Source organism: Alkalihalophilus pseudofirmus OF4, from assembly GCF_000005825.2.
Classification (GTDB): Bacteria; Bacillota; Bacilli; order Bacillales; family Bacillaceae_D; genus Alkalihalophilus; species Alkalihalophilus pseudofirmus.
Genome location: NC_013791.2, coordinates 1 through 57,671, shown reverse-complemented (window position 1 = coordinate 57,671; position 57,671 = coordinate 1). Strand labels below are relative to the sequence as shown.

The 57,671-nt window shown below is 42.5% G+C and carries 45 protein-coding genes, 1 tRNA gene, 6 rRNA genes, 1 other RNA gene and 1 other annotated feature (1 of these 54 running past the window's edge); of the genes, 7 read left to right on the top strand and 46 right to left on the bottom strand.

The annotated features are described in order from the left end of the window. From yabG to BPOF4_RS00220, 8 genes are all read right to left on the bottom strand, one after another. A protein-coding gene (yabG, locus tag BPOF4_RS00255; RefSeq protein ID WP_012957063.1) for a sporulation peptidase YabG crosses the window boundary here: on the bottom strand, window positions 1-485 show its 5' portion. The gene continues 391 nt to the left of window position 1, outside the view; the window shows 485 of its 876 coding nt (coding positions 1-485); its start codon is at window positions 483-485; the stop codon falls past the left edge of the window. 49 nt (window positions 486-534) lie between these two features. Then, window positions 535-1,443, bottom strand: a complete 909-nt coding sequence (gene rsmA / locus BPOF4_RS00250) for a 16S rRNA (adenine(1518)-N(6)/adenine(1519)-N(6))-dimethyltransferase RsmA (RefSeq protein WP_012957062.1) — start codon at window positions 1,441-1,443, stop codon at window positions 535-537. Further along, window positions 1,436-1,996: a ribonuclease M5 gene (rnmV, locus tag BPOF4_RS00245; protein ID WP_012957061.1), complete on the bottom strand. Its 561-nt coding sequence runs from the start codon at window positions 1,994-1,996 to the stop codon at window positions 1,436-1,438. Before rnmV ends, rsmA begins: the two co-directional genes overlap by 8 nt. A gap of 116 nt (window positions 1,997-2,112) precedes the next feature. After that, window positions 2,113-3,378: a G5 and 3D domain-containing protein gene (locus BPOF4_RS00240; RefSeq protein ID WP_012957060.1), complete on the bottom strand. Its 1,266-nt coding sequence runs from the start codon at window positions 3,376-3,378 to the stop codon at window positions 2,113-2,115. A 228-nt stretch (window positions 3,379-3,606) separates the two neighbouring features. Then, complete coding sequence (locus BPOF4_RS00235) at window positions 3,607-4,377, bottom strand: TatD family hydrolase (RefSeq protein ID WP_012957059.1); 771 nt, start codon at window positions 4,375-4,377, stop codon at window positions 3,607-3,609. Between the two features lie 85 nt (window positions 4,378-4,462). Continuing rightward, window positions 4,463-6,463, bottom strand: a complete 2,001-nt coding sequence (metG, locus tag BPOF4_RS00230) for a methionine--tRNA ligase (protein WP_012957058.1) — start codon at window positions 6,461-6,463, stop codon at window positions 4,463-4,465. A 377-nt stretch (window positions 6,464-6,840) separates the two neighbouring features. Beyond that, window positions 6,841-8,673 carry an ATP-binding protein gene (locus BPOF4_RS00225; RefSeq protein WP_012957057.1) on the bottom strand — a complete coding sequence of 611 codons (1,833 nt, stop codon included), beginning with the start codon at window positions 8,671-8,673 and terminating at the stop codon, window positions 6,841-6,843. A gap of 12 nt (window positions 8,674-8,685) precedes the next feature. Then, entirely contained in the window at window positions 8,686-9,648 is a 963-nt protein-coding gene (locus BPOF4_RS00220) for a DNA double-strand break repair nuclease NurA (protein ID WP_012957056.1), read from the bottom strand. 203 nt (window positions 9,649-9,851) lie between these two features. Here BPOF4_RS00220 and BPOF4_RS00215 point away from each other — a divergent pair, with 203 nt between their 5' ends. Further along, on the top strand, window positions 9,852-10,142 hold the full coding sequence (locus BPOF4_RS00215; RefSeq protein WP_012957055.1) for an AbrB/MazE/SpoVT family DNA-binding domain-containing protein: 291 nt from the start codon (window positions 9,852-9,854) through the stop codon (window positions 10,140-10,142). A gap of 48 nt (window positions 10,143-10,190) precedes the next feature. On the opposite strand, the gene rsmI is transcribed toward BPOF4_RS00215, so the two are convergent. The 10 genes from rsmI to BPOF4_RS00165 all read right to left on the bottom strand — a co-directional run bounded on the left by rsmI (window position 10,191) and on the right by BPOF4_RS00165 (window position 17,158). After that, a complete protein-coding gene (gene rsmI, locus BPOF4_RS00210) occupies window positions 10,191-11,054 on the bottom strand; it encodes a 16S rRNA (cytidine(1402)-2'-O)-methyltransferase (RefSeq protein WP_012957054.1) in 864 nt (287 codons plus the stop codon). Then, the gene (locus BPOF4_RS00205) at window positions 11,038-11,307 is read right to left on the bottom strand and encodes a GIY-YIG nuclease family protein (RefSeq protein ID WP_012957053.1); all 270 of its coding nucleotides are present in this window, start codon (window positions 11,305-11,307) and stop codon (window positions 11,038-11,040) included. The genes rsmI and BPOF4_RS00205 overlap by 17 nt, the downstream gene beginning before the upstream one ends. Next, the gene (locus BPOF4_RS00200) at window positions 11,304-12,044 is read right to left on the bottom strand and encodes a tRNA1(Val) (adenine(37)-N6)-methyltransferase (protein ID WP_012957052.1); all 741 of its coding nucleotides are present in this window, start codon (window positions 12,042-12,044) and stop codon (window positions 11,304-11,306) included. The genes BPOF4_RS00205 and BPOF4_RS00200 overlap by 4 nt, the downstream gene beginning before the upstream one ends. Window positions 12,045-12,153: 109 nt before the next feature. Then, window positions 12,154-12,504, bottom strand: a complete 351-nt coding sequence (gene yabA / locus BPOF4_RS00195) for a DNA replication initiation control protein YabA (RefSeq protein WP_012957051.1) — start codon at window positions 12,502-12,504, stop codon at window positions 12,154-12,156. Between the two features lie 15 nt (window positions 12,505-12,519). After that, complete coding sequence (locus tag BPOF4_RS00190) at window positions 12,520-13,350, bottom strand: PSP1 domain-containing protein (RefSeq protein WP_012957050.1); 831 nt, start codon at window positions 13,348-13,350, stop codon at window positions 12,520-12,522. Between the two features lie 4 nt (window positions 13,351-13,354). Beyond that, window positions 13,355-14,344 carry a DNA polymerase III subunit delta' gene (gene holB, locus BPOF4_RS00185; RefSeq protein ID WP_012957049.1) on the bottom strand — a complete coding sequence of 330 codons (990 nt, stop codon included), beginning with the start codon at window positions 14,342-14,344 and terminating at the stop codon, window positions 13,355-13,357. 15 nt (window positions 14,345-14,359) lie between these two features. Next, the gene (locus tag BPOF4_RS00180; protein ID WP_012957048.1) at window positions 14,360-14,689 is read right to left on the bottom strand and encodes a cyclic-di-AMP receptor; all 330 of its coding nucleotides are present in this window, start codon (window positions 14,687-14,689) and stop codon (window positions 14,360-14,362) included. 34 nt (window positions 14,690-14,723) lie between these two features. Then, window positions 14,724-15,365, bottom strand: a complete 642-nt coding sequence (gene tmk, locus BPOF4_RS00175) for a dTMP kinase (RefSeq protein ID WP_012957047.1) — start codon at window positions 15,363-15,365, stop codon at window positions 14,724-14,726. After that, complete coding sequence (locus BPOF4_RS00170) at window positions 15,362-16,813, bottom strand: aminotransferase class I/II-fold pyridoxal phosphate-dependent enzyme (RefSeq protein WP_012957046.1); 1,452 nt, start codon at window positions 16,811-16,813, stop codon at window positions 15,362-15,364. The genes tmk and BPOF4_RS00170 overlap by 4 nt, the downstream gene beginning before the upstream one ends. A 138-nt stretch (window positions 16,814-16,951) precedes the next feature. Further along, window positions 16,952-17,158 carry a sigma factor G inhibitor Gin gene (locus tag BPOF4_RS00165; RefSeq protein ID WP_012957045.1) on the bottom strand — a complete coding sequence of 69 codons (207 nt, stop codon included), beginning with the start codon at window positions 17,156-17,158 and terminating at the stop codon, window positions 16,952-16,954. Between the two features lie 153 nt (window positions 17,159-17,311). Between BPOF4_RS00165 and BPOF4_RS22100 the strand changes: the two genes are divergently transcribed. Then, entirely contained in the window at window positions 17,312-17,467 is a 156-nt protein-coding gene (locus BPOF4_RS22100) for a hypothetical protein (protein ID WP_158305540.1), read from the top strand. A 332-nt stretch (window positions 17,468-17,799) separates the two neighbouring features. Here the strand turns inward: BPOF4_RS22100 and rrf (BPOF4_RS00160) are convergent. From rrf (BPOF4_RS00160) to BPOF4_RS00110, 12 genes are all read right to left on the bottom strand, one after another. After that, a 5S ribosomal RNA gene (gene rrf, locus BPOF4_RS00160) occupies window positions 17,800-17,915 on the bottom strand. A 78-nt stretch (window positions 17,916-17,993) separates the two neighbouring features. After that, a 23S ribosomal RNA gene (locus BPOF4_RS00155) occupies window positions 17,994-20,934 on the bottom strand. A gap of 242 nt (window positions 20,935-21,176) precedes the next feature. Further along, window positions 21,177-22,728: ribosomal RNA gene (locus BPOF4_RS00150) — 16S ribosomal RNA — on the bottom strand. The 16S, 23S and 5S rRNA genes sit together here, the layout of an rRNA operon. 335 nt (window positions 22,729-23,063) lie before the next feature. Next, window positions 23,064-23,327, bottom strand: a complete 264-nt coding sequence (locus BPOF4_RS00145; protein ID WP_012957042.1) for a pro-sigmaK processing inhibitor BofA family protein — start codon at window positions 23,325-23,327, stop codon at window positions 23,064-23,066. 64 nt (window positions 23,328-23,391) lie between these two features. Beyond that, window positions 23,392-23,619 (bottom strand): YaaL family protein, encoded by a 228-nt coding sequence (locus BPOF4_RS00140; protein WP_012957041.1) that lies wholly within the window; start codon window positions 23,617-23,619, stop codon window positions 23,392-23,394. Between the two features lie 16 nt (window positions 23,620-23,635). Then, window positions 23,636-24,232, bottom strand: a complete 597-nt coding sequence (gene recR, locus BPOF4_RS00135) for a recombination mediator RecR (RefSeq protein WP_012957040.1) — start codon at window positions 24,230-24,232, stop codon at window positions 23,636-23,638. Window positions 24,233-24,243: 11 nt separating this feature from the next. Continuing rightward, entirely contained in the window at window positions 24,244-24,555 is a 312-nt protein-coding gene (locus BPOF4_RS00130) for a YbaB/EbfC family nucleoid-associated protein (RefSeq protein WP_012957039.1), read from the bottom strand. A gap of 18 nt (window positions 24,556-24,573) precedes the next feature. Further along, a complete protein-coding gene (gene dnaX / locus BPOF4_RS00125; RefSeq protein WP_012957038.1) occupies window positions 24,574-26,259 on the bottom strand; it encodes a DNA polymerase III subunit gamma/tau in 1,686 nt (561 codons plus the stop codon). A gap of 141 nt (window positions 26,260-26,400) precedes the next feature. Next, window positions 26,401-26,666: signal recognition particle sRNA large type (gene ffs / locus BPOF4_RS21450), an RNA gene on the bottom strand. Window positions 26,667-26,747: 81 nt separating this feature from the next. Next, on the bottom strand, window positions 26,748-27,236 hold the full coding sequence (tadA, locus tag BPOF4_RS00120; RefSeq protein ID WP_012957037.1) for a tRNA adenosine(34) deaminase TadA: 489 nt from the start codon (window positions 27,234-27,236) through the stop codon (window positions 26,748-26,750). 75 nt (window positions 27,237-27,311) lie between these two features. After that, window positions 27,312-27,404 (bottom strand) — tRNA-Ser (locus BPOF4_RS00115). 115 nt (window positions 27,405-27,519) lie between these two features. Beyond that, a complete protein-coding gene (locus BPOF4_RS00110) occupies window positions 27,520-29,136 on the bottom strand; it encodes a glutathione ABC transporter substrate-binding protein (protein ID WP_012957036.1) in 1,617 nt (538 codons plus the stop codon). A gap of 323 nt (window positions 29,137-29,459) precedes the next feature. Here BPOF4_RS00110 and opp1C point away from each other — a divergent pair, with 323 nt between their 5' ends. The 4 genes from opp1C to BPOF4_RS00090 are packed head-to-tail and all read left to right on the top strand — an operon-like array spanning window position 29,460 to window position 33,349. Then, window positions 29,460-30,356 (top strand): nickel/cobalt ABC transporter permease, encoded by an 897-nt coding sequence (gene opp1C / locus BPOF4_RS00105; protein ID WP_012957035.1) that lies wholly within the window; start codon window positions 29,460-29,462, stop codon window positions 30,354-30,356. Between the two features lie 17 nt (window positions 30,357-30,373). Continuing rightward, on the top strand, window positions 30,374-31,294 hold the full coding sequence (gene nikB / locus BPOF4_RS00100) for a nickel ABC transporter permease (RefSeq protein WP_012957034.1): 921 nt from the start codon (window positions 30,374-30,376) through the stop codon (window positions 31,292-31,294). Between the two features lie 32 nt (window positions 31,295-31,326). Next, window positions 31,327-32,355 (top strand): ABC transporter ATP-binding protein, encoded by a 1,029-nt coding sequence (locus BPOF4_RS00095; protein WP_012957033.1) that lies wholly within the window; start codon window positions 31,327-31,329, stop codon window positions 32,353-32,355. Continuing rightward, the gene (locus BPOF4_RS00090) at window positions 32,336-33,349 is read left to right on the top strand and encodes an ABC transporter ATP-binding protein (protein ID WP_012957032.1); all 1,014 of its coding nucleotides are present in this window, start codon (window positions 32,336-32,338) and stop codon (window positions 33,347-33,349) included. Before BPOF4_RS00095 ends, BPOF4_RS00090 begins: the two co-directional genes overlap by 20 nt. 45 nt (window positions 33,350-33,394) lie before the next feature. Here BPOF4_RS00090 and serS read toward each other — a convergent pair whose 3' ends face one another. The 5 genes from serS to guaB all read right to left on the bottom strand — a co-directional run bounded on the left by serS (window position 33,395) and on the right by guaB (window position 39,570). Next, the gene (serS, locus tag BPOF4_RS00085; RefSeq protein WP_012957031.1) at window positions 33,395-34,669 is read right to left on the bottom strand and encodes a serine--tRNA ligase; all 1,275 of its coding nucleotides are present in this window, start codon (window positions 34,667-34,669) and stop codon (window positions 33,395-33,397) included. An 80-nt stretch (window positions 34,670-34,749) separates the two neighbouring features. After that, window positions 34,750-34,968: a binding site (T-box leader), on the bottom strand. Window positions 34,969-34,970: 2 nt separating this feature from the next. Next, window positions 34,971-35,567, bottom strand: coding sequence for a pyridoxal 5'-phosphate synthase glutaminase subunit PdxT (pdxT, locus tag BPOF4_RS00080; protein ID WP_012957030.1), 597 nt, complete (start codon window positions 35,565-35,567; stop codon window positions 34,971-34,973). Between the two features lie 36 nt (window positions 35,568-35,603). Continuing rightward, window positions 35,604-36,488 (bottom strand): pyridoxal 5'-phosphate synthase lyase subunit PdxS, encoded by an 885-nt coding sequence (gene pdxS / locus BPOF4_RS00075; protein WP_012957029.1) that lies wholly within the window; start codon window positions 36,486-36,488, stop codon window positions 35,604-35,606. A gap of 165 nt (window positions 36,489-36,653) precedes the next feature. Then, the gene (locus BPOF4_RS00070; RefSeq protein ID WP_139314765.1) at window positions 36,654-37,949 is read right to left on the bottom strand and encodes a D-alanyl-D-alanine carboxypeptidase family protein; all 1,296 of its coding nucleotides are present in this window, start codon (window positions 37,947-37,949) and stop codon (window positions 36,654-36,656) included. A gap of 163 nt (window positions 37,950-38,112) precedes the next feature. Then, window positions 38,113-39,570, bottom strand: coding sequence for an IMP dehydrogenase (gene guaB / locus BPOF4_RS00065; protein WP_012957027.1), 1,458 nt, complete (start codon window positions 39,568-39,570; stop codon window positions 38,113-38,115). A 159-nt stretch (window positions 39,571-39,729) separates the two neighbouring features. On the opposite strand from guaB, the gene BPOF4_RS00060 reads away from it, so the two are divergent. Continuing rightward, entirely contained in the window at window positions 39,730-40,692 is a 963-nt protein-coding gene (locus tag BPOF4_RS00060) for a YaaC family protein (RefSeq protein ID WP_012957026.1), read from the top strand. Between the two features lie 508 nt (window positions 40,693-41,200). Here the strand turns inward: BPOF4_RS00060 and rrf (BPOF4_RS00055) are convergent. The 11 genes from rrf (BPOF4_RS00055) to dnaA all read right to left on the bottom strand — a co-directional run bounded on the left by rrf (BPOF4_RS00055) (window position 41,201) and on the right by dnaA (window position 56,856). Further along, window positions 41,201-41,316, bottom strand: a 5S ribosomal RNA gene (gene rrf / locus BPOF4_RS00055). 78 nt (window positions 41,317-41,394) lie between these two features. Next, window positions 41,395-44,335: ribosomal RNA gene (locus tag BPOF4_RS00050) — 23S ribosomal RNA — on the bottom strand. 242 nt (window positions 44,336-44,577) lie between these two features. After that, window positions 44,578-46,129, bottom strand: a 16S ribosomal RNA gene (locus tag BPOF4_RS00045). Between the two features lie 283 nt (window positions 46,130-46,412). Then, window positions 46,413-47,522 (bottom strand): HD-GYP domain-containing protein, encoded by a 1,110-nt coding sequence (locus BPOF4_RS00040; RefSeq protein WP_012957025.1) that lies wholly within the window; start codon window positions 47,520-47,522, stop codon window positions 46,413-46,415. 183 nt (window positions 47,523-47,705) lie between these two features. Beyond that, entirely contained in the window at window positions 47,706-50,273 is a 2,568-nt protein-coding gene (gene gyrA, locus BPOF4_RS00035; protein ID WP_012957024.1) for a DNA gyrase subunit A, read from the bottom strand. Between the two features lie 26 nt (window positions 50,274-50,299). Then, window positions 50,300-52,240 carry a DNA topoisomerase (ATP-hydrolyzing) subunit B gene (gyrB, locus tag BPOF4_RS00030; protein ID WP_012957023.1) on the bottom strand — a complete coding sequence of 647 codons (1,941 nt, stop codon included), beginning with the start codon at window positions 52,238-52,240 and terminating at the stop codon, window positions 50,300-50,302. Between the two features lie 58 nt (window positions 52,241-52,298). Then, entirely contained in the window at window positions 52,299-52,574 is a 276-nt protein-coding gene (gene remB / locus BPOF4_RS00025) for an extracellular matrix regulator RemB (protein WP_012957022.1), read from the bottom strand. Between the two features lie 11 nt (window positions 52,575-52,585). Continuing rightward, window positions 52,586-53,701 carry a DNA replication/repair protein RecF gene (gene recF, locus BPOF4_RS00020; RefSeq protein ID WP_012957021.1) on the bottom strand — a complete coding sequence of 372 codons (1,116 nt, stop codon included), beginning with the start codon at window positions 53,699-53,701 and terminating at the stop codon, window positions 52,586-52,588. A gap of 11 nt (window positions 53,702-53,712) precedes the next feature. Continuing rightward, window positions 53,713-53,928: a S4 domain-containing protein YaaA gene (gene yaaA / locus BPOF4_RS00015; RefSeq protein WP_012957020.1), complete on the bottom strand. Its 216-nt coding sequence runs from the start codon at window positions 53,926-53,928 to the stop codon at window positions 53,713-53,715. A gap of 253 nt (window positions 53,929-54,181) precedes the next feature. Beyond that, complete coding sequence (gene dnaN / locus BPOF4_RS00010; RefSeq protein ID WP_012957019.1) at window positions 54,182-55,324, bottom strand: DNA polymerase III subunit beta; 1,143 nt, start codon at window positions 55,322-55,324, stop codon at window positions 54,182-54,184. A 179-nt stretch (window positions 55,325-55,503) separates the two neighbouring features. Further along, window positions 55,504-56,856: a chromosomal replication initiator protein DnaA gene (dnaA, locus tag BPOF4_RS00005; protein WP_012957018.1), complete on the bottom strand. Its 1,353-nt coding sequence runs from the start codon at window positions 56,854-56,856 to the stop codon at window positions 55,504-55,506. Window positions 56,857-57,671 lie beyond the last annotated feature (815 nt).

The window sequence follows — 57,671 nt, the reverse complement described above, 5'->3', positions numbered from 1 at the left end:
TCGTGCCCTGTCACGACTAAAATATCTGGCTGTACCATTTCAAGAAGAGAGCCTATCTGCGCTGGCATTTCCTTTTCAGGCACATGCACCCCGTAAACTGGTACGCCAAGCCTCTCATAAAGATCTGTACATTTACGTAAATAGAGCGGATCACCGTCTAGATGCAGCACTCTTCCCCGCATCTCAAAAAAGGTTGCTTCCGCTTCATAACCAGATGTTGACTCATATTCATTACGTTCTTTCATCAGCTTAGCATCCTGCCTGAAAAGCCGGTAAGAGTTTAATTCTTTTTCTAAAGCCTTCTCTCTCCGCTTCGTACGTTCCTCTTCTGAAATAAGCACTAGGTCATTTAAGGGGGCATCTGCCCACAGGCGCATTTCTTCACCTACAAGCTCTACTGTATCCCCGCTGATTTTTTGTACTCTAAATAGTAAGTCGCAATTGTAGGAAAGCCGAGCCACAATATCTCCAACTTTTAATTTCACGGCACTTCCCCCTCTCAACTCAGACTATGTCAAAAAGGGGAAAACGGTGCTAAGGTTGGAGGATTTTATACAAGCTGTCACTAAGTTTTGCAAACTCTTCAATAGAGAGTGTTTCGCCACGTCTTTTAGGATCAATGTCTGCTTCAGCTAATGCTTGCTCAATTTCAGCTTTTTGGCTTTTAGAAGCCAGGTTGTGAACTAAGTTATTTAAGATCGTTTTACGGCGGTTTGCAAAGCTCGCATGGAACACTTTAAAGAAGTATTGCTCATCTATAACTTCGACCGCCGGCTTCTGTCTAATCGTTAAACGAAGAACAGCTGAGTCCACTCTTGGCTGTGGTACAAAGACAGAGGCAGGTACAGTTAAGACCTTTTCAGCTTCTGCATAGTACTGAGCGGCAATTGATAAAGAACCATAATCTTTCGTACCTGGCTTTGCTGCAATTCGTTCAGCCACTTCTGCTTGGATCATGACAACGATCCCTCGAATAGGAAGCTTTAATTCTAACAGCTTCATCAAAATCGGCGTCGTTACATAATAAGGCAGGTTTGCAACCACCATTAAGTCTTGACCATCTTTAAAGTGGGCCTTGATCGCTTCGTTAATATCCGCTTTTAACACATCAGAGTGAATGATTTGAACATTATCATATGGCGATAGAGTATCTTTTAGAACAGGCAGTAAGCGCTGGTCAATCTCAAACGCTACGACTTGATCTACTCTTTTAGCCAGCTGTTCAGTAAGCGCTCCGATCCCAGGTCCAATTTCAATCGCACCTGAGGTTTCATCGAGATTCGCTGCATCAACAATATTACGTAAGACGTTCGTATCAATCAAAAAGTTTTGACCTAAACTCTTCTTAAAGTTAAACCCGTATTTCTTAAGTATTTCTTTTGTTCGATTTGGTGTTGCTATATCTTTATGTGCTGTCTCTTTATTTGTCAGATCGTTATTCATTTGTTTCCTCCTCATACACCTTTATTAATGCCTCTTTAAATTCCTGCTCCGTTATATGAAAGGCATGAAGCCTTTTAAGTAATTGTTTTCCATTAGCATACCCTATTTTTAAATGCAGCCCTAGAAGCTCTCTGCGCTGTTTGCTAAGAGGACCTCCTATTAAGCCTGCTGCATGTAAATCGTCCCAGGTGATGGTCTCAAGCGGCTCCTCGTAGGTTTCATGCACATTTTTTAATGCTTCTTTTATCGCCTCAATCGAAGCATTCTCCACACCTAAATCATCACCATTTTTCGATATAGCCTCTTTCTTTGGAAGGAATGCATGCTTTACGCCAGGTACAGCTTGGCTTACAATTTTCCTGATCCGCTCGCCAGGGTAATCTGGGTCGGTTAAGACAATGACACCTCTGCGCTCTTTCGCCAGTGCAATCCTCTCTAGACATGATTTATTAACAGCAGACCCATTTGTTTCAATGGTATCTGCATCCACTGCACGTTTGACAGCCACTGTATCGTCTCGCCCTTCTACGACGATAACTTCTTTAATTTTCATCCAAGAACTCCTTTACGCACTCATTCTCTATGATCTTTATATTGTAGACCGTTTTACCATAAAAAAAAAGCACAGAACGATAACGCTCTGTGCATCCACGGAACTATAGACGAATGTTAATCTAAAATCGTGATTTTAACTGACTTACGTCCCCAACGTCTTGCATCTTCTTTCGTCGGAACATGGACGTCAATCTTATTACCCTTAATTGCACCGCCTGTATCACCCGCTACAGCAGTCCCGTATCCTTCAACATGAACACGAGATCCAAGAGGGATTACACTTGGGTCAACAGCAATCACTTTCATATTACGATTATTATTCAAATTAATTCCAGTTGCTGTCACACCGCTGCACCCGCTGCATGAAGCTGTATAAGCAGTTGCTGTCACAGTCATCGTGCGTCCGCTGCTAGCTTCAGATGATCCGCCTGATGATTGGCCGCCTGATGAGTTATTCGTACTTGGACTAGGGCTAGGGCTAGGGCTTGCACTACGCGAAACACTAGGTGCAGCCGGACGTGTACCTACTGCAACTACACGATCTTGGCTTTCCTTTACGGTTTCCGTTTTAACTAGCTCACGAGAAATTTCTTCCCCGTCTTCTAGCACCACTTCATAATGCTTATTAACCTGGCCTTCTTCACCAGCATTCACTACTTTTTCTTTTCCATTTTCAAGGTCTTCATCTCGTTTGGTAACCGTCCCAAATGCAACGGTTTCTTCCACAACATCGGTGACTTTTTCTACACGAATCACTCGGATGTCTGTTGCTTCGTCTATGCGTTCTTCTAACGCAGGTTCGACTCGGTCAAGCTCTCCTAATGTAACATTCTCTCTTTCTAAAAAGTCAGCGACAGTCGTCGAAGTTGTCCAAAATTCTTGTTGTTCACCGTCACTAGTAAGCTCAACTTGAAAGGCAGATTCATAGTTTACAGCTAAATCCTCTGAAATTTCTGTAGTAACTGCTGGTTCAATATTATCATGATCTGTATAGGCAATATCTAGTTCGTGTAAAAGCTCCTCAATCGTATCAGCAGTCGTCCACACGTCTTGCTCTTGACCATCAATTGTTATAGCTACTTGCTTTGCAGGCTGCCACGTTACAAGCATATTCCCATCAATCTCTGTATCAAGCGATGGTTCGATATGATCATATTCGTTAACATCCCATTCCTGCTCCATCATCAATTCAGCAACAGTTGATGCATGTGTTTGAACGGTTACTTCTTCTTCATCAACCATAACCGTTACTGTTGCCTTCGTCGTCTCGTATACAGCGTAAATTACCACGCCAACGAAGAGAATGAGACTTATGACGGAGATGACTAGTTTCATCAGAGAACCATTCCCTGGAAGAAACCTGCGTATATTCGCTTCCATGTCATCCATTCCTCCTTCTCAACGTCCGAATTATAAACACTGTACCTCCTTTTTGTCAACTGACTAAATTTGGGCATCTTGCCGCATCGACTTTATTATCCATGAAAAATGCGGCTAAGAAAACCCTAATTTCTCGACACGTCCACTCTATGCGAGTCCTTTGTCGTGTAGAACAAAAACGAATGAAAAAGTTTATAGACAAGCCCCGTCACATAGCGACAAAACCTGCTATCGATTTATGCCAAAAAGTCTTTTTGCATTCTCACGAGTTGTATTCGCCACCTCATCCACATTTACCTCTTTTAGCCCGGCAATTTCTTCTGCAACAAGCTTCACATACGCCGGCTCATTACGTTTTCCTCTGTATGGATGCGGGGCAAGATACGGACAATCCGTTTCGATTAATAAACGGTCCATCGGGATATGCTTAGCTACCTCTTTGGGCCTTCTTGCATTTTTAAAAGTAACGGGTCCCCCAAGTGAAATATAGAAATTCATCTTTAAGCACCGTTCGGCAATCTCCACACTTCCCCCAAAACAATGCATAATACCGCCGACTTCTTCTGCCTTTTCTTCTTCAAGAATATCGACAATATCCTGATCTGCTTCACGATTATGAATGACAATCGGCAGCTTAACCTTCTTCGCCAGCTGAATTTGTTTTCTAAATACCTCTTTTTGAATTTCTTTTGGAGATTTGTCCCAATGATAATCTAGTCCCATCTCACCTAGTGCGACGACTTTCGGATGTGCAGCAAGCTCTTCTAGCCAAACTAAGTGTTCATCTTTCATATCAATTGCATCAACAGGGTGCCAGCCAACAGCAGCATATAACATATCGTATTTTTCTATTAACTCGAGCGCGCGATTAATTGTTTTTTCGTCAAATCCGACAACGACCATTTCACTTACCCCGGCTTCTTTAGCCCGGTTGATTACCTCTTCTACATCATCTTCAAACTGATCAGCATTTAAGTGTACATGTGTATCAAATAACATTTTTACACTGCCTCCTAGCAAATTATATTAGTAAAATAAATAACAAAAGGAGAAGCATCACCCTTCTCCTTTTGACTTCATTCAATTACTTTACTTGCGACCCATTCGGCAAGCTTCCATCAATCGTAGCTAATTGCAGTTTTTTCCCTTTTGAACCAGCTAAGATCATTCCTTGCGAAAGTTCTCCGCGCAATTTAACAGGCTTTAAGTTCGTCACACAAATTACTTTTTTCCCTACTAATTCTTCTGGAGAATAATATTTTGCTATACCTGATACCACTTGACGCTTTTCATATCCGAGATCAAGCTGAATTTTAAGCAGTCGGTCTGCTCCTTTTACTGGTTCTGCTTCTAAAACTTCTGCCACACGAAGCTCAACCTTTGTAAAGTCGTCGATTGTAATTTCATCGACTTCAGGTACCTCTTCTTTTTTCTCTTGTTTCTTATCTTCTTTTGATTCCTCACTAGCTTTTGCGCCGCCCATTTTTTCTACAATATAGGCTACTTCTTCAGCTACCTCTAAGCGCGGGAAGATAGGCTTTCCTTTTTGAACGGTAACGCCAGCTGGAATTTGTGCAAACTCACTTAGAGATTCCCATGTTGTCACTTCTTCTCCTAAACCAAGCTGCTCCCAAACCTTCTTCGGCGTCTCCGTTAAGAATGGCTGAATGAGGACAGATATATAGCGAAGTGATTCTGCTAAATGATACATGACAGATCCTAATTCCTCTTTTTTAGAATCGTCCTTAGCAAGCATCCAAGGTTGTGTTTCATCAATATATTTATTTGTACGGCTCACTAGCTGCCAAATCGCTGTAAGCGCAACAGAGAATTCCATTTCTTCCATCGCATTTTCTACTTTTGTAACCGTTGCGTTGACTAGATCTAAGAGATCCGCATCAAATGGTGTCGCATCTTTCACATATGTTGGAATCGAACCATCAAAATATTTATTAATCATCGCTACAGTACGATTTAGCAAGTTACCAAGGTCATTCGCTAAGTCGTAATTCACTCGCTCAACAAACCCTTCTGGCGTGAATACTCCATCAGAACCAAAAGGTACTTCACGTAATAAGTAGTAACGCAGAGCATCTAAGCCGTAGCGGTCAATTAATGTTTCTGGATCAACGACATTTCCTTTTGATTTTGACATCTTGCCGTCCTTCATTAGAAGCCAGCCATGAGCAAATACTTTCTTTGGCAGCGGCAGGTCGAGGGCCATTAACATGATCGGCCAATAAATCGTGTGGAAGCGAACAATTTCTTTCCCTACTAAATGAACATTTGCCGGCCAATATTTTTGATAGAACTCATCATTATCTTGTCCATAACCAAGAGCAGTAATGTAGTTAGAAAGAGCGTCAATCCATACGTATACTACATGCTCAGGGTTGCTTGGCACTTGTACGCCCCATTTAAATGATGTACGTGAAACCGCTAAGTCTTCAAGTCCGGGCTTGATAAAGTTATTAATCATTTCATTACGACGTGATTCCGGCTGAATAAACGTCGGGTTTTCCTCGTAAAACTTCAATAGGCGATCAGCATACTTGCTCATTTTGAAGAAATAAGACTGTTCACGGACTTTCTCTACCGGATGTCCGCTGTCAGGGCTTTTTCCGCCAATGATTTTACCATCTTCATCACGAATAGGGTCTACAAGCTGAAGCTCTGTGTAGAACGTTTCATCAGGAATAGAATACCAGCCTTCATATTCATCTAGATATATATCCCCTTGTTCAAGCAAGCGTTCAAAGATCGTTTGAACGACTTTTTTATGACGGTCTTCTGTTGTACGAATAAAATCATCATAGGAAATATCGAGTTTTTTCCATAATGACTGAATATCAGCGACAATCTCATCAACAAACTGCTGCGGTGTCAGACCCTTTTCAGCTGCTTTTTGTTCAATTTTTTGACCATGCTCATCTGTTCCTGTTAAATAACGGACATCATATCCACGTAATCGCTTATAACGAGCCATCGCATCCCCTGCAACGGTCGTATAGGCATGTCCGATATGTAATTTTGCACTTGGGTAGTAAATTGGTGTTGTTAAATAAAATGTTTTGTTCTCGCTCATAAAAAGAATCCTCCCACTTGGTAGTAAACAATAGGCTTTTTAAACAATACAAAAAGCCCTCATCCTAAAATCGGGACGAGAGCATATCTCACGTGGTACCACCCAACATTCCCTTTCGCTTCACAGCAGAAAGGCTCATGAAGTCTATGACTTCCCTGTTAACGCCAGCTACGTCATCCCCTCACATACCTTTGCTCAAGGATGATTCCTCAAGGACCATTTTCGATGCAGCCTACTACCGGTTCTCAGCTCCTCCGGCTCTCTGTCAAATAGGTCATACATGTACTTATCCCGTCATTGGATCACAAATATACATTGTATTTATTTCAATTATCCCAAGAATCTATCCAAAATATACCGAACTAAAGAGACTGCTGTCAAGAGCGATCATAAAGCGTAGCAAAAGGGGTCTTTTGTTTTGTTAATTTTCCTTGCTGACACAGGCGTTCAAGCTCTTGCTTCCACGATTGAACGTCCCAGCTTTTTTGTGCTTCTTTATTTAATGTGTCGAGTTCCTTCATTATACTCATCTCAGCGATCGGAAGATGTGGTTTTAGAGCGGTAAGGACCGCTTCATCTCCAGCTTCGGTCATTTGTCTTAATTCATCAAATGGGTTTAGTGTATGCGGGCTGGCAGAATGAGCTAACCTTATCCGCACAGCCATTGTCCTTCCAATGATGGCGGAGGATACGAATACATCACCACTTCGCAAATACGGCAGGCGTTTTCCTTCATCATGAGTTAAGTCTGTTTCTTCTTTTATTGTCTGTATATCTGTCCCTCTGACCGTTCTGAATACGAATTTCGAGTTCAACTGCGCTGTAATCGTTTCATCAAGCAGCGTTGGTCTTTGAGTAGCAAAAATTAGAAACACCCCATACTTCCTGCCCTCTTGAGCAATTTCTTTTAAGACTGATTTTGCCGGGGCATCGTAGCCTTTTGGAGCGAAGTTATGTGCCTCATCCGTTACAACGACAAATGGGGGGAAAAACTCCCCTTGCTGCTGCTGAAGCTTCGCATCTTTATAAGTGCGCCGCTTTCCGTATAACGAGCCGATCACATAACTTGAGAAAACTTGCAGAAGCCATACAGCACCTTGGACTACAACAAGCTGTCCTGCATGAATGCCTTGTTCAATCGCTCGAATATTTTGCTGGAATAAACCTGCTTGATTTAAGCGATTCACCCGCCACTGAATCCCTTTAACTGATGCTAGCGGCAGACTGCCAAATTGATCTAACAGCTTTTTGAATGTCGTATATTTCGAAATCTCCTCGCGTGACATCCCTCCATCATGAAGGAAGCCCTCTACTTTTTGTTTGCCAAGCTCAAGTGCTTCTGCCAAATTGGCGACACGATCACTGAAAGACTGGTAGCTGTCTTTACGCTTGTGAATCGTTTGAATGACATTAACCATAGATTCACTAAGAGATCCCGCTGCTTGAAGAAGCCTCTCTACATCTCTCGTTGATAAAGCTGAAAAGTCAACCCCGACATCACGGCCAATCTGCACCACCGTATAGCGTTCATGATAAGACGGGGCATCATCTATTCCGCTCGCTGCAGCAGCAAAATTCATTTCGAAATGGGGGTCAAATACGATCGTTGGAATTTGAAGTTTCATCAATTCCTCAAGCATTACACGCAGGCCAAATGACTTACCCGAGCCAGAACCGCCAAATACCCCGATATGAGGGTATTGCTGCATTGCACGAATATCAAAGATAAACGGAACACCGTTTTGAGGACGAAGATTATCTTCTTCTTGAATATGTAACAGCCCGTTTAAGGAATCTGGCAGACTGGGTGCAATAAAATCCGTTGATTTCACTTCCCCAAGCACCATCCCATCTTTCGGATTAGATTGTACAAGCAGCGATTCTATTTCATGAAACTCTGGATGCCTGATTCTGGCCCCAGTCTGAATAGGCTGCGGCGCCTCTTCAAAAAGACGCACCTTTGCTAGATGAATATCATCAGCTCCAATATCATATCCAATATGCTCTAACGTTTTCAGTACTTGATCATCGACAATTCCCTTATCAAATCCCATTGGAATATAACGGTTATAGGAGAAGGTTTCGACTACTTCTCCTTTAGGGTTTTTTAATGACTGATCTTCTATCACAACCATTTCATTCATCCGGAACTTATGCTCTTTCGATGCAACATATACTTCATGCTGAGTCGTAACCCCTACAATTTGCATTTTTCTTCCTCCTTAATAAGGTCTATCTTGACGTTTTTGTATAAACAAACGTTGTTTAATTTCCGGGTCAATGTATTGCTCAACTAACGCTTCTACTAGGCGGTCTGTCACTCTAACATCCCGATCGACATGATCCAGCCAAAAAGGGATGCCTCTCCCATCCTTTGGGGTAAGGGTGTAGAGGAGATCAGAGACAAGATCGCGTTTCTCAGACTGCTCAATTAAGAGGTCAAATCCTGTAATACTAGGTGCTGAGCTAGGGCGCATCCATGATGATGACAAACCTGCCTTTTGTTGAATGTCTTCTAAATGAATCATCTCGCCTCGATTAAGTTTACCAAACAACAAATCACGGTCATACGTATGAGGTTTTCTAGCATGATCTTTGAAAGCTGGCAGCTTAATCAAATTTTCTGTCGTAATTTCCTCTGATACCCCAACAAGGAGCACGTCTTTCTCTAAAGCAAGAAGCCGTAAACTTTCCCATTCTTCCGGAGCATCAATTCTATAATGATATAAAGCCCCGTCCATCATAAGGAATCCTACATCCTTTTCTTCTATTAATCTCTTAGCCACCTCAAGTTCAATTTTAGCTAATAAATGAGACCGCCATTTCATCGGCTGCTTCTCCTGTTCAATCTCTTCTTTTGTATCAAGCAAAGGCGTGTAGACATCTGACTCTCTGCATTCATATCCTGAAATGGTTTTCGCTAATGCTTGGAATAAATAAAGAAGATGCGGCGGTTGTCCTTTTGTTTGATTTACAGACCCATCCACTCCTGCTATCTCACGACCATTTAACCAATTCGACAAAGTTCTTGTCGAAAGCGACTTCATTTGTCGAAAGTAAGTGCCAGAGTCACGCAACTTTTGTCGAATAATCTCTTTTTCATTTGTCGAATCAGCGTAGATTGCTTTCAACTCATTTCCTATACCTTCCAACTTTTTTGCAAGATCTGGGGATAAGTTTAACATACTTTATTTACCTCCTTTTTTAAACAGTTGATATATCAAGGTTTATAGACATGGAATAAATTACATGCGTTTTTATATAAAAATATTTATAAATTAATTGACTTGTTTTGGAAACACTGGTATTCTAAAAACAGAGAGAAAAATGTCGAATAATGACACAAAAACTTATAAATATTTTTAAGTCTGAGAGGAGACGATTCATAATGAAATCTACAGGTATTGTACGTAAAGTTGATGAATTAGGTCGTGTAGTTATTCCAATTGAACTACGCCGCACACTTGATATTGCAGAGAAGGATGCTCTTGAGATCTACGTTGATAACGATCGCATCATTCTAAAGAAATATAAGCCAAACATGACTTGCCAAATCACTGGTGAAGTTTCTGATGATAACCTATCTATCGCTGGTGGTAAAATCATCCTTAGCCCACAAGGTGCTCAAGATATCATCAAAGAATTACAAGATTACGTTTCTCGTTCAACACAATCTTAATAAGCCTTTTATGATAAAAGACTCTGTTATCCAGAGTCTTTTTTTATATTACGTATGATATGCCTGATATACTTCTCGCTTTGGCAGATTTCGATCAACTGCTACTTGTTTTATCGCAGTTTTTGAAGACATCCCTAGAGCGATATAATGTTCCACATGCTGATTTAGATCTAGCTCGTCCCACCACTTGTCCTCTTTAATTTCTTCTGTTAAACCTTCTACAATCAGGCAAAATTCTCCTTTAACCGTACCCGTTTTACACCACTCAACGGCTTCTTCTAACGTGCCGCGCTGATACTCTTCAAACTTCTTTGTTAACTCCCGGCAAATGGTTATTTTTCTGTTTCCCAAGGTTTGATGCATGGCTTCTAAAGTCTCTTTTAAGCGATGAGGAGCCTCATAAAACATAAGTGTTGCTTTGATTGGTTTCAACTCCTCAAGGGTTTCGGTCCTGTTTTTCTTCTGACGAGGCAAAAAACCCGCAAAGAAGAAGGATTCTGTATTAAGGCCTGAGGCGATCAGGCTTGTGAGGGCTGCATTCGGGCCCGGAAGTGATATGACAGAAATGTCTTCTCCAATGGCTAGCTTGACAAGGTCATGTCCTGGATCTGAAATAGCTGGCATACCCGCATCACTTACCAGTGCAATTGTTTTTCCTTCTTTTACTTTTTCAATCAACATATTTCCCGCTTTATCTTTATTATGCTCATCATATCTTACCAAAGGGGTTGTAATCTCAAAATGATTACAAAGCTTCTTAGATTGTCTCGTATCTTCAGCAGCAATATAGTCTGCTTCTTTTAATGTACGGATGGCACGGTAAGTCATATCTTCTAGGTTGCCAATTGGTGTTGGCACTAAATAAATGACACCAACTTGCGTATCACCTCTAAAACTAGCTTGTTGCTTCATTATTTTCACCACTCTCTAAAACATAACGTTCCTTCTGCTTTCTACTCAGTTTCTTAATAGCATACTCTGCTTGAAGTGCTTCTTTTTTCGTTTCGAATTCTTGTACATACTTAAGCGTGAACGGCCCTCGTCCTTTTGTATACTTCGCACCTTTGCCTGAGCTATGCATATCTAGTCTTCTACCTACATCTGTCGTATAACCTGTATACCAGCTGTGGTCGCTGCATTCAAGAATATAGACATAATGGCTCATGATCCGATATACACCTCTTCAAATTCCTTTGTATATTCCCCGTCAAGTCCATAAACGGTTATTGGGGGCAAGCACTTAAGACCGGAGCTTCCATCTTTAATACCCTCTATTAACACAATGTTGGCATCCTTGCCCTTTTTCGGGTGAACGAGCTGCATTCGTTTTGGTTCAATTCTGTAGTTCTTCATTAAGTAAATGATATCACCTAGACGCTCCGGACGATGGACAAGCGTCACTTTCCCCTTTTGTTTAACATATTGGCTGCATACGCGAATCACATCTTCTAATGAGCAGTGAATTTCATGTCTTGCAATGGCTAAATGAAGATTTTTATTCTTCTCTTCTTCAGATACGGTTTCAAAATAAGGCGGATTACATGTCACCACATCAAAGCTGCCTTTTTTTATCGATGGCGGCAGATGATTAAGATCCGCTAACTCAAAATGAAGCTGCTGGTTCAATTTATTTAATTCCTCATTTCGCCGAGCCATGTCCCATAGTCTTTCTTGGATTTCAACACCTGTAATCGTTGCTTTTGTACGGGTGCTTAATACAAGAGGAATGACTCCATTGCCAGAACATAAATCAAGAATGTTTCCTTTTTGTATGGGAAGATAAGTAAAGCGGGCGAGTAAGATGGCATCTATTGAAAATGAGAATACCGATGGACTTTGAATGACTTTTAGATCTGTCCCGGCAATATAATCAATTCGCTCATCCTGGTATAGATTATCCAAACTGTCCAACTACCTTTCTATTGTCTTAAACACTGCTTAAACGTTTTCTATGTAAACAAAAGGCCTTCCTTTTAAAATGGAAGGCCTTTTTAAGAGGCATACATCAACTTTATTTTTGATGCAAGAATGATAAGCAAAAGAGGCAATCATCACCATCAGAACGCAAGCTTCCATAATGAGTATTACACACATGAAACCCTTCTTGATAAAGGCGTGCTAAATTATCATAGCCTTCACCCACCACCGGCTTCTTCTGTGCTTTATCTTCAAGAGGCTTATCATTTGTTCGTTCCTCTTCTGAGTCGAGCCGCTTCCTTAAGTTATCATTTTCTATTTGCATATAATGATTTTCTTCAATTAAGTGGGCGAGCTGCTCTTTTAAGCCACGTAGCTCATGATGAAGCTCTCCGATCCGTTCTTCAATTTGACTCACCTTTTGAAAGATTGCCTTTTTCTCCACGTAGCTCCCACCTCTTTATTCTCTGGCTTCAGCTGCTGCGACTTTGTGTTCTGTCAGCTCATCGAGTGTAAACTCAAGAACTCCTTCGTCACTTTCAAGTATATCTACTTGAACGAGCCGCTCAAGCATATTCAGCCCTACTACTTTACCTTTTCCATGTGGAGTTTTAATATGTTTTCCTACATCAGGCAATTCTTTTTTAGCTGACTCATACATATCATTTTCATACTTTAAGCAACACATTAAACGCCCGCATAAGCCAGATATCTTAGCTGGATTTAATGATAAGTTCTGATCCTTTGCCATCTTTATTGACACCGGTTCAAAATCACCTAAAAATGATGAACAACATAAAACTCTCCCACATGGGCCAATCCCGCCGAGCATTTTCGCTTCATCTCGGACTCCAATTTGACGCAATTCAATACGTGTTCTAAAAACAGCGGCAAGGTCTTTAACTAACTCTCTAAAGTCAATACGACCATCTGCTGTAAAATAAAACAATACTTTATTGCGGTCAAATGTATATTCAACATCAACTAGCTTCATATCAAGCTGATGTTCATTAATTTTATCTGTACAAACATCAAATGCCTTTTGAGCCTGTTCACGGTTTTCTTGAACAGTCAGCCGGTCCTTTTCTGTAGCAATGCGGATCACTTGTTTTAAAGGTAATACGACATCTTGTTCCTCTACAGATTTGACACCAATGACCACACGGCCATACTCGACACCTCTTGATGTTTCGACGATGACAGCTTCTCCTTTTTCAAGTTCTAAATCACCTGGGGAGAAGTAATAGATTTTGCCCGCTTTTTTAAAACGGACGCCTACGACTTGATGCAACCGTCTATCCCTCCTGTATGCTAAAGAACAACTTCTCCATCACCAGCTGCGGATTTACATTGGCGCTTAAATGGCGCTTTGCTTCGAGTACAAAAGACATGCTTTGACTCGTCTTCTCCTGCGAGCTAGAGAGGGCCTGCTGCTCTAGCAACGTCTGCTGGTCAGCAAATACTAATTGGTCCGTTTTGCCGACCTGTGTATATAAAAGGTCTCGCAACCATAAGAGAATCATATCAAGACCGAGTTCAAGTTCACGTCGTTCTTTAAATGTAGGAATCCATTTATCCTGAATTGTTAAGAACACTTGATGCGGTCTTTCATAAAGCTCTTCGTTTAATTGTATCACTACGCTTCGTGCTTGTGCAATCCAATCTGACTCCATTAGCGCAATTGCCTCTTCATAGCTTTGAGTCAGACCTGCTATTAACGTACTTAGCGTGCGTGAGATGCCTTCTTTTTCCAAACGTTCTATAAATTTTTCTCTTGGGAGAGGTGAAAAACTTAATTGCTGACTACGTGATTGAATCGTTGGCAGCACACTGCTCGCACGCTCTGTCATAAGGACAGCTAAAGTAGGGGCCGTTGGTTCTTCTAGAAATTTAAGCAGACTATTTGCAGCACTCGCTGTCATTTTATCTGCTTGGTCAACTATATAAACTTTCTTGCCAGATTCTACCCCGCGGTACGTAAATTCTTTTTGCAAGTGTTCAACCTGCTGCTTTTTAATAGAAAGCCCCTCTGGTTCAATAATATGAACATCAGGGTGATTGCGGTGGTCAATACGTTTACAATCAGCGCAAACTAAGCAGGGTTCTGCGCCTTCATTTTTTTTACATAAAAAGCTTTTTGCCAGCTGAAATGCAATTTGCTTCTTCCCTGTTCCCTTACTCCCTTCAAATAAATAAGCGTGAGCTAGGCGGTCTTTTTCTAAGCTTCTTTGTAATAATTGGACAACTTTCGGCTGACTGTCTTTTAATTCGTTCCATGTTTCCATTTTCATACATCATCCTTAAAACTGTTCAAATTGCTCTACTGGTAAAACAAATACAGTCGCGCCGCCTACTTGTACTTCTACCGGATAAGGAACATAAGAATCTGCATTGCCCCCCATTGGTGAAATTGGTGCAACAAGCTGATCGCGGCTTTGACAGTTTTTCTTGATAATTTCTTTTACCTGCTCAATATGCGCATCTTCTGTTCCAATTAAGAACGTAGTATTCCCAGCCTTCAAAAAGCCTCCTGTACTAGCAAGCTTTGTCGCTCTAAAGTTTGCCTTAACTAACGCCTCTGATAGTCTGTTGCTGTCTTTATCTTGAACTACCGCAATGATCAATTTCATCATAACCACCCCTTCAAAATGAATAATGGTAACACTACTTAGAAGATTTCTTTAGAAAGTCGTTAATAACCGCCATCGCATCGGAAAATACAGCATCTACCTCTTGGTCGGCATTTATTACGGCCATTCGATCAGGATACTGTGCGATCACTTTCTCGTAGCCTTCTTTTACCTTTTCATGAAAATCAAATACTTCTTGATCCAGCCGGTTGACCTCGCGAGTCCCGCTTCTCTTTATTCGCGCGAGTCCCACTTCTGGTTCGATGTTAAAAAACAATGTTAGATCAGGGTAATTGCCCTCAATGGCAAATTCATTAATCGCCAGCACATCGTTAAAACCAATCCCTCGTGCATGACCTTGATAGGCGAGGCTGCTGTCAATAAAGCGGTCACATATAACTACGTTTCCTTCTTCAAGTGCCGGGAGTACTTTTTCTATGAGGTGCTGCCTTCTAGCAGCAGCATATAAAAGAGCCTCCGTCCTAGCATCCATTTCTGTATGGTCAACATCAAGAATGACTTCTCTAATCCGTTCTGCTATTCGTATACCGCCAGGCTCTCGTGTCCTTACTACACTAATATTTCTTGCCCGCAGATCTTGCTCTATTTTATCAACAATTGTTGTCTTACCGGCTCCTTCTCCACCTTCAACAGTGATAAACAAACCTGTCTTCATTTTATTTCCTCCAAATCTACTACCTTCAATCCGTCTATTAAAGGATTATTTCCTTGGAACACAGCTCCACTTTCATGTAATCTCACGATATCTTTCATCACACTGTCCTTGAGCACTTCTCCTTTAAACACTAGAGGGATGCCTGGTGGATATGGAACAATCTCTTCAGCTGCTATATGACCGACAGCCTTATCTATTGAACAAACTTTATAAGAATATTTTTTAACCTGATGGGATGGAATGCTTAATTGAGTGATCTTATCCGTGCTGCTTACTATATTTACCTCTTCATTTATTACGTTATATTCAGAGAGCAGTCCCCTAAGTTTTAAGGCAAGATAAGATGTATCCGTATAATCTCCTAATCCGAAAACAAACAAAACATGTTTATGATCAGCTAACTCAACATCAATTCCTTCTTTAAACAATAAGTCTTGCAGCTCGAATCCAGATAGCTTTGTACATGACTTTATTGTAACCTTTAATGGGTCTTGTGAATAGGAGGAGTGGCTTCTCTTTATGACCTCTAGTTGAGGGATAGTAGCTATTTCGTCTATAAAAGATTGAACTCCTGCTATCATTTCATTTATATTTTCCTCATTTAATTGTTCAATATATGCCCGAGCCCCGTCTAATGCTGCCATAATTAAATAAGACGGACTGCTAGATTGCAGCATCGCGAGTGAGTGCTTTACCAGTTCTACTTTTTCTTTTGCTAAAGAGGGGTGAAAATGTAAATAAGATCCCATCGTCAAAGCAGGCAGCATTTTATGAGCAGACTGCACAACGATATCGGCCCCTAACTGTAAAGCGGAAGGAGGGAATGGATCCCCTAGCGCAAAATGTGCTCCATGCGCTTCATCTACACAAACGATAAGCCCTGCTTCATGAGCTTTATCAATCAATGCTTTTATTTCAAAGGATGCTCCGTAATAGTTAGGGTACGTCAAAAATAACACCTTTGCTTCCGGAAAATGATCAATCGCCTCTTCAATTGTTGTAAGCGAAGGTCCTAGCGGATGTCCTGTCTCCTTTTCTAGTTCAGGTTTTAAGAAAATAGGCTCTACTTGAAATAATTCTATTGCATGAAACAATGATTTGTGACTATTGCGCTGTATTAATATTTGATCGCTTGCTTCTGTTAAACCATGGACCATTGCTAAGTTTCCTGCTGTCGAACCTCCTACGAGAAAGACACTTTCTTTCGCCTGATAAAACGATGCACAAAGCTCCTGTGCCTCTAATATCACTCCAGTTGGGTGGTGAAGATCATCAAGTCCCTCAAGTTCTGTTACATCATACTTATGTATATCTTTAAAATCTTCCATTAAAGATGAATGAAAAAGCTTTCCATTTTTATGTCCAGGCACATGAAAAGAGATCGGCTCCCTTTTAAAATGCTGCTGAATGGCGCTAATTAATGGTATGTTTGAGTCTTCTCTATTCAATGCCCTACACTCCTTTCTCTCTATTATAAATCAAACGAATGGTTCATGCTTTTATCTGTCTCCTAAAAAAAACTGATTCTAACATAGATGCATCTAGGGTTAGATGTGAATGTGTTAGAATCAGTTTAAAACCGCTATTTAATTTTCGTTCACAGAAGGGGTAATGCCTCTTAACGCAGTTATAAAATGTTCATAAGGCTCTTCATTACTTTCCACATCAACAATTCCTTCTTCACATTTTAAGCAAATGAATGAATCAAATATACGTAACCCTTCCGTCCTAACATCCTGACAACAAACACATTTCTCCCCAAGCCGTACATGAATGACTCTGGTTTGTTTCATCCTTATCACCTCTAGTCTCATTGTCGGCACTGTTATCTTTCTTTATACACATGAATGAGCTCACATATCGTCGAAAGACCTTTCCTTTAGTGTATTCATTCGGAAGCAGGTTGGTGCCTATCCATTGAAGAGTATTTTATTGGATAGGCTCTCGTGAAGGTTGGAAGCTTGCGCGGGTTCAGAGGCTCATTGCGTCAAAGATTGTTTATTGCGCCTGATGAGCAGCTATTTGCGTCAGCAGAAAGCGGAATAGTACCTGCTTTGCTGTTTATTGCATTAGTTGACGGGCGAGGAGATCTGCTAGCTTAGCTCATAAGTGGTCCTTCGCTGTTTATGCATACTAAAAAACACAATCCTAATGGATTGTGTTTTATTTGCCTGGCAACGTCCTGGCTCACCCTTTCTCTTCTACGGGGAAGATTATTATTCATGCCGTTTCTCTTCGAAGTTTTTCATGAATCGTTACGAAGAGAAAGGGTTCGTCTCACAGGGGGATCACGAAGATTGTTCAAGATGAATGTCATGAAGGATACAGGAAGATTCGAAGGTGGCGCTGCTCCTTCGGATCAGGTAAGCTCTATTGCGCCCCTTATCCCTTTATGCATACTAAAAACACAATCCTAATGGATTGTGTTTTATCTGCCTGGCAACGTCCTACTCTCACAGGGGGAAGCCCCCAACTACCATCGGCGCAAAAGAGCTTAACGACCGTGTTCGGCATGGGAACGGGTGTGACCTCTTTGCTATCGCCACCAGACTATGATTCACTTTACAGTGAATGTTTGAGATGGTTCTCTCAAAACTAGATAATGTGTAAACATATGTCAAGAATAATTTGGATAAGTCCTCGACCGATTAGTATCTGTCAGCTCCACATGTCGCCATGCTTCCACACCAGACCTATCAACCTCATCATCTCTAAGGGGTCTTACTGGATTAACTCCATGGGAAATCTCATCTTGAGGGGGGCTTCATGCTTAGATGCTTTCAGCACTTATCCCGTCCACACGTAGCTACCCAGCGATGCTCCTGGCGGAACAACTGGTACACCAGCGGTGTGTCCATCCCGGTCCTCTCGTACTAAGGACAGCTCCTCTCAAATTTCCTACGCCCGCGACGGATAGGGACCGAACTGTCTCACGACGTTCTGAACCCAGCTCGCGTACCGCTTTAATGGGCGAACAGCCCAACCCTTGGGACCTACTTCAGCCCCAGGATGCGATGAGCCGACATCGAGGTGCCAAACCTCCCCGTCGATGTGGACTCTTGGGGGAGATAAGCCTGTTATCCCCAGGGTAGCTTTTATCCGTTGAGCGATGGCCCTTCCATGCGGAACCACCGGATCACTAAGCCCGACTTTCGTCCCTGCTCGACTTGTAGGTCTCGCAGTCAAGCTCCCTTTTGCCTTTGCACTCTACGAATGATTTCCAACCATTCTGAGGGAACCTTTGGGCGCCTCCGTTACTGTTTAGGAGGCGACCGCCCCAGTCAAACTGCCCACCTGACACTGTCCCTGAACCGGATTACGGCTCGAGGTTAGAATGTCAGCACAGTCAGGGTAGTATCCCACCGACGCCTCCATCGAAGCTGGCGCTCCGACTTCCAAGGCTCCTACCTATCCTGTACAAACTGTACCAACATCCAATATCAAGCTACAGTAAAGCTCCATGGGGTCTTTCCGTCCTGTCGCGGGTAACCTGCATCTTCACAGGTACTATAATTTCACCGGGTCTCTCGTTGAGACAGTATCCAAGTCGTTACACCATTCGTGCGGGTCGGAACTTACCCGACAAGGAATTTCGCTACCTTAGGACCGTTATAGTTACGGCCGCCGTTTACTGGGGCTTCAATTCAGAGCTTCTCCCGTAAGGGATAACCCCTCCTCTTAACCTTCCAGCACCGGGCAGGTGTCAGCCCCTATACTTCGCCTTGCGGCTTCGCAGAGACCTGTGTTTTTGCTAAACAGTCGCTTGGATCTTTTCACTGCGGCTCTCTCGGGCATACACCCTACCAGAGCACCCCTTCTCCCGAAGTTACGGGGTCATTTTGCCGAGTTCCTTAACGAGAGTTCTCCCGAGCGTCTTAGAATTCTCTTCTCGCCTACCTGTGTCGGTTTGCGGTACGGGCACCTCTCACCTCGCTAGAGGCTTTTCTTGGCAGTGGAGGATCAGGAACTTCGGTACTACATTTCCCTCGCCATCACAACTCAGCCTTCGTGAGAAGCGGATTTGCCTACTTCTCAGCCTAATTGCTTGGACGCACATATCCATCAGTGCGCTTACCCTACCTTACTGCGTCCCCCCATTACTCAAACGGTGAGGAGGTGGTACAGGAATTTCAACCTGTTGTCCATCGCCTACGCTTTTCAGCCTCGGCTTAGGTCCCGACTTACCCTGAGCGGACGAGCCTTCCTCAGGAAACCTTGGGCTTTCGACGGAGGGGATTCTCACCCCTCTTTTCGCTACTCATACCGGCATTCTCACTTCTAAGCGCTCCACCAGTCCTCACGATCTGACTTCGCTGCACTTAGAACGCTCCCCTACCACTGACACTTAAGGTGTCAATCCATAGCTTCGGTGATACGTTTAGCCCCGGTACATTTTCGGCGCAGAGTCACTCGACCAGTGAGCTATTACGCACTCTTTAAATGGTGGCTGCTTCTAAGCCAACATCCTGGTTGTCTGGGCAACTCCACATCCTTTTCCACTTAACGTATACTTTGGGACCTTAGCTGATGGTCTGGGCTGTTTCCCTCTTGACTACGGATCTTAGCACTCGCAGTCTGACTCCCGAGTAAAAGTTTTTGGCATTCGGAGTTTGACTGAATTCGGTAATCCTGTGGGGACCCCTAGTCCAATCAGTGCTCTACCTCCAAAACTCTCAACCTCGAGGCTAGCCCTAAAGCTATTTCGGGGAGAACCAGCTATTTCCGAGTTCGATTGGCATTTCACCCCTACCCACACCTCATCCCCGCATTTTTCAACATGCGTGGGTTCGGGCCTCCATTTCAGTGTTACCTGAACTTCACCCTGGACATGGGTAGATCACACGGTTTCGGGTCTACGACGGCGTACTCATTCGCCCTATTCAGACTCGCTTTCGCTACGGCTCCGCCTTATCAGCTTAACCTTGCACGACATCGTAACTCGCCGGTTCATTCTACAAAAGGCACGCTGTCACCCATTAACGGGCTCCAACTAGTTGTAGGCACACGGTTTCAGGATCTGTTTCACTCCCCTTCCGGGGTGCTTTTCACCTTTCCCTCACGGTACTGGTTCACTATCGGTCACTAGGGAGTATTTAGCCTTGGGAGATGGTCCTCCCGGATTCCGACGGGGTTTCACGTGTCCCGCCGTACTCAGGATCCACTCAGGAGGAAATAGAATTTCGACTACAGGGCTGTTACCTTGTGTCGCGGACCTTTCCAGATCGCTTCGCCTATCCTATTTCTTTGTAACTCCGTATAGAGTGTCCTACAACCCCAAGAGGCAAGCCTCTTGGTTTGGGCTGATACCGTTTCGCTCGCCGCTACTCAGGTAATCGCATTTGCTTTCTCTTCCTCTGGGTACTTAGATGTTTCAGTTCCCCAGGTCTGCCTCCTCATACCCTATGTATTCAGGTATGGGTACTATTCCATTACGAATAGTGGGTTCCCCCATTCGGATATCCTCGGATCAAAGCTCACTTACAGCTCCCCGAGGCGTTTCGCCGTTCGTCGCGTCCTTCTTCGGCTCCTAGTGCCAAGGCATTCACCGTGCGCCCTTTCTAACTTAACCAAAATTTAAAAAAGGTTGTTGAATTCTTGACATGCTCGTTCAATCTTCTCTATTAAAAGATACCGATGAACAAATATGTTTACATTTCATTATCTAGTTTTCAAAGAACCAAGTACTAACTCTTACTCAACTTGGTGAGAATTAGTATCTAATTGAAGGATAGTTCCTTCAAAACTGAACAAAAGATCCAAAGCGTATATGATCGTAAGATCATACATCGACTAGAGTTAAATACTCCATAGAAAGGAGGTGATCCAGCCGCACCTTCCGATACGGCTACCTTGTTACGACTTCACCCCAATCATCTGTCCCACCTTAGGCGGCTGGCTCCAAAAGGTTACCTCACCGACTTCGGGTGTTACAAACTCTCGTGGTGTGACGGGCGGTGTGTACAAGGCCCGGGAACGTATTCACCGCGGCATGCTGATCCGCGATTACTAGCAATTCCGGCTTCATGTAGGCGAGTTGCAGCCTACAATCCGAACTGAGAATGGCTTTATGGGATTCGCTCAACCTCGCGGTTTTGCAGCCCTTTGTACCATCCATTGTAGCACGTGTGTAGCCCAGGTCATAAGGGGCATGATGATTTGACGTCATCCCCACCTTCCTCCGGTTTGTCACCGGCAGTCACCTTAGAGTGCCCAACTGAATGCTGGCAACTAAGATCAAGGGTTGCGCTCGTTGCGGGACTTAACCCAACATCTCACGACACGAGCTGACGACAACCATGCACCACCTGTCACTTTGTCCCCCGAAGGGGAAAGCTCTATCTCTAGAGTGGTCAAAGGATGTCAAGACCTGGTAAGGTTCTTCGCGTTGCTTCGAATTAAACCACATGCTCCACTGCTTGTGCGGGCCCCCGTCAATTCCTTTGAGTTTCAACCTTGCGGTCGTACTCCCCAGGCGGAGTGCTTAATGTGTTAACTTCGGCACTAAGGGCATCGAAACCCCTAACACCTAGCACTCATCGTTTACGGCGTGGACTACCAGGGTATCTAATCCTGTTTGCTCCCCACGCTTTCGCGCCTCAGCGTCAGTTACAGACCAGAGAGTCGCCTTCGCCACTGGTGTTCCTCCACATATCTACGCATTTCACCGCTACACGTGGAATTCCACTCTCCTCTTCTGTACTCAAGTCTCCCAGTTTCCAATGACCCTCCACGGTTGAGCCGTGGGCTTTCACATCAGACTTAAGAGACCGCCTGCGCGCGCTTTACGCCCAATAATTCCGGACAACGCTTGCCACCTACGTATTACCGCGGCTGCTGGCACGTAGTTAGCCGTGGCTTTCTGGTTAGGTACCGTCAAGGTGCCGCCTTATTCAAACGGCACTTGTTCTTCCCTAACAACAGAGCTTTACGATCCGAAAACCTTCATCACTCACGCGGCGTTGCTCCGTCAGACTTTCGTCCATTGCGGAAGATTCCCTACTGCTGCCTCCCGTAGGAGTCTGGGCCGTGTCTCAGTCCCAGTGTGGCCGATCACCCTCTCAGGTCGGCTACGCATCGTCGCCTTGGTAAGCCGTTACCTTACCAACTAGCTAATGCGCCGCGGGCCCATCTGTAAGTGATAGCCAGAGGCCATCTTTTACCGCTCCACCATGAGGTGGAACGGGTTATCCGGTATTAGCCCCGGTTTCCCGGAGTTATCCCAGTCTTACAGGCAGGTTGCCCACGTGTTACTCACCCGTCCGCCGCTAACATCAGGGAGCAAGCTCCCATCAGTCCGCTCGACTTGCATGTATTAGGCACGCCGCCAGCGTTCGTCCTGAGCCAGGATCAAACTCTCCATAAAAGTGTTTGATTAAGCTCACTTACACAGGATGAAAAATCATCTTGCGTTAATAATTGACGAGATATCATGTATCTCTATTTCGCTTGGCTTTTGTTCAGTTTTCAAAGAACTTTTTCGTCCGCCGCTCGTTGGCGACTTAACTAATATACCATCACATCAACGTTTCGTCAACATCTTTTTTAAAAGTTGTTTTTCGTTTGTTGTTGTGGTGCGTCTCAGCGACAAGTAATAATATAACACAGCTTTAAAAATAAATGCAACCCTTTTTTTATAAAAAAGATTTATTAAAAAGAAAAAAGCCCGCGATCTTCTTAAAGAAGAATCGCAGCTTCTACTTAAAGAATAAACTGTTTCGTTACAATTAATAGAAGGAGACCAGGTATTCCGAGGACACCGGAGACTAATGCAGTCACTCCATTGATCGGAATGTGAAAGGCAAAGAACGAACCAAAAGCATTTACAAAGAACAACATCAAAGCTCCGATTACAAGTTTAACGGCTAGCTGCCCGACGAAACGAATGGGCTTAAGTGGTGCCCCAACCGTTAATAACAAGATAACCAGCCCTGCCAAAATTGCAATAACTAAGATCGGATCCATCTCATCACCTCTTAATGCTTGTCTTTAGTTCATTTTATGTGTGCTCACACAAAAAAAGAACAAGCTATCTAACAAGCTTGTTCTGTCGCATTTTTTGAGTTCTAGCTTCTCTTAATAAGAAGGTATAGGCAGATTCAGTCGCCCTCATTCTCGCAAGCACGTCGTCCGATGGATCAACACTGTGTGATACGTAATGCTTTTCATTATCCAATCGTTCTTTCATCGATTCAATCGATCGTAATAGACGGTCGCTTTCTTCTTTCCGCAGCTTACCTCTTTTTCGAAAAAACATAACGGCCCCCTCGACGCTACAATTCTCTTCTACCTTCAATTGCTCTAGATAATGTCACTTCATCAGCATATTCTAGATCTCCACCAACTGGCAGTCCGTGCGCAATTCTCGTCACTTTAATACCGGTAGGCTTAACAAGACGCGATATATACATCGCCGTTGCTTCCCCTTCAATAGTCGGGTTGGTAGCAATGATTACCTCTTGAATGGTATCGTCTTGCAGCCGCTTTAATAGTTCTGGGATTTTGACATCCTCAGGTCCTATGCCGTCCATTGGAGAGATCGCACCATGTAAGACATGGTAATGACCACGATACTCCTTCATCTTTTCCATAGCGATCACATCTTTCGCTTCTTGGACAACACAAACCATAGAATCATCTCGATGTTTATCCTCACATATACGGCAAGGGTCCGTATCAGTAATATTATGACAAACCGAGCAATACGTTAAATTCCGCTTAGCATTTACAAGAGCTTTTGCGAAATCTAAGACATCATCTTCCTTCATATCTAAAACAAAGAAAGCCAGGCGGCTCGCCGTTTTCGGTCCGATACCTGGCAGTTTCATAAATCCTTCAATTAACTTTGCGATTGGTTCTGGATATTGCAAAGCAAAACCTCCTAGAACATTCCTGGGATGTTCATTCCTTTTGTGAATTTACCCATATCTTGCTCAACAAGCTCATCTACTTTTTTCAATGCTTCATTTGTAGCTGCTAGAATTAGATCTTGAAGCATATCAATATCATCTGGATCTACAACATCTTCAGAGATTTGCACATCTACAATACGCTTATCTCCACTAGCAATGACTGTCACCATACCGCCGCCAGCCGTTGCTTCAACTGTCTTTTCTTTTAATTCTTCCTGCGCCTTCATCATTTGCTTTTGCATTTTTTGCATTTGCTTCATCATACTACCCATGTTTTTCATAATAAGATCCTCCTTGTTTTAACCGTCTATTATTTCGACTAGATCTGCACCTACTAATTTGAGTGCTTCGTCTACAACAGGGTCACTCTCACTCTCTCCCCCGCGCTGTTCCTTCATATACTCTTCCTTCAACCTATCCCACTGAGTTTGAAGCAGTGTCATAAAGGTCACTTGAGTGGAGAATATCTGCTGAAACACCTCTTCTAAAAATGGACGGAACTTTGTATCCATCATATCACGATGCATTTCATTTTGAAACGCTAGAAGGATGAAGCCTTCAGCAGCTGCAACTGGACGGCTGTCACTCAACCAGGCATGTGCAGGAATATTTTGAGCTTTCACTTGTTCCATTACAGAACCCCACTGCCCTGTAACCTTTTGAAGCTCCTGCTTACTCGCTCCCTTAAGAAGCTCTTTTACTTTAGATGTATTTACCCTCGTTTGAGGAATTTGCTTTTTCGGCCGTCTTACCGACTGTTGAGATGCGCTATCCCCCATAGTTGATGGGGTACCGCCTCCTGCTTGAAGCTGCTTCACTACTTTTTCAAGGGAAATAATTTTTGCCTCTAGCTGCTTAACGGTTTCTGACTTAACTTCACTACCGGCAGAAGATTCGCTTGGACGCTGATTCACTAACCTTATTAAGGCCATCTCGAGAATCACTTTCGGATGGGTAGACCATTTCATCTCTTGCACCGAGCCATTCAAAACCTCAATCGCTTGATACAGCCAAGGGAAGTCAAATTGTTCGCTTAGAGAAACAGCTATATCTCCCGAATCTGCTCTTTCTAATAAATCTTTCGAATCAGGAGCCGTTTTACATAACAGCAAATCTCTCATGTAATAGATAAGATCTTCTAAAATACGGCCTGGTTCTTTCCCATCTCTTACAAGCTGATCAAGTGATTCAAGAACGACCGCCGAATCTTTATTTGCCACTGCTTCCACCAAGTTAACTAAAACTTGTTCTGAGACAGCGCCTGTGATCGCTAGAACATCTTCTAATGTTAACGGACCTTCAGCATAAGAGATCGCTTGGTCAAGCAAACTCAATGCATCACGCATTCCTCCATCAGCGGCTCGGGCGATCATATTCAGAGCCTCATCATCTACTTCTATCCCATCATGCAAGAGTATCTCATTCATCCGTCCTACAATGGCCGTATTCGGGATTCGTTTGAAGTCAAAGCGCTGACATCTTGAAATAATCGTTAACGGAATTTTATGAGGTTCAGTTGTCGCTAAAATGAAGATAACATGACCAGGAGGTTCTTCTAATGTTTTCAATAAAGCATTAAATGCACCAGTAGAAAGCATGTGAACCTCATCGATGATGTATACCTTGTAAGGCACTTCATTAGGCGCAAACTTAACCTTATCCCTAATATCACGAATTTCATCTACTCCGTTATTTGATGCTGCATCAATCTCCATCACATCTACAATTGCACCTGAGGTGATCCCTTTACAGGCAGCACATTCATTGCACGGCTCTGCCACAGGGGCCTTCTCGCAGTTGATTGCTTTAGCAATGATTTTTGCAGCACTTGTTTTACCTGTCCCGCGTGGTCCTGAAAACAAATAAGCGTGGGAAAACTTATTTTGCAATAAAGCATTTTGAAGCGTTTTCGTTATATGTTCCTGTCCAACAACATCTCTTAATTGCTGCGGACGCCATACGCGGTATAATGCTTGATAGCTCATTGATTCCCACTCCTTCTTCACTTACTACTCCATATTATACTGATTTAAAAGATGATAATAAAGTATCTTAAGGGGGATACCTATAAAAAAGCCCAATAAAAAAACAACCGCAAAAGCAGTTGTTATCTTATGTATATAATACCGTGCACCTTTCTTCGATAGTGCCACCCTAAGCGTTACCTAAGCAGTTAGCTCGGCCCAGGCTGCTCCACGGCACACGGAAGGGGCCACTTACTGCTGCTTCCTTCCGGACCTGACAGGGTTCGTGGGTTTCCGTTGCGTGGAACCCAAGCGTCAACACCACTTACTTAGGTCAGACCTTACGATGACAAAACCTCGGAAAGGGATTCAGTCCCGCTACAGCGGATTGCGGGTACAGGGCACCGCTACCTCCCCACCTAGCACGGCAAATTGTATAACGTTGTTAGGCGTCTTACTGACGCATTTCCTAGTATAGTTTGTTTGAGGAGAAATTGCAAGTGTAAGAATTAGGAAGATCCGTTTCTTTTCGCTTCCTTTCTTTTTGCTCTAAGTTTTCGAAAAAAGGCGGTAAGCCTTTCTCCACATTCTGTTTCTAAACACCCGCTTATGACTTCTGCGCGATGATTGAAGCGCGGATCGTCCAGCAGGTTCATTAACGTTCCTGCACAGCCAGCCTTAGGGTCTGCTGCACCGTATACTACGAGATCTATACGAGACTGTACAATAGCACCAGCGCACATTGGGCATGGTTCAAGTGTTACATAAAGAGTGCAGCCAGACAATCGCCAGCTGCCTAACACATCACACGCTTCTTTTATGGCAAGTAATTCCGCATGCGCGATTGCTTGATGGTCACACTCCCTGCGATTATGAGCAGCAGCAATCACTTCGCCGTCTTTCACAATCACTGCTCCGATCGGCACCTCTCCTATTTGTTCCGCCGCATCAGCTTCCCGCAGCGCAAGCTTCATCCAATCCTCGTGTGTCTCAGCCACCAGAGCAACCTCCTCGCAATGTATATAGATATAAAAAAACATCACCCAATAGGTGATGTGTGTCATTTTAAAATATGGCGGAGGAAGAGGGATTCGAACCCCCGCGCGGTTTAACCCGCCTGTCGGTTTTCAAGACCGATCCCTTCAGCCGGACTTGGGTATTCCTCCGTGTTGTTACTAACCTGCTGACAAGAAATATAATATCATCCTACATAAAGTAGTGCAAGCTTTTTTATAAAAAAAGATGATCTTTTTTTCAAAAGATCATCTTTCTTCTATTATACTAGTTGATCGTTACATCATGAAGCATGTAAGTTCCGTTTGGATGCTTCCAGAAACCTTGTACTTCGTCACGAAGACCTACAAGGTACTCTTGATGGTAAAGGTAGATCATTGGAGCATCTTCAACTAACATTTCTTGCGCTTGTTTGTAAAGACCTAGACGAGTTTCCTCATCAGCTGTTTGACGAGCTTCTTCTAAGATCTCATCAAGCTCAGCATCTTGCATGAATGTACGGTTACCGGCTTCACCTACATTAGATGAGTGGAATAGTGGGTACATACCGTAGTCAGCATCACCTGTAACTACAGACCAGCCTAGGATAAACATATCATGTTGTCCGTTAGCAGTTTGCTCTAAATAAGCACCCCACTCAAGGATCTCAATACTTACATCTACATTAATTTTCGCAAGTTCAGCTTGAACATACTCAGCGATTGCCATACGCTCACGACTGTCATTTGTCCAAATTGTTGTAGAGAATCCATCTTCAAAACCAGCTTCAGCAAGAAGTTCTTGTGCAGCTTCAGTGTCATAACCTAATGGCTCAACAGAATCATCAAAACCAAATACATCTGGAGCAAGCGGTCCAACCGCAGGGATACCAGTGTCATCTAAGATACCGCTGATAATACCTTCTTTATTAATTGCCATTGAGATTGCTTGACGAACACGCTCATCATCAAATGGCTCTTTGTCCATGTTGAACCCGATGTATGAAAGACTCACACTGTTTGTACGATCAAGACTTACTTCTGGAGTATTCTCAACACGTGTTACATCACTTGGGCTGACAGGGAAAATAATGTGTGCTCCACCTGTTTCAAGCTCAGCAATACGAGTTAAATCTTCAGGTACTACAGAGAATGTTACAGAGTCAACCTTTGCAGGCTCGCCCCAGTAATCTTCATTTTTAACTAATTTCACAGCTGTACCAGGGTTCCACTCTTCGAATTTGAAGAAACCAGTTCCGACTGGGTTTTCACTGATTGAAGCACCAGGAGTTCCTCCGCCAGCTACAGCTTCTTGGTCTGCTTCAATAGAAGGAAGTGAACTAATAGAAAGTCCGTTATGAGCTAAGTGAGCAGGAAGCGGAGAGAAAGGATACTCAGTTGTTAATTGAAGAGTATACTCATCAGTTGCTTCAATGCTTGTTACCATATCAATTAAGAAAGAACGTGGAGATGCAACTTCTGGATCAAGAATACGGTCAAGGTTAGCTTTTACAACCTCAGCGTTTAATTCTGAATCATCATGGAAAGTTACTCCTTCACGGATTTTGAATTCCCATGTGTTATCATCGATCATTTCCCAATCTTCAGCTAAGCCAGGCTCAAGCTCAAGATCTTCGTTTTGATAAACAAGTGTTTCAAAAATGTTAGCAATAACGTTACTTGATGGAACGTCATTTGAGCTTGCAGGATCTAATGATACTGCATCTGATAATGTAGCAATAACTAAATTGCCGCCTTCTGCACCTTCTGCAGCTTCAGTATCTTCCCCATCTGCATCACCAGCTGGTTCGCCTGAACTGTCCGGCTCACTTGCACATGCCGCCAGCACAAAAGCTAGTACCATCGCAAGCAAGAAAGCGAAAAGTGAATTTTTAGACATCTTCACTTTTAAAAACCCCCTTATATTCCTTTTTGTGTGAACTTTTAAAATTCAATATTACTATAACTTAACTTTCACAATAAAACAAGAAATTTTATAAAATTATTAATAGTTCATTTACTTTCTCATTTTTATTGAAGAAAGTTAAAATGGAAAACGCTTACATAATCCATTTATTATTCAGAATGTTTAAAATAAACTAACAAACGACATTATCTTACAAAAGTATTTTAAACATTGTAAAAAATTATGTACGTGATATAATAATGCGGTGTAGTATAACAATAATTTTGTCAAAATTTAAAGCATTTTGAGAAAGGGTGTCTATTATGAGCGAACAGACGATAAATGATGCTATGACAAAAAGTCCTCCTCCGAGCCCTCGGGTTAAGAGTATGAAAAACTTCTATAGAAAGCTTCGTAAAAACAAAGCTGCTATGGTCGGAGGAATTCTGATCTTATTTTTTGTTATTGTAGCGATTATCGGTCCATTTTTTGCACCGTACGATCCAACGGTTCAAAATCATGTGAACAAACTTGCAACTCCTTCATCTGAACACTGGTTCGGAACAGACCATCATGGTCGTGATATCTTCAGCCGTATTATTCATGGAATGTCAATTACATTATATATTGGCCTCTTCTCTGTTATTATCGGTACTGTTTTTGGTGTTTTCCTAGGATTAATTTCTGGTTATTACGGCAAGCGTGTGGATGCATTTATTATGCGTTGCATGGATGTATTACTAGCATTCCCTGGTATTTTACTAGCTTTAGCTATTGTAAGTGTATTAGGCGGAAGCTTAACAAATGTAATCATAGCTGTCGGAATATTCTCGATTCCTGTATTTGCAAGGATTGTACGTGGATCTGTACTTTCTGTTAGAAAGCTAGAATACGTGGATGCTGTTCGTGCACTTGGTGCAAGCGACGGTCGTATTATTTTTAAACACATTTTACCGAATATTTTATCACCTATTATTGTCCAAGCTACTTTGCGTATGGCAACAGCGATTCTTACGGCTAGTGGTCTATCATTCTTAGGAATGGGCGCTCAGCCTCCAACTCCGGAGTGGGGGGCAATGTTAAGTGCCGGACGAAATTATATGTATGACGCACCACATGTAGCGTTATTCCCAGGTTTGGCGATTGTTATTGTTGTACTAGCATTTAATATTTTTGGTGACGGATTACGTGATGCACTTGATCCGAAAATGAAAAACTAGAAAAGAGGTGTAGATGATTGTTTACTTATATAGTTAGACGATTAATTCAAACGATCCCTGTTCTTTTTGGTGTTACAATTCTCGTTTTCTCAATGATGCACCTCATTCCTGGTGACCCGGCTCAAATCATCGCCGGTGAAAGTGCATCCGAAGCTCAAGTTGAGCAAATGCGTGAGCGACTAGGCTTAAATGATCCGCTCCCACAGCAGTACTTTAATTATATTGGAAATGCAATTCAGGGTGATTTAGGGAATTCGATCCGTAGTGGCCGTGAAGTAACTCAAGAAATTTCAGGCCGGTTCTGGGTAACAATAGAACTTGCCATATACAGTACGATTTTATCTGTATTTATTGGTTTAATTGCCGGTATCATTTCAGCAACAAGACATTACACGTTCTTAGATACAATGATTATGATTGTGGCTCTATTCGGTCTTTCAATGCCTAACTTCTGGCTTGGATTAATGTTAATTCAATACTTTGCTATCGAATTCCGATGGTTCTTGCCTTCGGGATGGGGATCCTGGCAGCAAGCCGTCCTTCCGGTTATTACTCTCGGTACGGCAGGGGCAGCCATTGTTGCTCGTATGACTCGTTCAAGTATGTTAGAAGTTATCGGACAAGATTATATTCGAACTGCACGTGCTAAAGGGGTAAAAGAAAGAGTTGTTATTTACCGTCACGCTCTTAAGAATGCATTAATTCCTGTTGTAACAGTCGTTGGTTTACAATTTGGTGTGCTTCTTGGCGGAACAGTATTAACAGAAACAGTATTTGCTATTAACGGTATGGGACGTTTAATCATTGATGCGATTCGTGCACGTGACTTCCCTATCGTACAAGGTACAGTACTTGTTATTTCATTACTATTCGTTCTCGTGAACTTACTCGTAGATATTTCTTACCGCTTCTTAAACAAGCGTATTGACCTTGATTAAGACTTACTTATTAATGAAGGGTGTGAAACATTTTGACTACAAATGAATCCATTATTCAAGTGCGGGACCTTCGTACATCATTCTTCACTGATCAAGGTGAAGTAAAAGCTGTTGATGGCGTTACATTCGATGTACCAAAAGGTAAAACACTTGGTATTGTTGGAGAATCTGGTTCAGGTAAAAGTATTACCTCATTATCAATTCTTCGTTTAATCCAAAATCCAGGAAAAGTCGTTGGGGGAGAAATGATCTTCAAAGGAGAAGATCTTCTTAAAAAATCTGAGGCTAAAATGCGTAAGATTCGTGGAAATGAAATTTCAATGATTTTCCAAGAGCCGATGACTTCTCTTAACCCTGTTTACACAGTAGGGGAGCAAATCGGAGAGGCCTTTAGAATTCATGAAGGCTTAGGAAAGAAAAAAGCAATCGAACGTTCGATTGAAATGCTAAAGCTGGTAGGCATCCCGTCACCAGAGCAGCGTGTTCATCAGTATCCGCATGAATTATCTGGTGGTATGCGTCAACGTGTGATGATTGCAATGGCTCTTGCTTGTAATCCAGAGCTTCTTATTGCCGATGAACCTACAACAGCACTTGATGTAACGATTCAAGCACAAATTCTTGAATTAATGAAAGACCTTCAAGACCGCTTAGGTATGTCGATCATTATGATTACACATGACCTAGGTGTAGTTGCTGAAACATGTGATTATGTTGCAGTTATGTATTGCGGTAAAGTGGTTGAATACGCAAGCATTAGAGAGTTATTCAAAAATCCACGCCACCCGTATACAGTCGGTCTTTTGAACTCCCTTCCTCGTCATGATATTGATTTGGATGGTGAAGAGCTATCTGTTATTAAAGGGTCTGTACCAAGTCCTGCAGATATGCCTAAGGGCTGTCGTTTCGCTCCGCGTTGTCCGTTTGCGAGTGACATCTGCCGTGAGCGTCTGCCGGAGCTTGAAGAAGATGAAAATGGAAACCAAATTCGTTGCTGGATTTATTCAGATGAGTGGGACGGGGACCCGGAGGTGAACGTGTATGAAGAAAGAACTTCTTAAGGTTAATGACCTGAAGCAGTACTTCCCGATCAAAGGTGGTTTACTTGGTCGTACAGTAAATCACGTTAAAGCAGTAGACGGTGTATCATTTACGATTTATGAAGGAGAAACAGTAAGTATCGTAGGAGAATCTGGCTGTGGTAAGTCTACTACAGGACGTGCGATCTTGCGTTTAGATGAACCAACTGATGGGACAGTTGAATTTGACGGTGAAGACTTACTTGCCTTAAATAAATCACAAATGCGTAAAAAGCGTAAGGATCTTCAAATCATTTTCCAAGATCCATACGCATCAATTAATCCTCGTCAAACAGTACGCCAAGTACTTGAGGAGGCAATGGAAATTCAAAATGTCATTCCACGGGAAAAACGTGCAGACCGTATTAAAGAGTTAATGGAAACAGTTGGCCTTGGTGCTCACCAAATAGACCGTTTCCCGCATGAATTCAGTGGCGGTCAGCGTCAGCGTATCGGGATTGCACGTGCGTTATCTGTAGACCCTAAGCTGATTATTTGTGATGAGGCAGTATCAGCTCTTGATGTATCCATCCAAGCACAGGTTATTAACTTATTAAAACGTCTGCAGCGTGAATTCCAGCTGACTTACCTATTTATTTCACATGACTTGGGCGTTGTCCGTCATATTTCTGATCGAGTTATTGTGATGTATTTGGGACGCATTGTGGAAATCGGTGATAAGAAATCTTTATTTGATAACCCCCAGCATCCTTATACAAAAGCTTTATTGTCAGCTATTCCTGTACCGGACCCTGAGCGCAAGAAAGAGCGTATCATCTTAAAAGGTGATGTTCCTTCTCCAATCAATCCTCCACAAGGATGCCGCTTCCACACTCGTTGCCCATTTGCAACAGAGAAATGTAAGACAGATACTCCTGAACTGCGTGCAGCCGATTATATGAAAGAAGGCCACCAAGCAGCATGTCACTACATGGAAGAGATTGAATCAGGAGAGCGCAAACCTAATTATGTTTAAACTAAAAATCCCTTACAGCGTGTATGCTGTAAGGGATTTTTTATCTTATCCGATTCTCTCAACATTGCCCATGTATGGACGCAGTACTTTAGGAATCTCAATTGATCCATCTTCTTGCTGATAATTTTCAAGGATGGCAGCAACTGTACGGCCGACTGCAAGCCCTGAACCATTTAACGTATGAACAAATTCTGCCTTTGCTTTTGGTTCACGGCGGAACTTAATGTTTGCACGACGCGCTTGGAAATCTTCAAAGTTACTGCATGAAGAAATCTCGCGGTAAGAGTCATAGCTTGGAATCCATACTTCAATATCGTATTTCTTGGCTGCAGTGAAGCCTAAATCTGCAGTACACATGCTCATAACACGATATGGAAGCTCTAGTAATTGCAGCACTTTTTCCGCATGTCCTGTTAAATTCTCAAGCTCTTGATAAGAGTCCTCAGGCTTCACAAAACGAACAAGCTCTACCTTATTGAATTGATGCTGGCGAATTAAGCCTCTTGTATCACGGCCAGCTGATCCTGCTTCTGAACGGAAACAAGCACTGAATGCAGTATAAGCGATCGGCAGTTGATCAGCTTGTAAAATTTCATCACGGTGCATGTTTGTAACAGGGACTTCTGCTGTTGGAATTAAGAAGTAATCTTCCTCACGAATCTTAAATGCATCTTCTTCAAACTTAGGCAGCTGCCCTGTGCCTGTCATGCTTGTACGGTTGACCATGTAAGGAGGGAGTACTTCCTCATAGCCATGTTCATCTTGGTGAAGATCCATCATAAAGTTCATTAATGCACGCTCTAGACGCGCTCCGAGGCCTTTATAAAATACAAAACGGCTTCCAGTCACTTTTGATGCGCGTTCAAAATCAAGAATACCTAGGTCTGTTGCTAGATCCCAATGCGGCTTAGGTTCAAATTCAAATGAACGAACATCGCCCCATTTGCGTGCTTCTACATTATCATCTTCTGTTTCACCTACTGGCGTTGATTCATGCGGCACATTTGGAATCGTTAATAAGAGATGATCAAGCTCTGCATCAAGGCCTCGCAGTTTCTCATCTAATTGTTTAACCTTCTCAGACACCTCTCTTGTTTCTTTAATGAGGTGGTCAGCATCTTTTTTCTCACGTTTTAATTGAGCAACTTCTTGTGACACCTGGTTACGTCTGCTTTTTAACTCTTCCACCTCTACAATAATCGCACGGCGCTTTTCATCAAGCTCTCCAAATTGATCTAATCCAGAGATGTCTTCACCACGTGTTGAAAGCTTCTCTTTTATATCAGCAAGATCATTTCTTAATCTTTTTACATCTAACATGTTTATTCCTCCTTAAATAAAATCTTCTATTTGACAAGCTTAGACAAATAAAAAAGCTCTCATCCACTCTTCGGCTAAGAAGAAGGGACGAGAGCACCCGCGATACCACCCTTGTTGCCTATATATAAAATATAGACCACTCTAAAGATAGATAACGGCTATCTTTACCGGAATGGCTTAAGCTTAGTGCTTCACCACTCACTCAAGGGTGGATTCAAAAAAGTGCTACACTGACTCACACCGGCCGTCAGCTCTCTGTAGAAGCAGCTTTATTTACTATTCCCTATCTACGCATTGTCTGTTATACAAATTTTACACCTTCTAGCTTAGCTTGTGCAACCATATCGACAAAATACTGATGAAAACGGTGATCGTCCGTTAATTCCGGGTGGAAAGAGCAAGCAAGAAAACGTCCTTCTCTAGCTGCTACAATCTCATCATTAAACTTCGAAATTACTTCTACATTCTCACCGACCTCTTTGATCAGCGGCGCACGGATAAATACCGCACGAACATCCTCACCCACATCAGTGACAATAAGATCAGCTTCAAAGCTCTCACGTTGACGTCCAAAAGCATTTCGCTCAACGGTCATATTCATTAAAGAAAGGTGACCCTCTGGCTGCCCTGCAATATCCTTTGCCATTAAAATGAGGCCTGCACATGTTCCAAAAACAGGCTTCCCTGTCTCTGCAAATGCTTTTAAAGGTTCTAGAAAGTTGTATTTATCAATTAAGCGCCGCATGGTCGTGCTTTCTCCGCCAGGAAGAACAAGGCCATCAAGCTCATCAAGCTGTTCAACTTTTTTAACTGCTATGACTTCGACCTCAGGCCCTTGAAGACAAGCAGCATGTTCACGCACAGCACCCTGAAGGGCCAATACACCTATTTTTAACATCTCGTTGTATCCTTTCTATATGAAAAACTAAGCCTCTTACCAGCCGCGCTCCTGCATACGTTCAGATGGCTGAAGAGTTGAAATTTCAATCCCTTTCATTGCCGTACCAAGACCTTTTGAAAGTTCAGCAATTAGAGCATAATCCTCATAGTGAGTCGTTGCTTCAACAATCGCACGTGCAAACTTTTCTGGATTATCCGACTTGAAGATACCAGAACCTACGAATACACCGTCAGCACCAAGCTGCATCATTAACGCTGCATCTGCTGGTGTTGCAATACCGCCTGCTGCAAAGTTAACTACAGGAAGCTTACCTGTTTCTTTAATTTCAAGAAGCAAGTCATAAGATGCACCAAGATTTTTTGCTTCAGTCATTAATTCATCTGTAGACATACCAGCAACTTTTTTCACTTGAGCTTGCATCATACGCATATGGCGTACTGCCTCAACAATGTTTCCTGTTCCCGGCTCACCCTTTGTACGAATCATAGAAGCCCCTTCACCAATACGACGTGCAGCTTCACCTAAGTCACGCGCTCCACATACGAAAGGTACTGTGAAATCACGCTTATACAAGTGATACACTTCATCAGCTGGTGTTAATACTTCACTCTCATCAATATAATCAACGCCCATAGACTCAAGAATACGAGCCTCTACAATGTGGCCAATACGTGCCTTTGCCATAACTGGGATCGATACAGCATTTAAAACTTCTTCAACAATAGTAGGATCAGCCATACGTGCTACGCCGCCTGCTGCACGAATGTCAGCTGGTACACGCTCAAGGGCCATAACAGCCACCGCACCTGCTTCCTCAGCAATTTTAGCTTGCTCAGCATTGATAACGTCCATGATGACGCCACCTTTTTGCATTTCTGCCATACCACGTTTTACGCGATCAGTACCTGTTTGACTCATATGTATTTCCTCCTAGACCGTTCTTGTTAGTTGGACTTGCTTATCTTTAATAGTATACCGCAAAACTAAGATGTTCGCATAATTTTCTGTTATTATTTTTTAAAAAGAACGAGCCTATTTTCCCCAATAGACTCGCTCATTCTTTAAATGGCGATCAGCTTCAGTTTATGAGAACCATCCGCTTACAGTATTAACAGCTGCATTCCAGATCCCAGAGAAAAAGCCACCGATGCCACGCATCATCATCGTGAACCATCCAGCCTTCTCAACTGCTGTATCAGTTACCATCGGAACGCCTTCTTGCTGGCCGGAATATAAAAATTCCTCGCCTTCTCCTTCAAATGAAAGAGAAAGAGTCCCTACTGCTTCTCCTGCTTCTAGAGGAGCAACTAGTTCACCATCTTCATTTAACTTTTCTTGATCAAGGCCAAGCTCTACACTGTATTGATCGTTTTGTCCATTTCTTACAACGGCAGAAAGCGCTTCTGCACTTGAAATAGCGACTTCTCGTTCTTTACCCGCAGCTACCGGCAAGGTCTCCTCACCTTCCACTACATGCCCTTCATCAAAAAGTTCAACCGTACTAAAGTTATTAAAACCAAAATCTAATAATTTTCTTGTCTCATTAAAGCGTGCATCACGTGATTCTGTACGCATGACAACCGAGATCAAACGCATTCCATCTCGCTCTGCTGTTCCAGTAAAGGTATTTCCAGCAGCAGATGTGAATCCGGTTTTAAGACCATCAATCCCCTCATAATCGTGCTGAGGTCGGATAGTTGGAAGCATCCAGTTCCAGTTTTCCATCGGAATGACTTCTCCAGGGCCTGCTTGGAAATCCTTCATAGGAATACTCGCTGTTTCTAGCACTTCAGGATAATCACGTAATAGAGCATATGCTAGTTTAGCAGTTGCTCTAGCAGACATTTCATTTTCAGCTTCGGCACCCGTTCCCTCTGGATGATTTCCTTGTAAGTCACGGTTATTTAAACCAGATGAATTAACGAAATTAAAATCTTCTAATCCAAGCTCTTCCCCTTTTTCGTTCATCAGCTGAACAAATTGTGTTTCTGAGCCGGAGATTAATTCAGCTAAAGCAATCGTTGAAGCATTAGCAGAATAAATTGCTACAGATTCATATAGGTCACGAACTGTATACGTTTCATCTTGACGAAGAGGAACATTTGATAAAGCGGTTTGAAGAGAAAGCGTTCTAACCCAGTCACTAATCGGTACTTGCTGATCCCAGCTAATACGCCCCTCGCTGATCGCCTCTAAAATTAAATATTCACTCATCATTTTAGTCATACTTGCCAATGGTAAAACAGCATCTATATTCTTTTGATATAAGATTTTACCAGACTCTGCCTCTACTAAAATAGCTGATTCTGCATCTAAATCAAGCGCTGCATCAGCTGTGGTTGGTTGTACTATAAGCGTAGCCATTAAAACAAATGACATGAACGCGGCAACCCATTTTTTCTTACCTAACAATTTCACAATCGCACCTCCACATTTTTCTCACATAAGCGTTATTTTATCACAACAATCCATAAAAAAATAGATAGGGAAGGCCCTATCTATCTTAGTCTTTATACCTTTTTTGTGAACTCTTTAAAACAGATTATACTGAGTAGTTTGGTGCTTCTTTCGTAATTTGAACGTCATGAGGGTGGCTCTCACGTAAGCCTGCTCCAGTAATACGGATGAACTGCCCGTCATTACGTAAATCATCTAATGTAGCTGTTCCGCAGTACCCCATACCAGCACGTATACCGCCGATAAGCTGGTGGATCGTATCATTTAACGGCCCTTTATAAGGAATACGTCCTTCAATACCTTCTGGTACAAGCTTTTGTGCATTCTCTTGGAAATAGCGATCTTTACTTCCCTTTTCCATTGCACCAAGAGAACCCATGCCACGGTAGACTTTAAATTGACGACCTTGGTAAATTTCTCGCTCGCCAGGGCTTTCACTTACTCCAGCTAAAAGACTGCCTAACATAACAGCATGTCCACCGGCTGCCAATGCTTTTACGATGTCTCCAGAATACTTGATTCCGCCGTCTGCAATAATCGGTACACCATGCTTGCGGGCTTCTGTAGCACAGTCATAAACAGCAGTAATTTGCGGAACACCGATTCCTGCTACAACACGTGTTGTACAAATGGAACCAGGTCCAATTCCAACCTTTACTACATTTGCTCCTGCTTCAATTAGATCTCTTGTAGCTTCTGCTGTAGCCACGTTTCCTGCAATGATTGTTAAGTCAGGATATTGTTCACGGACTGCACTAACTTTGTCTAGTACCCCTCTAGAATGACCATGAGCTGTATCAATGACAATCGCATCTACACCAGCTTCTACTAAAGCAGCAATACGAGTATCAGCATCTGCAGAAACACCGATTGCAGCACCTACAACTAATCTTCCTTGGGAGTCTTTCGCCGAGTTAGGAAATTCGATAACCTTCTCAATATCTTTTATTGTAATTAACCCTTTTAATACTCCTTCATCATCAACAAGTGGAAGCTTTTCAATTTTATACTTCTGTAGAATTGATTCAGCTTCCTGAAGTGTTGTCCCAACAGGAGCAGTAACTAGATCCTCTTTGGTCATGACTTCATCAATATGAATTGAATAATCTTCGATAAAGCGCAAATCACGGTTTGTCAAAATTCCAACAAGCTTCTGTTCCTCATCAACAATTGGTACGCCTGAGATTCTGTATTTCCCCATTAAATGCTCGGCATCAAACACTTGGCGATCAGGAGTTAAGAAGAATGGATTTGTGATAACTCCGCTTTCTGAACGTTTAACACGATCAACTTGTTCAGCTTGCTCTTCAATTGACATGTTTTTATGAATGATTCCAAGACCACCTTCACGTGCCATAGCAATTGCCATTGCAGCTTCGGTTACCGTATCCATACCTGCACTAATTAACGGGATATTTAATTGAAGATTCTCCGATAACTTCGTTTTCACCGACACATCACGAGGTAATATTTCTGACCTGGCAGGAACTAGTAATACATCATCAAACGTTAAACCCTCTTTTTGAAATTTATTCTCCCACATTAGTACATTCATCCTCCCCAAAAGGTTTATTCATAAAATATGGTTTCCATAAATCATGCTTGAAAATATTATTAGTAGCTTATCAACTGGGCAAACTACTGTCAAGAAGTCATATAAAGTGCGATTTTTCCCAATAAACAGAAAAAGGTGGTGATCATATTGACTCACTATTATAAACAGCTCGATCCATTCTATTCAGCTGCCTTCACAAGATCTTATTTAACAAAATCATATGAAGAGACCAATATTGAGCAGCCAAAAACCAAGAGCTTCAATACTTGCTATACATTCATTTATCACTTGAAACATGGACAGCTTTACACAGAACAAGCTGGTATGGCTCCTATGGAGTTAAAACCGATGCTCTTATTTTATGGACTTGTTCAATTCTTAAAAGCAGCTATTCTCACAAAAGACCCCACATATCCTGCAAATTCGCAAGTCTTAGCTCATGGGGTAACAACGAGAAAACGTAAAAAATCAGGTTTTACGTTTTTAGATGATGAAGTGAAAATCCAACGAAATGGACTATTCTCTCATTTACTCGACAAAATGTTTCACATGAAACATTTGGATAATGAGAAAATAAAAATGACATCTTTATTGCAGCAATTACCAGAAATGCAAACCCTTTTTAAACAGTTTAACTACGCTAAATACTTAGAAAAAGGCATATACGAAACGTCAGTGATACGTTTCTCTTCCAATATTTTAGATACTTATCACATGACCGCAAATCGATTTACCCAGTTTATTCAATACCAGCAACAACCGTGGTATAAAAAAGGAGCCTCTATTGAAGAAGATAAAAGATATATTTCCATACCTTTTTCTAAGAAACCATCAACTCTTAATGGTTTTCCTTTTATATTCGATCAAGATAATATACCTCATCTTTTTAAAACGAAAGAAAGTCATTTACGTTTGCCAGAAGTATTAGTACATTATTTATTATTATACAACCTCAGCATGATCTGCCGGTATGAAACAGAGTGGTGGGGAGAGCTGCTGCATACATTTGATGGTAATGACCTCCCCTTCATCACCCAATATGTGAACTATGCTCAACATAGAGTGCCAGCTCTTATTGTAGAGTTACTTAAGCGTGATAGAAGCCAATGATAAGATGGCTTTGTAACTTGTTACCTGAAGCTTGTACGATGTCTATACCTATTGCGCGGATTGTGGACGGTATTGCGTGAGTCAAGTGTGCAATTATGTCGGCATTTCTTGTAATTGCTCGGGTTCAAAGGCTCATTTCGTCAAAGGTTGTTTTTTGCACCGGTTTACGAGCTATTGGTGTCATTATCATGAGTTGTATTGAGTTTGCTGTTTATTGCATCAGTTGATAAACGGGGAGACTGCCTGACAACGTCCTGCCTGGCTTACCCTCTCTCTTCTACAAGGAAGATTATTCATGCCGTTTCTCTACGAAGTTTTTCATAAATCGTTACGAAGAGAAAGGGTTCGTCTCACAGAGGGATCACGAAGATTGTTCAAGATGAATGTTATGAAGGATACAGGTAGATTCGAAGGTGGCGCTGCTCTTTCGAACCAGGTAAGCTCTATTGCGCCCCTTATCCCTTTATGCATACTAAAAAACACAATCCTAATGGATTGTGTTTTATCTGCCTGGCAACGTCCTACTCTCACAGGGGGAAGCCCCCAACTACCATCGGCGCAAAAGAGCTTAACGACCGTGTTCGGCATGGGAACGGGTGTGACCTCTTTGCTATCGCCACCAGACTATGATTCACTTTACAGTGAATGTTTGAGATGGTTCTCTCAAAACTAGATAATGTGTAAACATATGTCAAGAATAATTTGGATAAGTCCTCGACCGATTAGTATCTGTCAGCTCCACATGTCGCCATGCTTCCACACCAGACCTATCAACCTCATCATCTCTAAGGGGTCTTACTGGATTAACTCCATGGGAAATCTCATCTTGAGGGGGGCTTCATGCTTAGATGCTTTCAGCACTTATCCCGTCCACACGTAGCTACCCAGCGATGCTCCTGGCGGAACAACTGGTACACCAGCGGTGTGTCCATCCCGGTCCTCTCGTACTAAGGACAGCTCCTCTCAAATTTCCTACGCCCGCGACGGATAGGGACCGAACTGTCTCACGACGTTCTGAACCCAGCTCGCGTACCGCTTTAATGGGCGAACAGCCCAACCCTTGGGACCTACTTCAGCCCCAGGATGCGATGAGCCGACATCGAGGTGCCAAACCTCCCCGTCGATGTGGACTCTTGGGGGAGATAAGCCTGTTATCCCCAGGGTAGCTTTTATCCGTTGAGCGATGGCCCTTCCATGCGGAACCACCGGATCACTAAGCCCGACTTTCGTCCCTGCTCGACTTGTAGGTCTCGCAGTCAAGCTCCCTTTTGCCTTTGCACTCTACGAATGATTTCCAACCATTCTGAGGGAACCTTTGGGCGCCTCCGTTACTGTTTAGGAGGCGACCGCCCCAGTCAAACTGCCCACCTGACACTGTCCCTGAACCGGATCACGGCTCGAGGTTAGAATGTCAGCACAGTCAGGGTAGTATCCCACCGACGCCTCCATCGAAGCTGGCGCTCCGACTTCCAAGGCTCCTACCTATCCTGTACAAACTGTACCAACATCCAATATCAAGCTACAGTAAAGCTCCATGGGGTCTTTCCGTCCTGTCGCGGGTAACCTGCATCTTCACAGGTACTATAATTTCACCGGGTCTCTCGTTGAGACAGTATCCAAGTCGTTACACCATTCGTGCGGGTCGGAACTTACCCGACAAGGAATTTCGCTACCTTAGGACCGTTATAGTTACGGCCGCCGTTTACTGGGGCTTCAATTCAGAGCTTCTCCCGTAAGGGATAACCCCTCCTCTTAACCTTCCAGCACCGGGCAGGTGTCAGCCCCTATACTTCGCCTTGCGGCTTCGCAGAGACCTGTGTTTTTGCTAAACAGTCGCTTGGATCTTTTCACTGCGGCTCTCTCGGGCATACACCCTACCAGAGCACCCCTTCTCCCGAAGTTACGGGGTCATTTTGCCGAGTTCCTTAACGAGAGTTCTCCCGAGCGTCTTAGAATTCTCTTCTCGCCTACCTGTGTCGGTTTGCGGTACGGGCACCTCTCACCTCGCTAGAGGCTTTTCTTGGCAGTGGAGGATCAGGAACTTCGGTACTACATTTCCCTTGCCATCACAACTCAGCCTTCACGAGAAGCGGATTTGCCTACTTCTCAGCCTAATTGCTTGGACGCACATATCCATCAGTGCGCTTACCCTACCTTACTGCGTCCCCCCATTACTCAAACGGTGAGGGAGGTGGTACAGGAATTTCAACCTGTTGTCCATCGCCTACGCTTTTCAGCCTCGGCTTAGGTCCCGACTTACCCTGAGCGGACGAGCCTTCCTCAGGAAACCTTGGGCTTTCGACGGAGGGGATTCTCACCCCTCTTTTCGCTACTCATACCGGCATTCTCACTTCTAAGCGCTCCACCAGTCCTCACGATCTGACTTCGCTGCACTTAGAACGCTCCCCTACCACTGACACCTAAGGTGTCAATCCATAGCTTCGGTGATACGTTTAGCCCCGGTACATTTTCGGCGCAGAGTCACTCGACCAGTGAGCTATTACGCACTCTTTAAATGGTGGCTGCTTCTAAGCCAACATCCTGGTTGTCTGGGCAACTCCACATCCTTTTCCACTTAACGTATACTTTGGGACCTTAGCTGATGGTCTGGGCTGTTTCCCTCTTGACTACGGATCTTAGCACTCGCAGTCTGACTCCCGAGTAAAAGTTTTTGGCATTCGGAGTTTGACTGAATTCGGTAATCCTGTGGGGACCCCTAGTCCAATCAGTGCTCTACCTCCAAAACTCTCAACCTCGAGGCTAGCCCTAAAGCTATTTCGGGGAGAACCAGCTATTTCCGAGTTCGATTGGCATTTCACCCCTACCCACACCTCATCCCCGCATTTTTCAACATGCGTGGGTTCGGGCCTCCATTCAGTGTTACCTGAACTTCACCCTGGACATGGGTAGATCACACGGTTTCGGGTCTACGACGGCGTACTCATTCGCCCTATTCAGACTCGCTTTCGCTACGGCTCCGCCTTATCAGCTTAACCTTGCACGACATCGTAACTCGCCGGTTCATTCTACAAAAGGCACGCTGTCACCCATTAACGGGCTCCAACTAGTTGTAGGCACACGGTTTCAGGATCTGTTTCACTCCCCTTCCGGGGTGCTTTTCACCTTTCCCTCACGGTACTGGTTCACTATCGGTCACTAGGGAGTATTTAGCCTTGGGAGATGGTCCTCCCGGATTCCGACGGGGTTTCACGTGTCCCGCCGTACTCAGGATCCACTCAGGAGGAAATAGAATTTCGACTACAGGGCTGTTACCTTGTGTCGCGGACCTTTCCAGATCGCTTCGCCTATCCTATTTCTTTGTAACTCCGTATAGAGTGTCCTACAACCCCAAGAGGCAAGCCTCTTGGTTTGGGCTGATACCGTTTCGCTCGCCGCTACTCAGGTAATCGCATTTGCTTTCTCTTCCTCTGGGTACTTAGATGTTTCAGTTCCCCAGGTCTGCCTCCTCATACCCTATGTATTCAGGTATGGGTACTATTCCATTACGAATAGTGGGTTCCCCCATTCGGATATCCTCGGATCAAAGCTCACTTACAGCTCCCCGAGGCGTTTCGCCGTTCGTCGCGTCCTTCTTCGGCTCCTAGTGCCAAGGCATTCACCGTGCGCCCTTTCTAACTTAACCAAAATTTAAAAAAGGTTGTTGAGTTCTTGACATGCTCGTTCAATCTTCTCTATTAAAAGATACCGATGAACAAATATGTTTACATTTCATTATCTAGTTTTCAAAGAACCAAGTACTAACTCTTACTCAACTTGGTGAGAATTAGTATCTAATTGAAGGATAGTTCCTTCAAAACTGAACAAAAGATCCAAAGCGTATATGATCGTAAGATCATACATCGACTAGAGTTAAATACTCCATAGAAAGGAGGTGATCCAGCCGCACCTTCCGATACGGCTACCTTGTTACGACTTCACCCCAATCATCTGTCCCACCTTAGGCGGCTGGCTCCAAAAGGTTACCTCACCGACTTCGGGTGTTACAAACTCTCGTGGTGTGACGGGCGGTGTGTACAAGGCCCGGGAACGTATTCACCGCGGCATGCTGATCCGCGATTACTAGCAATTCCGGCTTCATGTAGGCGAGTTGCAGCCTACAATCCGAACTGAGAATGGCTTTATGGGATTCGCTCAACCTCGCGGTTTTGCAGCCCTTTGTACCATCCATTGTAGCACGTGTGTAGCCCAGGTCATAAGGGGCATGATGATTTGACGTCATCCCCACCTTCCTCCGGTTTGTCACCGGCAGTCACCTTAGAGTGCCCAACTGAATGCTGGCAACTAAGATCAAGGGTTGCGCTCGTTGCGGGACTTAACCCAACATCTCACGACACGAGCTGACGACAACCATGCACCACCTGTCACTTTGTCCCCCGAAGGGGAAAGCTCTATCTCTAGAGTGGTCAAAGGATGTCAAGACCTGGTAAGGTTCTTCGCGTTGCTTCGAATTAAACCACATGCTCCACTGCTTGTGCGGGCCCCCGTCAATTCCTTTGAGTTTCAACCTTGCGGTCGTACTCCCCAGGCGGAGTGCTTAATGTGTTAACTTCGGCACTAAGGGCATCGAAACCCCTAACACCTAGCACTCATCGTTTACGGCGTGGACTACCAGGGTATCTAATCCTGTTTGCTCCCCACGCTTTCGCGCCTCAGCGTCAGTTACAGACCAGAGAGTCGCCTTCGCCACTGGTGTTCCTCCACATATCTACGCATTTCACCGCTACACGTGGAATTCCACTCTCCTCTTCTGTACTCAAGTCTCCCAGTTTCCAATGACCCTCCACGGTTGAGCCGTGGGCTTTCACATCAGACTTAAGAGACCGCCTGCGCGCGCTTTACGCCCAATAATTCCGGACAACGCTTGCCACCTACGTATTACCGCGGCTGCTGGCACGTAGTTAGCCGTGGCTTTCTGGTTAGGTACCGTCAAGGTGCCGCCTTATTCAAACGGCACTTGTTCTTCCCTAACAACAGAGCTTTACGATCCGAAAACCTTCATCACTCACGCGGCGTTGCTCCGTCAGACTTTCGTCCATTGCGGAAGATTCCCTACTGCTGCCTCCCGTAGGAGTCTGGGCCGTGTCTCAGTCCCAGTGTGGCCGATCACCCTCTCAGGTCGGCTACGCATCGTCGCCTTGGTAAGCCGTTACCTTACCAACTAGCTAATGCGCCGCGGGCCCATCTGTAAGTGATAGCCAGAGGCCATCTTTTACCGCTCCACCATGAGGTGGAACGGGTTATCCGGTATTAGCCCCGGTTTCCCGGAGTTATCCCAGTCTTACAGGCAGGTTGCCCACGTGTTACTCACCCGTCCGCCGCTAACATCAGGGAGCAAGCTCCCATCAGTCCGCTCGACTTGCATGTATTAGGCACGCCGCCAGCGTTCGTCCTGAGCCAGGATCAAACTCTCCATAAAAGTGTTTGATTAAGCTCAAAAATAATTCATTGACGAGATATCATGTATCTCTATTTCGCTTGGCTTTTGTTCAGTTTTCAAAGAACTTTTTCGTTCGTCACTCGTTGGCGACTTAACTAATATACCATCACATCAACGTTTCGTCAACATCTTTTTTAAAAGTTGTTTTTCGTTTGTTCTTGTGGTGTGTCTCAGCGACAAGTAATAATATAACACAGATTCAAAAATGAACGCAACCCTTTTTTAAAATAAAATAGAAAAAGACGAGAATACTCTCATCTTCTTAAATCATTTCTTCTATATCATAGAATTGCTCACTTTTTAATTGGAACACTTCATCAGTTCCCAATCTTCTCACCATAGGATTGTTTACATGTTGACTCGGAAAAAAGACGATCTCTGCCCTCTCACCATTCTGCAGACGAACCTTCATTCCGATAGAGAGCTGCTCATAACTATTCTTTAATGTTTGTACTATTCTATGATCATACTTACCAAATTGTTCAGTACACAGATGTTCAATCACTTTATACGGTGATTGCTTCCTACTATAGATACGATCAGATGTCATAGCGTGAAATACATCTGCGACTGCCACTACTTGACTTAAAGGATGTATTTTAGCTTCATTGCTTCCTAATGGATAACCGCTCTTATCAATTCGCTCATGATGTTGAAGAACCGACCATAATACAGGCTTAGATATTCCTTTTAGTTGGCTTAACATGTTATAGCTGTATATAGGATGCTTTTGCACTTCTTTTAATTCTATTGAAGACAAGGGGCCTTTTTTAGTTAAGATTCGATTTGGAATTCTCATCATTCCTATATCAGCTAACGCCCCGCTGATCCCTGCTTGCATCCAGTCTGTCTTTGGGTAGTGAAGTTTTTTTGCTAGAAAGGCAGCTAAACACGCAACAGCTACGGCATGATGATACATATACCCATCTTTTTGACTTAGTTGATGCATGTTTAAGAAATTCTTCGGGTGATCTATCATATATTCAATAAAAGGAATTAAACATTTTTTCACTGCCACAATCTCTACCCTTTTACCTGACTGCCATTCAGAATAAAGCCTTTTATAGCGTTTAACCGTGTCATGGTAATAATTAGTGAATTCTATATCTCTTTTTGATTCAACATTTAATTGATCTTTTATTTGATCATTTGATTCTTCTGGTGAATCTTTGACTGCTTCAATTGGATAAAACTTTTCACCATTCGCTAAGGTTGATTCAACTTCAACCGAAGAGATTAGAAATGTTTGAAGCACGGATATATGTTGAGAAGATAAAATGGTTTTATTAGGAATAATCGGTATATCTGTTTGTCCCATTACAGCTTCAGATAAAATACACCCTTCCTCTAGCTGCGTCGGTAACACTTTCATACACTCTCCCTCCTTCTAATTAATAAGGACTAGTTCTTTTATCCTTATATTATACGACATTTAACAAATTAAGGTACTTATATATCAATAAACGTCAAATAAAATTAAAAAGACCTATCTCACATCTATATTTCAACAACCAAAAACACCCGAGAGTGATGTACTCCCGGATGTTTTTGGTTGTTATTCTTCCTTATCAAGATCTTCTTCCGCTTCAGGCATAGAAGATTCTTCTTGCTCTTCTATTGAGGCAGTTTCTTCTGAAGTAACCTCTTCTGAAGCTCCATCATCGTTCCCTTCGACTTCATCGATCTCTTCTATTTCTTCATCTTCAATATCAACACGAGCTACAGTTGCTACTTCTTCTTTTTCATTCACTCGAATTAAAGTAACTCCTTGTGTATTACGTCCAGTCGTTGAAATTCCTTCAACATGCATACGGATGATAATACCGCTCGCCGTAATAATCATAATATCATGTTCATCAGACACCACTTTTAAGGATACGAGTGAACCATTCTTCTCGGTGATATTACATGTCTTAATCCCTTTACCACCACGATTTTGAACACGATATTCCTCAATAGGCGTTCGTTTTCCGTAGCCATTTTCGGTTACAATAAGTACTTGATGGTTTTCTTCTAAAATATCCATTCCTACAACATGATCGTCGTCTGACAGGGAAATCCCTTTGACCCCGCCTGCTGTTCGGCCCATTAGACGGACGTCTGTTTCATGGAATCTGATAGCCATCCCGTGTTTTGTACCAATGATAACTTCTTGTCCACCATCTGTTAAACGCACGCCATGAAGTTCATCATCACCACGCAAGGTAATCGCAAACAAGCCGCCTCGACGGATATTAGCAAATGAAGACAACTGTGTACGTTTGGCAATTCCGTGCTTTGTTAAGAAGAATAGATAAGAATTATCATCAAATTCTTCAATAGGAATGACTGTACTAATCGTCTCATCTTGTTCAATTTGCAAGAGGTTTATGATTGGAATTCCTTTTGCTGTTCGACCTAGCTCTGGAATTTCATAACCTTTCAGACGGTATACCTTCCCTTTATTCGTAAAGAAGAGAATCGTATGGTGGGAATTAGTTGTGAAAAGATGCTGCATAAAGTCATCATCATTCGTTCCCATCCCCTGAATTCCTTTACCCCCACGTCTTTGGCTGCGGTAAGTAGAGATAGGCATCCGTTTAATATAGCCATGATGAGTAAGTGTAATGACAACATTTTGTCTTGGAATTAAATCCTCATCCTCAAGATGATCTTCATTCATAGAAATCACTGTACGACGCTCATCATTAAACTTCTCTTTTACTTCAATTAGTTCTTCGCGAATAATCTCCAACACTTTTTCACCATCTGCAAGGATTGCTTTCAATTCAGCAATTTTTGCAATTAATTCTTTATACTCGTTTTCAATCTTATCGCGCTCTAGTCCTGTTAAACGCTGAAGACGCATATCAAGAATTGCTTGAGCCTGCTCATAGCTTAGTGAAAATTGCTCCATTAAACCATTTCGAGCAATTTCAGTAGTTTGTGAGCTGCGGATTAAGCTGATGACTTCATCAAGATGATCAAGAGCAATACGCAGCCCTTCAAGGATATGCGCACGAGCTTCCGCTTTTCTTAACTCAAACGCCGTACGACGACGGATGACTTGTACTTGATGTCCCAAATAATGCTCTAAACATTCTTTGAGAGTTAAGACTTTCGGCTGTCCTTCTACTAAAGCAAGCAGGTTGATACCAAAGCTTGTTTGAAGCGCCGTTTGTTTGTATAAATTATTTAGTAAGACATTTGCATTCGCATCACGTCTTAATTCAATAACAATACGCATTCCGTTACGGTCAGACTCATCACGTAAATCAGTAATGCCGTCTATTTTCTTGTCGCGAACAAGCTCAGCAATTTTTTCAATCAGCTTGGCTTTGTTCACTTGATAAGGGAGTTCAGATACAAGGATTCTTGGTTTCCCTTTATACTCTTCAATTTCAGTCTGAGCTCTTAAGGTAATCGACCCTCTACCAGTCTGATACGCTTTTCTGATCCCAGAGCGTCCTAAAATTTCTGCTCCTGTCGGGAAATCAGGACCCGGAATATATTCCATTAGTTCTGGAATACTGATATCAGGGTTCTTTGATAATGCAAGAACAGCATCAATTACTTCTCCTAGTTGATGAGGCGGGATATTAGTCGCCATACCAACAGCAATCCCCGAAGCCCCGTTGACTAATAAGTTAGGGAATCTAGCAGGCATTACAATTGGTTCACGCTCAGAACCATCATAGTTATCCTGATAGTCAATGGTATCTTTGTTTATATCTCTAAGGAGCTCCATAGAGATTTTGGACATTTTCGCTTCTGTATAACGCATGGCAGCAGCGGCATCTCCATCGATTGATCCAAAGTTACCGTGCCCATCAACAAGCATGTAACGATAACTAAAATCTTGAGCCATACGTACCATCGTTTCATACACGGCAGAGTCACCATGAGGGTGATACTTACCAATAACTTCCCCTACGATACGGGCTGATTTTTTGTAGGCTTTATCAGACGTCATACCAAGCTCATTCATCGCATATAAAATTCTACGGTGAACAGGCTTTAGCCCGTCGCGCGCATCCGGAAGCGCACGACTGACAATGACACTCATCGCATAGTCCATAAACGATGATTTCATTTCCTGGCTAATATTTATTTCTTTTACTCTTGATTGGTCTTGTTCAGCCATTTAATAACAAACCTCCATCTATCCGCCTAAATATCAAGATTTTTCACGTATTGTGCATTTTCATGTATGAAATCACGTCTCGGTTCCACACGGTCACCCATTAAGATCTCAAAGATTTCATCAGCCTTCATTGCATCTTCTAAAGTTACTTGCAACACTGTACGATACTCAGGATCCATCGTTGTCTCCCAAAGCTGAGTCGGATTCATTTCCCCTAGACCCTTATAACGTTGAATACCTACTTTATTACGTTCTGTATATTGAGACATAATTTGATCTAACTCTTTATCATTATAGGCATATTGAAGATCGCGGCCTTGAGTTACTTTGTATAAAGGAGGCTGTGCGATATAAATATAACCTTTTTCAATTAAAGGTCTCATGTAGCGATAAAAGAACGTTAAAATCAATGTTCGAATATGCGCTCCATCGACATCGGCATCTGTCATAATGATAATTTTATGATAACGAGCTTTTTCAATATCAAAATCATCGCCAATACCAGTGCCCAACGCCGTAATAATCGCTCGGATCTCATTATTTGCGAGGATCTTATCAAGTCTAGCTTTCTCCACATTAATAATCTTTCCTCTTAGCGGAAGGATTGCTTGGAAATGACGATCACGGCCCTGCTTAGCTGAACCGCCGGCAGAGTCACCCTCTACAATATAAATCTCACTAATTGTTGCATCCTTTGAAGAACAGTCTGCTAACTTACCTGGCAAAGAACTTACTTCTAGCGCACTTTTACGTCTCGTTAGTTCACGTGCTTTCTTAGCCGCTTCACGAGCACGAGAAGCCATTAAACCTTTCTCAACAATTTTCTTCCCAACTTGAGGATGCTCGATCATAAAGCGGGAGAATGCTTCTGAGAACAAGGAATCGGTAACCGTACGCGCTTCACTGTTCCCAAGCTTTGTTTTTGTCTGCCCTTCAAATTGAGGATCGGGGATTTTAACAGAGATGATAGCAGTTAACCCTTCACGTACATCTTCTCCTGTTAAGTTTGGATCATTTTCTTTAAAGAGATTATGTTTTCTAGCATAATCATTAATGACACGCGTTAATCCTGTTTTAAAACCAGACTCATGTGTCCCGCCTTCATGCGTACTAATGTTATTTGCAAAGGAATAAATATTGCTCACATAGCCGTCATTGTATTGAACGGCCACTTCTACATTTAAGCCGTCTTTTTCAGCTTCAATATGAATCGGCTCATCATGAAGAACTTCTTTTGAACGATTTAAGTGCTCGACAAAAGAAGCAATACCACCTTCATAAAAATAAGTAGACGATTTATTTTCTTCTCGCTTGTCAGTGATCGTAATCGTTAAGCCTTTGTTTAAAAATGCAAGTTCACGTAAACGAGTAGCTAAAATATCATACTCATATTCAGTCGTTTCCGTAAAAATTTCCGGATCTGGTTTAAAGCGAATAATTGTCCCACGCTTTTCTGTTTCACCAATAACAGCAAGATCTGCAGCAGGAACTCCTCGGTGATATTCTTGGTAATACACTTGATTTTCTCTGTGTACTTCAACCTCAAGCTTTGTAGATAACGCATTTACAACAGAAGCCCCTACACCGTGAAGACCGCCTGACACTTTATAACCGCCGCCGCCAAATTTACCGCCGGCATGCAGCACCGTCATGATTACTTCTACTGCCGGACGCCCCATTTTTTCATGGATCCCAACTGGAATACCACGGCCATTATCCTCTACTGTAATACTATTATCTTCTTCAATGGTTACTTGAATGGTGTCACAATGCCCTGCCATTGCCTCGTCAATACTATTATCAACGATCTCCCATACTAAGTGGTGAAGGCCCCGTCCGCTAGTCGAACCTATGTACATCCCAGGACGTTTTCTAACTGCTTCTAAACCTTCAAGGACTTGTATTTGACTCTCATCGTACGATTGCTGTTCAGAATGTTGTTCATTCGTCACTTTTTTCACCTTCATTCTCAAAGTTCTTCCATCTATTTAAAAAAGACCTAACTTTATACGTCTTCTTCTTCACTCAGTCTTCTTCTGTACTTAATTGAAGCTCAAGTTCTGAGACAGCCTGGGCTCTTTTATTTAAAGTCAGAGACGATACAGGAGATAAATATACAACTTCATCAGTTATAACAATAGATTTTGTGAAATCCTGCGAGATAACTGTACACTTTTTCCGCTCTTTTTCTGACTTTAAGTAATCCTTCGTTATAACCGACATATCACCTACATCCCGATCTAGGATGGCAATGATCTCTTTTGAACGAATAATGACATCTCCGCCTAAATGAATAAACATAACCCACCGCCTTATGCGTCGTTTGAAATGGTTCCTTGCTCGACTTTAAATATCGAAGCTCCATCAAGCGCTTCGTGATGGACGCCAGTTATTGATGTTGTCGTCACAAATGTCTGTACACGCTGGCCTATTGTATGCAGTAAATGAGTCTGTCTGTAATCGTCTAACTCTGAGAGGACATCATCAAGAAGAAGAATGGGATACTCTCCTACTTCCGCATGAATTAATTCAATCTCAGCGAGTTTCACACTTAGAGCTGTTGTTCTTTGCTGCCCTTGCGAACCGTAGGTCTGAACATCATGCTCATTTACTAGAAAACCAAGATCATCTCTGTGGGGACCAAATAATGTTACGCCCCGAGCAATTTCTCTTTGCTTCTTATTTTCATATGTTTCTATGAATACTTCTTTCATTTTCGGCATATCCATCTCTTCTAATACATCACAAGAGGGTTTATATATAATTTTAAGCGTCTCTTTAGCCCGGCTGATATCGCGATGGATTTCTTCAGCCCACTTTTGCAGCTGACCTAAAAAGACAAAGCGCCGCTTCGTAATCTGCACAGCTAACTCAATTAATTGATCCGTAAGAATATCAAGCATATCCTTAGAGCCTTTGCCAATCTGTAAATCCTTTAACAAAAAATTTCGCTGTTGCAAGACTTTTTGGTAGAGTCCTAAGTGATGAAGATAAACCGGACTGATCTGCCCAAGTTCCATATCAATAAACCGTCTGCGCAGCTGTGGACTGCCTTTCACTAAGTTTAAATCCTCAGGTGCAAACATGACGACATTAACGGCCCCTACGTATTCACTTAACTTCCGCTGTTCAAGCCCATTTAATTTAACTTTTTTCCCTTTAGTTGAAATCACTAAGTCAAGCTCAATTGGTCCAGATTGTCTCTGTACTTGACCTTGCACTTTAGCAAACTCATCATTCCAGCGGATTAACTCTTTGTCTTTTGAGGTCCGGTGTGACTTAGCAAGTGCCAATACATAGATTGCCTCTATCGTATTCGTTTTCCCTTGCGCGTTCTCACCGATAAACACATTCATTCTTTCATCAAATTCAAGTTCAACCCGTTCGTAATTTCTGAATTGGCGAATAAGGAGTGACTTAATAAACATCAGCCTGCTCCTTATTCATGTACGATTTCTATTGACGTCTCATCAGCCAGCTTCACACGATCTCCACTGAAGAGTTTTTTTCCGCGGCGATTTTCGAGTTCTCCGTTAACATATACTTCATACTCACTTAAATACCATTTCGCCATTCCACCCGTATCGATCGCACCAACTTCTTTTAACACTTGTCCGAGGGTGATATATTCTGTTGAAATCGAAAGCTTCTCCATTAAGAATCCTCACTCTTTCTAAAATGATTTAAACCAAATCGTCTATTCTCACGTCTATTTGTTTTGTACATATAGTTTTCTGTATAGAAACAGACGATCTTTATCCATCAAAGTTAAGACAGCAAATCAATGGTGAGATGCTGCCTTCTTTGTTTTCCGTCATTTAGTTAGTCTTTACTCTATTGTACTAGAGACAAGCCAGATAGCCAAGTCCTACTTAAATAAACACTTTTAGAACACTTGCCCTTATGGACTAGTACGTACGGACAGGTGAGAATAAATGCAGGTAGTGATCATGGTCTGTAGGTCTAATGACAAATGGGCTCATAGCTCCTGTGAACACAATATTAATTTCTTCACTGTCAATGACCTTAAGAGCATCAATGATATTTTTACCGTTGAAGGATATACGCATATCCTCTCCTTGCATCTGCTCACTTTGAATATTCTCTGTTACTTTACCTACTTCTGGCTGAATAGAGGTAATCTCTATTAAGCCTTCGTCTAAGGTCTTTAAGTTAATTACATTATTCTTTCCTTCTCGTGATAAAAGCAACGCACGTTCTAACGTTTGCAGAAAAGGCTTTGTTTTTAGCGTAAACGAAGTTTTTGATTGAGCTGGAATCATATTTTTCGTTACAGGGTATTTCCCTTCAAGTAAACGGGAGAAGAATAAGAGATTTTTAAACTTAAACAAAATTTGATTTTCTGTAACGACGACATCGATCAATTCATTTGAATCATCAATAATTTTGCTAAGTTCATTAAGTGATTTTCCAGGTATGACTACATTTGAAAAAGTCAGCTCTTCATCATTTCGCTCAATCGTTGCTTTGCGCATCGCTAGACGGTGGCTGTCTGTAGCAGTACAGATTAATTCCCCTTCTTCCGTTTCCAAGTTTACACCTGTCAACACTGGACGTGTTTCCTGAGTGGACACGGCGAACACTGTTTGGCGGATCATATTTTTTAACATGTCTTGAGGCAATCGGAATAATAGATCTTCCTCAAGCTGAGGCAAACGTGGATATTCTTCAGGGTCAAGTCCGTTTAAATTAAATACAGAGGAACCTGAACGAATCGTTGTTGCAAACTGATCTTGCACGATCAATTCAATTGTCTCACCTGGAAGCTTCTTTACGATTTCTGCAAAGAAACGCGCTTGAAGAACAATACTGCCTTCTTGTTCTATTGTAACAATTTCATTTTCTGCATCTTCTTTAGGGATAAACGTTTCAATTGAAACATCAGAGTCACTTCCAGTAAGTGTAACTCCTTCGTGATCAGCGACAATTTTAATTCCAGTTAAAATCGGAATTGTGGTACGTGAAGAAACGGCTTTAGCTACATTTTGAACATCATGAACAAAACGATCTCGTTGAATAGTAAATTGCATGATTAAATGCTCCTTTAATAATTAATTTATATTTAAAAAAGATCGTAATAATAGTAATAGGGGGTGTGGATTTGTGGATAACCCTGCAAGAAAGCTGAAATAGATAGCCTATCAACATGTGGATAGTGTGTTGATAGGCCTGCACGGTTTATTAACAATGTACACAGAACTTAAATATATTAAGAACGAAGCTGTTCCATAATTTCTTGAACTTTTTGCTGAAGCTCTTGATCTGTTGTGAGCATTTTAGAAATTTTTTCATGAGCATGAATGACAGTCGTGTGATCGCGTCCTCCAAACTCACTCCCGATCTTAGGAAGAGATGCATCAGTCATCTCCCGAGACAAGTACATAGCAATTTGTCTTGGATAAGCTACGGATTTCGTTCTCTTTTTAGCCTTAAAATCTTCTAATTTAACGTGATAAAACTCTCCCACAAGTTTTTGAATATCCGTAATGGTTAACACTTTTGGTTTAGAGTTAGGAATGATATCTTTTAGTGCCTCAGCTGCAAGATCTGCATTCATATCCTGGTTAATAAGAGATGAATAAGCAACTACTCGAATAAGTGCGCCTTCTAATTCTCTAATATTCGTATCAATTTGATTCGCAATATAGAGCATAACTTCATTAGGAATATCAAGGTTTTCAGCTTTTGCTTTTTTCCTTAAGATTGCAATTCGCGTCTCTAAATCCGGCGGTGTAATATCAGTAATCAATCCCCACTCAAATCTTGAACGCAGTCTGTCCTCAAGCGTTGGAATCTCTTTAGGCGGACGGTCACTTGAAATGACGATTTGCTTAGATTCTTCATGCAAGGCATTAAATGTATGGAAAAATTCTTCTTGAGTTTGTTCTTTTCCAGCTAAAAACTGAATATCATCTATTAGCAGCACGTCTACATTGCGGTATTTATTGCGAAAATTGACGGCTCTGTTATCTCGAATAGAATTAATAAATTCATTTGTGAATTTCTCAGATGATAAATAAACAACTTTCGCATTTGGATTATGATCCATTACATAATGGCCAATCGCATGCATTAAGTGCGTTTTTCCTAACCCAACACCCCCGTAAATAAATAGAGGATTGTATGCTTTTGCTGGTGCTTCAGCTACTGCAAGTGATGCAGCGTGCGCGAAGCGGTTGCCTGAACCAATAACAAACGTATCAAATGTATATTTGTCATTTAACATTGTTTTTGTCCCGTTATTTTGGGATCCATTGTCTGAAACCGGCTTTTTCTTTTTTGGCGGTTCAATTAAAAAATCATCCTCAAGTTCATTTTGAGGGATGACAAATCTTGGTGTAAGCCGCGCTCCAGTTAGATGCTCTATAGTATCGGAGGTTAGTCCGGCGTAGTGCTCCTCTAGCCAATCACGTGCAAATTCATTTGGTGCTGTAATGGTGATGACATCATTTTGAATATCATTTGCTTTTGTAGACTTCAGCCATGTTTCATAACTAGGCTTGCTTACTTTCTTCTCCATCTCAGCTAAAGCCCGTTCCCATAAATCGTGTATGTTCTCCAACCGACGTACCCTCCTTTTAAACCCGAATCATAAATAATATCTGTTTTCCTTCATCAGAAAAAGCCGTTGTAAAACATTTGTACAACGTGTGAAAGTAAGTGAATAAATATCCATACACACCCTGAATGTGGAGGGTGATATAATATAGTAGGAAAATAACTTTTTAACAGAATGCTCATTCCTGTGGAAAAGATATTAAGCCCTTGTGAAAACCTGTCCACAAGTTTACCCACAGGTTGTGGACAAAATAAATAGGATAAATAGCTATCCACGAGTGAAAACATATTAATCATAGCAAAAAAAGTGTTGTACCGCAACGCTTTCTTGTATTTATCCACATAGCACAGGATCTTGTGTTCAGAAGTTGTCCACAACACAAGATATGTGAATAAGGTGTCGATAAACTTGAGGATAGTTCGAAAAATGTCGAAAAACAGTTATCCACATGAAAGGTTGTCTAAGTGTAGAAGAATCGTGTATAGTTGTAGAGGTGAAAAAATAAAAGAGCACTTTTCCAAAAAGGCACGTATCCAAATCACATAGCAAAGAAGCTGATGTTTGATCGAGCTCAATTAGTTTGATCTCAATTAGGATCTATTTCAAAAAGGCTTCTGTAGAATAAATGATGATGAAATAAATCTTGGAATGAAATGAGAGAAGAATGGGAGCGGCTGCTTGTGGTCAACGATCGGTTAATGGGCCGTTAAAGTAGAGAATGAAGGAGAGTGTAAAACTTCTCCTTGACAACTGCACCCGATGTTTCTTATAATTTACAAGAATGTCTTTAGAAGAGTATCCTCAGGGAGGTGTAATAA

Coding starts and splice junctions, on each gene's coding strand:
- serS (WP_012957031.1), bottom strand. CDS start 34,669: ATGTTAGATGTAAAAAGATTAAGAAATGATCTTGCTGATATAAAAGAG.
- rsmA (WP_012957062.1), bottom strand. CDS start 1,443: ATGAATAACGATCTGACAAATAAAGAGACAGCACATAAAGATATAGCA.
- BPOF4_RS00180 (WP_012957048.1), bottom strand. CDS start 14,689: ATGAAATTGATCATTGCGGTAGTTCAAGATAAAGACAGCAACAGACTA.
- dnaX (WP_012957038.1), bottom strand. CDS start 26,259: ATGAGCTATCAAGCATTATACCGCGTATGGCGTCCGCAGCAATTAAGA.
- dnaN (WP_012957019.1), bottom strand. CDS start 55,324: ATGCAATTTACTATTCAACGAGATCGTTTTGTTCATGATGTTCAAAAT.
- gyrA (WP_012957024.1), bottom strand. CDS start 50,273: ATGGCTGAACAAGACCAATCAAGAGTAAAAGAAATAAATATTAGCCAG.
- BPOF4_RS00225 (WP_012957057.1), bottom strand. CDS start 8,673: ATGCAAATTGTAGGGGTTACGACTCAGCATGAAGTATATGTTGCATCG.
- BPOF4_RS00220 (WP_012957056.1), bottom strand. CDS start 9,648: ATGTTAAACTTATCCCCAGATCTTGCAAAAAAGTTGGAAGGTATAGGA.
- yaaA (WP_012957020.1), bottom strand. CDS start 53,928: ATGGAGAAGCTTTCGATTTCAACAGAATATATCACCCTCGGACAAGTG.
- remB (WP_012957022.1), bottom strand. CDS start 52,574: ATGTTTATTCATTTAGGCGGAGATGTCATTATTCGTTCAAAAGAGATC.
- rsmI (WP_012957054.1), bottom strand. CDS start 11,054: ATGAAGCAACAAGCTAGTTTTAGAGGTGATACGCAAGTTGGTGTCATT.
- BPOF4_RS00145 (WP_012957042.1), bottom strand. CDS start 23,327: ATGGATCCGATCTTAGTTATTGCAATTTTGGCAGGGCTGGTTATCTTG.
- rnmV (WP_012957061.1), bottom strand. CDS start 1,996: ATGAAAATTAAAGAAGTTATCGTCGTAGAAGGGCGAGACGATACAGTG.
- holB (WP_012957049.1), bottom strand. CDS start 14,344: ATGGAAACATGGAACGAATTAAAAGACAGTCAGCCGAAAGTTGTCCAA.
- BPOF4_RS00070 (WP_139314765.1), bottom strand. CDS start 37,949: ATGTCATTTGTTTTAATGGCTACGCTTATAGTACAACCAACCACAGCT.
- BPOF4_RS00215 (WP_012957055.1), top strand. CDS start 9,852: ATGAAATCTACAGGTATTGTACGTAAAGTTGATGAATTAGGTCGTGTA.
- gyrB (WP_012957023.1), bottom strand. CDS start 52,240: ATGAAGGTGAAAAAAGTGACGAATGAACAACATTCTGAACAGCAATCG.
- opp1C (WP_012957035.1), top strand. CDS start 29,460: ATGAGCGAACAGACGATAAATGATGCTATGACAAAAAGTCCTCCTCCG.
- BPOF4_RS00240 (WP_012957060.1), bottom strand. CDS start 3,378: ATGGAAGCGAATATACGCAGGTTTCTTCCAGGGAATGGTTCTCTGATG.
- BPOF4_RS00040 (WP_012957025.1), bottom strand. CDS start 47,522: ATGAAAGTGTTACCGACGCAGCTAGAGGAAGGGTGTATTTTATCTGAA.
- recF (WP_012957021.1), bottom strand. CDS start 53,701: ATGTTTATTAAGTCACTCCTTATTCGCCAATTCAGAAATTACGAACGG.
- BPOF4_RS00130 (WP_012957039.1), bottom strand. CDS start 24,555: ATGAAAAACATGGGTAGTATGATGAAGCAAATGCAAAAAATGCAAAAG.
- BPOF4_RS00165 (WP_012957045.1), bottom strand. CDS start 17,158: ATGAAACAAACCAGAGTCATTCATGTACGGCTTGGGGAGAAATGTGTT.
- pdxS (WP_012957029.1), bottom strand. CDS start 36,488: ATGAGTCAAACAGGTACTGATCGCGTAAAACGTGGTATGGCAGAAATG.
- metG (WP_012957058.1), bottom strand. CDS start 6,463: ATGAGCGAGAACAAAACATTTTATTTAACAACACCAATTTACTACCCA.
- BPOF4_RS00140 (WP_012957041.1), bottom strand. CDS start 23,619: ATGTTTTTTCGAAAAAGAGGTAAGCTGCGGAAAGAAGAAAGCGACCGT.
- BPOF4_RS00235 (WP_012957059.1), bottom strand. CDS start 4,377: ATGTTATTTGATACACATGTACACTTAAATGCTGATCAGTTTGAAGAT.
- guaB (WP_012957027.1), bottom strand. CDS start 39,570: ATGTGGGAGAATAAATTTCAAAAAGAGGGTTTAACGTTTGATGATGTA.
- tmk (WP_012957047.1), bottom strand. CDS start 15,365: ATGAAGACAGGTTTGTTTATCACTGTTGAAGGTGGAGAAGGAGCCGGT.
- BPOF4_RS00205 (WP_012957053.1), bottom strand. CDS start 11,307: ATGAGCCATTATGTCTATATTCTTGAATGCAGCGACCACAGCTGGTAT.
- BPOF4_RS00090 (WP_012957032.1), top strand. CDS start 32,336: ATGAAGAAAGAACTTCTTAAGGTTAATGACCTGAAGCAGTACTTCCCG.
- pdxT (WP_012957030.1), bottom strand. CDS start 35,567: ATGTTAAAAATAGGTGTATTGGCCCTTCAGGGTGCTGTGCGTGAACAT.